The organism is Gracilibacillus thailandensis (genome assembly GCF_010994055.1).
Classification (GTDB): Bacteria; Bacillota; Bacilli; order Bacillales; family Amphibacillaceae; genus Gracilibacillus; species Gracilibacillus lacisalsi.
The window spans coordinates 1-57671 of record NZ_WJID01000025.1; the positions used below are offsets into that span (position 1 = coordinate 1).

Annotated in this window: 48 protein-coding genes and 1 pseudogene (1 of these 49 running past the window's edge); 10 read left to right on the forward strand and 39 right to left on the reverse strand. The window is 36.1% G+C overall.

Annotated features, from left to right (window positions below):
• Positions 1-265 precede the first annotated feature (265 nt).
• Positions 266-487 (reverse strand): hypothetical protein, encoded by a 222-nt coding sequence (locus GH715_RS09380; RefSeq protein WP_018934586.1) that lies wholly within the window; start codon positions 485-487, stop codon positions 266-268.
• 159 nt (positions 488-646) lie between these two features.
• Here GH715_RS09380 and GH715_RS09385 point away from each other — a divergent pair, with 159 nt between their 5' ends.
• Complete coding sequence (locus GH715_RS09385) at positions 647-1417, forward strand: polysaccharide deacetylase family protein (RefSeq protein WP_205601846.1); 771 nt, start codon at positions 647-649, stop codon at positions 1415-1417.
• Positions 1418-1438: 21 nt separating this feature from the next.
• Here the strand turns inward: GH715_RS09385 and GH715_RS09390 are convergent, their stop codons facing one another.
• Positions 1439-2026 carry a KinB-signaling pathway activation protein gene (locus tag GH715_RS09390; RefSeq protein WP_153835182.1) on the reverse strand — a complete coding sequence of 196 codons (588 nt, stop codon included), beginning with the start codon at positions 2024-2026 and terminating at the stop codon, positions 1439-1441.
• A 141-nt stretch (positions 2027-2167) separates the two neighbouring features.
• Between GH715_RS09390 and gerD the strand changes: the two genes are divergently transcribed.
• Positions 2168-2839, forward strand: coding sequence for a spore germination lipoprotein GerD (gerD, locus tag GH715_RS09395; protein WP_153835183.1), 672 nt, complete (start codon positions 2168-2170; stop codon positions 2837-2839).
• Positions 2840-2879: 40 nt separating this feature from the next.
• Here gerD and GH715_RS09400 read toward each other — a convergent pair whose 3' ends face one another.
• From GH715_RS09400 to GH715_RS09425, 6 genes are all read right to left on the reverse strand, one after another.
• On the reverse strand, positions 2880-3926 hold the full coding sequence (locus GH715_RS09400) for an Mrp/NBP35 family ATP-binding protein (RefSeq protein WP_153835184.1): 1047 nt from the start codon (positions 3924-3926) through the stop codon (positions 2880-2882).
• Between the two features lie 88 nt (positions 3927-4014).
• Positions 4015-4725 (reverse strand): N-acetylmuramoyl-L-alanine amidase CwlD, encoded by a 711-nt coding sequence (gene cwlD / locus GH715_RS09405; RefSeq protein WP_153835185.1) that lies wholly within the window; start codon positions 4723-4725, stop codon positions 4015-4017.
• 288 nt (positions 4726-5013) lie between these two features.
• Positions 5014-7236 carry a TRAP transporter permease gene (locus tag GH715_RS09410; protein WP_153835186.1) on the reverse strand — a complete coding sequence of 741 codons (2223 nt, stop codon included), beginning with the start codon at positions 7234-7236 and terminating at the stop codon, positions 5014-5016.
• A complete protein-coding gene (locus GH715_RS09415) occupies positions 7229-7783 on the reverse strand; it encodes a DUF1850 domain-containing protein (protein ID WP_153835187.1) in 555 nt (184 codons plus the stop codon). Before GH715_RS09415 ends, GH715_RS09410 begins: the two co-directional genes overlap by 8 nt.
• Positions 7773-8834: a TAXI family TRAP transporter solute-binding subunit gene (locus GH715_RS09420; protein ID WP_153835188.1), complete on the reverse strand. Its 1062-nt coding sequence runs from the start codon at positions 8832-8834 to the stop codon at positions 7773-7775. Before GH715_RS09420 ends, GH715_RS09415 begins: the two co-directional genes overlap by 11 nt.
• Before the next feature lie 137 nt (positions 8835-8971).
• Positions 8972-10273: a hemolysin family protein gene (locus GH715_RS09425; protein ID WP_153835189.1), complete on the reverse strand. Its 1302-nt coding sequence runs from the start codon at positions 10271-10273 to the stop codon at positions 8972-8974.
• Between the two features lie 190 nt (positions 10274-10463).
• On the opposite strand from GH715_RS09425, the pseudogene GH715_RS09430 reads away from it, so the two are divergent.
• Positions 10464-11684, forward strand: a pseudogene (locus tag GH715_RS09430) (hemolysin family protein).
• 50 nt (positions 11685-11734) lie between these two features.
• On the opposite strand, the gene GH715_RS09435 reads toward GH715_RS09430, so the two are convergent.
• Both GH715_RS09435 and GH715_RS09440 read right to left on the reverse strand, forming a co-directional pair.
• Entirely contained in the window at positions 11735-12301 is a 567-nt protein-coding gene (locus GH715_RS09435) for an NADPH-dependent FMN reductase (RefSeq protein ID WP_153835190.1), read from the reverse strand.
• Positions 12302-12311: 10 nt separating this feature from the next.
• Positions 12312-13367 (reverse strand): LLM class flavin-dependent oxidoreductase, encoded by a 1056-nt coding sequence (locus GH715_RS09440; RefSeq protein ID WP_153835191.1) that lies wholly within the window; start codon positions 13365-13367, stop codon positions 12312-12314.
• A 130-nt stretch (positions 13368-13497) separates the two neighbouring features.
• On the opposite strand from GH715_RS09440, the gene GH715_RS09445 reads away from it, so the two are divergent.
• Together GH715_RS09445 and GH715_RS09450 are read left to right on the forward strand one after the other, a co-directional pair.
• Entirely contained in the window at positions 13498-13845 is a 348-nt protein-coding gene (locus GH715_RS09445) for a winged helix-turn-helix transcriptional regulator (protein ID WP_018934251.1), read from the forward strand.
• 15 nt (positions 13846-13860) lie between these two features.
• The gene (locus GH715_RS09450) at positions 13861-14295 is read left to right on the forward strand and encodes a nuclear transport factor 2 family protein (RefSeq protein WP_153835192.1); all 435 of its coding nucleotides are present in this window, start codon (positions 13861-13863) and stop codon (positions 14293-14295) included.
• Positions 14296-14514: 219 nt separating this feature from the next.
• Here the strand turns inward: GH715_RS09450 and GH715_RS09455 are convergent, their stop codons facing one another.
• From GH715_RS09455 to GH715_RS09515, 14 genes are all read right to left on the reverse strand, one after another.
• The gene (locus tag GH715_RS09455) at positions 14515-17760 is read right to left on the reverse strand and encodes an FIMAH domain-containing protein (protein ID WP_153835193.1); all 3246 of its coding nucleotides are present in this window, start codon (positions 17758-17760) and stop codon (positions 14515-14517) included.
• A 303-nt stretch (positions 17761-18063) separates the two neighbouring features.
• Positions 18064-18576 (reverse strand): type 1 glutamine amidotransferase domain-containing protein, encoded by a 513-nt coding sequence (locus GH715_RS09460; RefSeq protein ID WP_153835194.1) that lies wholly within the window; start codon positions 18574-18576, stop codon positions 18064-18066.
• Between the two features lie 393 nt (positions 18577-18969).
• Positions 18970-19269, reverse strand: a complete 300-nt coding sequence (locus GH715_RS09465; protein WP_153835195.1) for a hypothetical protein — start codon at positions 19267-19269, stop codon at positions 18970-18972.
• Positions 19270-19681: 412 nt separating this feature from the next.
• Positions 19682-22660 (reverse strand): phosphatase PAP2 family protein, encoded by a 2979-nt coding sequence (locus GH715_RS21775; RefSeq protein WP_163578572.1) that lies wholly within the window; start codon positions 22658-22660, stop codon positions 19682-19684.
• A gap of 719 nt (positions 22661-23379) precedes the next feature.
• On the reverse strand, positions 23380-26466 hold the full coding sequence (locus tag GH715_RS09475; protein WP_153835197.1) for a type I restriction endonuclease subunit R: 3087 nt from the start codon (positions 26464-26466) through the stop codon (positions 23380-23382).
• 14 nt (positions 26467-26480) lie between these two features.
• Positions 26481-27665, reverse strand: a complete 1185-nt coding sequence (locus tag GH715_RS09480; protein WP_228760283.1) for a restriction endonuclease subunit S — start codon at positions 27663-27665, stop codon at positions 26481-26483.
• Entirely contained in the window at positions 27665-30226 is a 2562-nt protein-coding gene (locus tag GH715_RS09485) for a type I restriction-modification system subunit M (protein ID WP_153835199.1), read from the reverse strand. The genes GH715_RS09480 and GH715_RS09485 overlap by 1 nt, the downstream gene beginning before the upstream one ends.
• 133 nt (positions 30227-30359) lie before the next feature.
• A complete protein-coding gene (locus GH715_RS09490) occupies positions 30360-30839 on the reverse strand; it encodes a hypothetical protein (RefSeq protein ID WP_153835200.1) in 480 nt (159 codons plus the stop codon).
• Between the two features lie 43 nt (positions 30840-30882).
• Positions 30883-31131 (reverse strand): hypothetical protein, encoded by a 249-nt coding sequence (locus tag GH715_RS09495; RefSeq protein ID WP_031266540.1) that lies wholly within the window; start codon positions 31129-31131, stop codon positions 30883-30885.
• 27 nt (positions 31132-31158) lie between these two features.
• The gene (locus GH715_RS09500; protein ID WP_153835201.1) at positions 31159-33036 is read right to left on the reverse strand and encodes an N-6 DNA methylase; all 1878 of its coding nucleotides are present in this window, start codon (positions 33034-33036) and stop codon (positions 31159-31161) included.
• A gap of 506 nt (positions 33037-33542) precedes the next feature.
• Complete coding sequence (locus GH715_RS21935; RefSeq protein ID WP_369405161.1) at positions 33543-33623, reverse strand: putative holin-like toxin; 81 nt, start codon at positions 33621-33623, stop codon at positions 33543-33545.
• A gap of 90 nt (positions 33624-33713) precedes the next feature.
• Positions 33714-35318 carry an LPD25 domain-containing protein gene (locus tag GH715_RS09505; RefSeq protein ID WP_153835202.1) on the reverse strand — a complete coding sequence of 535 codons (1605 nt, stop codon included), beginning with the start codon at positions 35316-35318 and terminating at the stop codon, positions 33714-33716.
• Positions 35319-35500: 182 nt separating this feature from the next.
• Positions 35501-35725, reverse strand: a complete 225-nt coding sequence (locus GH715_RS09510) for a hypothetical protein (protein ID WP_008592743.1) — start codon at positions 35723-35725, stop codon at positions 35501-35503.
• A gap of 5 nt (positions 35726-35730) precedes the next feature.
• Positions 35731-36732 carry a type IA DNA topoisomerase gene (locus GH715_RS09515; RefSeq protein ID WP_163578577.1) on the reverse strand — a complete coding sequence of 334 codons (1002 nt, stop codon included), beginning with the start codon at positions 36730-36732 and terminating at the stop codon, positions 35731-35733.
• 475 nt (positions 36733-37207) lie between these two features.
• On the opposite strand from GH715_RS09515, the gene cidR reads away from it, so the two are divergent.
• The 5 genes from cidR (at position 37208) to GH715_RS09540 (ending at position 42769) form a co-directional block, all read left to right on the forward strand.
• Positions 37208-38092, forward strand: a complete 885-nt coding sequence (cidR, locus tag GH715_RS09520; RefSeq protein WP_010529476.1) for a cidABC operon transcriptional activator CidR — start codon at positions 37208-37210, stop codon at positions 38090-38092.
• 154 nt (positions 38093-38246) lie between these two features.
• The gene (locus GH715_RS09525) at positions 38247-38633 is read left to right on the forward strand and encodes a CidA/LrgA family protein (RefSeq protein WP_026867301.1); all 387 of its coding nucleotides are present in this window, start codon (positions 38247-38249) and stop codon (positions 38631-38633) included.
• Positions 38630-39313: an LrgB family protein gene (locus tag GH715_RS09530; protein ID WP_008592735.1), complete on the forward strand. Its 684-nt coding sequence runs from the start codon at positions 38630-38632 to the stop codon at positions 39311-39313. Before GH715_RS09525 ends, GH715_RS09530 begins: the two co-directional genes overlap by 4 nt.
• 112 nt (positions 39314-39425) lie before the next feature.
• A complete protein-coding gene (locus GH715_RS09535; RefSeq protein WP_010529478.1) occupies positions 39426-41168 on the forward strand; it encodes a pyruvate oxidase in 1743 nt (580 codons plus the stop codon).
• Between the two features lie 98 nt (positions 41169-41266).
• Positions 41267-42769 (forward strand): malate:quinone oxidoreductase, encoded by a 1503-nt coding sequence (locus GH715_RS09540; protein ID WP_010529479.1) that lies wholly within the window; start codon positions 41267-41269, stop codon positions 42767-42769.
• 295 nt (positions 42770-43064) lie between these two features.
• On the opposite strand, the gene GH715_RS09545 is transcribed toward GH715_RS09540, so the two are convergent.
• From GH715_RS09545 to GH715_RS09615, 15 genes are all read right to left on the reverse strand, one after another.
• The gene (locus tag GH715_RS09545; RefSeq protein WP_153835203.1) at positions 43065-45257 is read right to left on the reverse strand and encodes a DNA topoisomerase III; all 2193 of its coding nucleotides are present in this window, start codon (positions 45255-45257) and stop codon (positions 43065-43067) included.
• Between the two features lie 70 nt (positions 45258-45327).
• Positions 45328-45711, reverse strand: coding sequence for a DUF6262 family protein (locus tag GH715_RS09550; protein WP_077356133.1), 384 nt, complete (start codon positions 45709-45711; stop codon positions 45328-45330).
• Complete coding sequence (locus tag GH715_RS09555; RefSeq protein ID WP_077356135.1) at positions 45701-47296, reverse strand: hypothetical protein; 1596 nt, start codon at positions 47294-47296, stop codon at positions 45701-45703. The genes GH715_RS09550 and GH715_RS09555 overlap by 11 nt, the downstream gene beginning before the upstream one ends.
• The gene (locus GH715_RS09560) at positions 47293-48360 is read right to left on the reverse strand and encodes a tyrosine-type recombinase/integrase (protein WP_153835205.1); all 1068 of its coding nucleotides are present in this window, start codon (positions 48358-48360) and stop codon (positions 47293-47295) included. The genes GH715_RS09555 and GH715_RS09560 overlap by 4 nt, the downstream gene beginning before the upstream one ends.
• 126 nt (positions 48361-48486) lie before the next feature.
• On the reverse strand, positions 48487-49617 hold the full coding sequence (locus GH715_RS09565; protein ID WP_077356142.1) for a DNA topoisomerase: 1131 nt from the start codon (positions 49615-49617) through the stop codon (positions 48487-48489).
• A 26-nt stretch (positions 49618-49643) separates the two neighbouring features.
• A complete protein-coding gene (locus tag GH715_RS09570) occupies positions 49644-50735 on the reverse strand; it encodes a JAB domain-containing protein (protein WP_163578574.1) in 1092 nt (363 codons plus the stop codon).
• The gene (locus GH715_RS09575) at positions 50728-50883 is read right to left on the reverse strand and encodes a hypothetical protein (protein WP_153835206.1); all 156 of its coding nucleotides are present in this window, start codon (positions 50881-50883) and stop codon (positions 50728-50730) included. Before GH715_RS09575 ends, GH715_RS09570 begins: the two co-directional genes overlap by 8 nt.
• Positions 50884-51117: 234 nt before the next feature.
• Positions 51118-51978 carry a toll/interleukin-1 receptor domain-containing protein gene (locus GH715_RS09580; protein WP_077356146.1) on the reverse strand — a complete coding sequence of 287 codons (861 nt, stop codon included), beginning with the start codon at positions 51976-51978 and terminating at the stop codon, positions 51118-51120.
• 27 nt (positions 51979-52005) lie between these two features.
• A complete protein-coding gene (gene mobP2, locus GH715_RS09585; protein ID WP_153835207.1) occupies positions 52006-53259 on the reverse strand; it encodes a MobP2 family relaxase in 1254 nt (417 codons plus the stop codon).
• A 3-nt stretch (positions 53260-53262) separates the two neighbouring features.
• A complete protein-coding gene (locus GH715_RS09590) occupies positions 53263-53733 on the reverse strand; it encodes a hypothetical protein (protein ID WP_077356150.1) in 471 nt (156 codons plus the stop codon).
• Between the two features lies 1 nt (position 53734).
• Entirely contained in the window at positions 53735-54067 is a 333-nt protein-coding gene (locus tag GH715_RS09595) for a hypothetical protein (RefSeq protein ID WP_077356152.1), read from the reverse strand.
• 218 nt (positions 54068-54285) lie between these two features.
• On the reverse strand, positions 54286-55284 hold the full coding sequence (locus tag GH715_RS09600; RefSeq protein ID WP_240469370.1) for a hypothetical protein: 999 nt from the start codon (positions 55282-55284) through the stop codon (positions 54286-54288).
• A 23-nt stretch (positions 55285-55307) separates the two neighbouring features.
• Positions 55308-56447, reverse strand: coding sequence for a peptidoglycan DD-metalloendopeptidase family protein (locus tag GH715_RS09605; protein ID WP_163578575.1), 1140 nt, complete (start codon positions 56445-56447; stop codon positions 55308-55310).
• Complete coding sequence (locus GH715_RS09610; RefSeq protein WP_153835208.1) at positions 56447-57157, reverse strand: hypothetical protein; 711 nt, start codon at positions 57155-57157, stop codon at positions 56447-56449. The genes GH715_RS09605 and GH715_RS09610 overlap by 1 nt, the downstream gene beginning before the upstream one ends.
• A gap of 3 nt (positions 57158-57160) precedes the next feature.
• Positions 57161-57671: the end of a VirB4 family type IV secretion system protein gene (locus GH715_RS09615; RefSeq protein ID WP_240469371.1), read on the reverse strand. Its footprint extends 1451 nt past the window's final position; the window shows 511 of its 1962 coding nt (coding positions 1452-1962); the start codon falls outside the window, past its right edge; its stop codon occupies positions 57161-57163.

Genomic DNA, 57671 nt, shown 5'->3' on the forward strand with positions numbered 1-57671 from the left:
CATACTGGTTGTTTTGTTCAGTTTTCAAAGATCAATGTTGTGTCGTTTTTTGCGACGAAATATAATATACCATGTATCAAAAAAGAAGTCAATGCCTTTTTTTGAATTTTTTCTTAGCTGTTCATCACTTCATTTCCTTACGACGACAAATGATAATATACCATAAACTTATATAGCAGGCAAGAGGTTTTTTAACTTTTTTTCTGACATATAAAATAAAAATACTATATCCCTTTTTACAAAAAAGATACAGTATCTACTTTCCTTATTCAATTTGCACTTTCTTAGGTATATATTTCTTTATCTCTTCTTCACTAGCTACTCGGGTATACAATTGAAATATGACCTTATATCTCTCACGCATTGCTTGCTTCACCATTTTATCTATTCGATGATCTTCTAAGTCCAGCAGTAATTCTTCTAGCTCTCTTTTTATCACATACTGCAGTTCACTTTGCTCCTTATCATTAATTAATAAGCCTAACATCTTGTCCACCCCTAAAATCTATTTTAATAATGATAATCTCCCCACTATCTAATATCTATATTCCTGTTTTCTTTCAAAATTAAACATAATTAGACATCATATTAAAGAAATACCCTACATATAATGGAGACAAGCCCAACTAAAGGGAGGGGATTTTCGGTGAGACGATTATATATTGTAGACATGAAGAAACAAAAAAAAGCATTCCTCATTATTCCAATTGCTTTTTTTGTTGCCCTGTTTTTATTTTTAGAATTTAATTATACCTCTACGGTTTTTTCTAATCAGGATAATCCACGGGCGTTAAATGCTGGGAATGAGGACCATCCATCCGTCGCTTTAACTTTTAACATCAGCCATGGTGAAGAACAAGTTATCCCTATCTTAGAAAGATTGAAGAAAGAAGATGTTCAAGCCACATTCTTTGTAAGTGGTGAATGGGCTGAGCGACACCCTGATATTTTAGAACAAATTGCAGAGGACAAACATGAGATAGGAATGCTCGGTTACCAATATCAATCATACGTCGAGCAAGAGATAGATGAAGTGCGAAGCGATTTGAACAAAGCAAAAGATATTTTTTCTAAGTTAGGTTATGAAGATATTTATTTATTAAGAGCACCTAATGGGCATTTAAATGAAGAAGTGATTAGCTTAGCTGAGAATCAAGGGCTTAAAGTGATTCATTGGAGTATTAATCCAAATGATTGGCAGAACCCTGGAACTGAAAAGATTGCCAATCATATTCTAAAGAATGTTCGCAATGGGTCGATCATTTTACTTCATGCTTCAGATAGTGTGAAACAAACAGAACAGGCACTTGAGGTTGTCATCCCAGAGGTCAAAGATGACAAAGAGTTTTTGACTATTTCTGAATTGATTACACAAGCAGAAACAAACCAAGAAGAACTTCAATCTAAAAAGAAATAGACCATTCCTTAAAGGGTAGGTCTATTTCTTTTCGGTTAAACGATGTAGTATTAACAGCTGATAAGTATTACATAATATCAATGGTACAATCATTAGCCAAGCATAGTCGCCATTTTCTGTACGCAGTCCTGGCACCCACTCAATCGATGTAATGACAACCATAAAGAAAAGGGCTGGGATAAATGCTCTTTTGTGGGTTTCTTTTGCTTTTATGCCTGCAACAAACCAACTAAAAATAAATAAAGCAATCGCAGTTAACAAAAATGGTGTGACCGTGCCGTCTTCCACACTTCGATAACGGAAGTAGACGAGATCAAACAGAGCAAAGGCAATTAATACTACCTGCACTGTTGGCCAATACCTACGAAAAACACCTAAAGCAAATTGATTAACAGTCAAATATGCGAAAAAGCCCATTTGGCTGATCAAACTAAAAACAAAGCCTAAACCAGTGAAAAAAATCAGCAAGCCTAATATTTCAAACCAATCAATCGGATTGAGGTTTTCTGCATACACTCCTGCCTTCACAAAAAAACTCGCAATTAGGGTAGAAACCCCACCTAAAAGCAAAGTAGAAAAAAACAACCGTACAACATTACGACTTTTCAAAATAAAATCCCCCTACATTCTATATCCTGTTACGTATTTTACCACGAACTTCAGTTTTTTTCGCTTGTCATACATATTAATTATAAATGACTCCATATTATAAATACAGGTTATTTTTTTATAAGAAAGGTAGCGGTAAATATGAACCGATTTTTATATATGTTAGGTATTACTCTACTGCTGCTTTCAGGATGTGGTGGCGGTGGGAACAATGCAGGTAACCAAGATAGTGAAGACTATGAAGGAACAAAAAAAATGGTCGCAGACATTCTTAAAACAGATGAAGGAAAAAAGGCGATTACAGAAGTGTTGTCTAGTGATGACATGCAACAAACTTATGTGGTCGATGCAAAAGTCGTTAAAGACGCCGTAACAGAAACACTCTCTTCCGACAAAGGAAAAGAATTTTGGAAAAAAATGTTCCAAGATCCTAAATTTGTAGAATCATTTGCGAAAGCATTGCAAGATAAACAAGAGGATGTCACCAAAAAGTTAATGAGTGACCCAGAATATCAGAGAAAATTAATGGAAGTACTCAAAAATCCAGAGATGGAACAACAATTAATGACAGCCTTAACTAGCCAAGAATTTCGAAGTCATTTAGAGAAGGTAATGGAAGAAACTTTTGATTCTCCAATGTTCCAAGCAAAAATCACTGATTTACTTTTAAAAGCGGCTAAAGAAATGAAGCCTTCAGAACAAGGTGGAGGCGGCGGATCTGGTGGATCATCGGGTGGTTCCGGTGGTGGCGAAGAGAAGCAGCAAGAAAAAGAGCAAGAAGGACAAGATCAACAAGAAAATCAGTCTAGCTAAAAAGAAGTGGAGCCTTTTAAAAAAGCGCTCCACTTCTTGATTAAAATTGGTCAATGATTTGTTTAGCAACCTCAAGATATTCTTTACCATTAGGATGGTCTTCTTGATAGACAGATGGTGCAAAGACACCTTCTTCTTCAAATGGTTGTTGCAAGGAAAGTCGACCGATCACTTGTGTACCTAACACTTCAGCTAGCTTGTCGCCTCCACCTTTACCGAATACATATTCTTTTTCACCAGTTACTTTACTCTCAAAGAAGGCCATATTTTCAATGACACCTAAGATTTCATGATCAGTGTTAATCGCCATTTGACCAGCACGTGCAGCTACAAATGCTGCAGTTGGATGTGGTGTTGTAACAATTAATTCTTTTGATGACGGAATCATATTGTGTACATCTAATGCGACATCACCTGTACCTGGAGGTAAATCTAATAGGAGATAATCGAGTTCTCCCCACTCCACTTCCTTAAAGAAGCTTGTCAACATTTTACCTAATCTTGGTCCACGCCAAATAACAGGGGAATTATCTTCTACAAAGAAGCCCATCGACATAATTTTTACACCGAAACGCTCCACTGGAACGATCTTATTGCCGTTCAACTTCGGTCTTTCTTCCACGCCCATCATATCTGGTACACTAAAACCATAAATATCAGCATCAATAATTCCTACTTTTTTTCCTAATCTCGCCAAAGCAACTGCCGTATTCACTGTAACGGTTGACTTTCCAACGCCACCTTTACCGCTGGCAATTGCCAGGAAGTTGGTATTGGAATCTTTGCTAAGTAAAGAGGGATCTTCTTCTTTAGTTGGCTGGAATTTAGCGATTACTTCTTCAGGCAATTGGCTAAAGCGAAGCCCAACCGTCGCCGCTCCTAATTGTTTTAATGCACCAACTAATTCTTGTTGTAATTGCATTTGCTCTGCAGTATTCGTCTTTGCAATCGCAAGTTTGACACTCACATGATTTTTCTCTTCCTTAATAGAGACCTCTTCAATACCATCCGTTTCTTTAAACGTCTTATGTAAGAAGGGGTCTTTCATTTTATGCAAAAGGTCGATTACACTTTGTTCTGTTAGCAAAATAGGTCACCTCAATTTAAAAACTATTTAGTCCTATTTGCTAGTATAACACAAATTAAGCATTAACTAAGTGAGATGCATCAACGACTTATCGGGTTTGTTCGATGACATACTGTGAAATGCCCTCATATATGCTTGCCGCCATTTTTTTCTGATAATTCGTCGATTTTAATAATTCTTTCTCTTCTTCATTTGACAAGAAGCCAATTTCTACTAATGCTCCCGTTGTTTCGGCATATTTTAAAATAAATACCTGACTCATGGCCAATGCCTCTCGATTGGTATTCTCTAAATTACGACGAATTTCAGACTGAATTGCTTTTGCTAACAATTCATTTTGTTCTCTTCCAGGGTGATAAAAAGTTTGAGCACCTTTCCATTGCCTGTCAGGTAAAGCATTTAAGTGAATACTAAGAAAAAGATCCGCTTCTTTCTCTTTGATAAATGCTACTCGATTTTGAATATCCTCTGACTTTCTCCGAGACAAACCAGTTGTTCCATCTTGGGCTAAATCATAGTCGCCCTCTCTTGTAAGATAGACAATTGCTCCTGCCTGCTGCAAATAATCCCTAAGCATCTTGGACACTTCGAGGGCAATATCTTTCTCCTGGGTATCATCTGACCCTTTAGCACCACCATCAACTCCACCATGCCCTGGATCAAGGACAATCGTTTTACCAGCTAGTGGTAGCGACCATGTTTGCCACGAATCCAACGATCGTTGCATCGGGTATTGCATCAAAATAATTAATAAAAATAATCCAACTAACCACAGGACAACTTTAAATATCTTCGGCATCCGCTTTTCCCCCTATAATTCTCCTGTAACCACTATATGGGACAAGCGGGAAAGTTATGCCAGCTTACAAATATTTTATAGAGATAATTCATTTTGTTGATAATATATCGTTATATCTTGCTTTTCAATACTGTTAACCAATTCAGCATAACGATGCTGTATCTTTCTGCAGGTATCCCTTCCTTATATATTCGGAAGATTCTTTCCTTTTAAACAAAGCCATATCTACATCACATGATTGATCAACCGAAAATACCCCCTTCCGTAATGGAGAGAGGGTTTTTGTCATTATGCTGTTTGCTCTTTATTCTTCTGATTCTTGGAAAGAAACAACTGCAAGACAAAGATAATAGCAAGTGTCACTATGGCAATAATATCTGTCAGTAAGTTGTTTTGGATGAATAATAATGCTGTAATCAGCGCTAATAACCTTTCATACCAATGATATTGTCTGACTAACCAGTTTTGAATGAACGAAGCAAAGGCAATCATCCCGATTGTTGCTGTAATAATCGCCCAAATAACTTGATACCATGCCACATCCGTGAGCAAAAGAATAGTTGGATTTAATGTAAAAACAAACGGCAATAACAATGCTGCTGAATCATACTTAAACCCTTGAACACCAGTTGAAACTGGCCCAGCCTTAGCTATACCCGCTGTCGCATAGGCAGGTAGATTAATCGGCGGTGTATCATCCGCTAATACCCCGTAATATAGTACAAACAGGTGAGCAATCAACACATGAACACCCATATCTGTTAATACAGGAGCTACAATAGCTGCCAGAACAACATAGGTTGCCGTTGTCGGTAATCCTAATCCTAATAATAAACAAGCAAACACCGTTAATATTAATGCAAAATATAACTGGGTATTATCTGTTACTAAAAAGTTTGGCATCGCATTCGTTAATGTTTCACTAAAGCCAATTACAATTCTTGTGAATTTAGTAGATAAACCTGAAGTTGTGATTACACCAATCAGAATACCTGCAGTCGCACATGCTACAATAATGGATAGCGCATTTCGTGCAGCATTTTCAAAGCCAGCCAGTGTTTGCTTCCAACCAAAATGTACTGGTGGTGAATCTATCTTCATTTTTTTCTGTGACAAAGCAAAGATAAACGCTATCCCTATACTAATGAGTAGTAAGATTAAGATCTCTGACTTCCATCTGATCATCTCAGTACTAAAGAAATTGATATGAAAGATATCATTTAAAGCGTGTAACCCTTGATTAATGGGACCAATCAAAAATTGTAATAATACAGTTATCGCTATTACCGCCAACGCAATGATAGCAGTACGACCAAGATTATCTTTAAACCGTTGTACAAATAACGCTAGCACCAATAACACAATAATCGAAAAAAAGGCGGAATTATTAACTGAAACCCGAACATAGACCAAATAATAAAGTAAAGCAATTAATGGTATTAATAAATATCCTTGTTGCATTATCAATTTTCTGCCTGATGCCAATTCACTTTTATCAATCCCGGTAATACCATGTTTGGATGCCTCGAAATGCACCATAAATAATATACCGATATAGGCTAATAAAGCTGGAATAATCGCACTTTGAATAATTTCATAATACGGAATCCCTGTAAACTCTACCATAATAAATGCAGCTGCCCCCATAATGGGTGGTAAGAATTGGCCACTTGAAGATGCTGCCACTTCTACGCCACCAGCTACATGTGGTTTAAAACCGACTCGCTTCATTAATGGGATCGTGAAAGTACCGGTAGTGACTGCATTTGCTGTAGAGCTTCCGGAAATACTACCCATTAGTCCACTCGCTACAACACTTGCCTTCGCTGGCCCACCTTTATAGCGACCAAACATACGCAATGCCAAGTCAATAAACATCTTTCCCGCACCTGTAGACTCGAGAATCGAACCAAATAGGATAAATATAAACACAAACTGGGCGGAGGCATAAATCGGTGTTCCAAATATTCCGTTGTTACGATAGGAAATTTCATAAACAAAGCGTTCGAAGTCACCTCGTGTATGGTGAAACTGACCTGGCATATATTCACCTAAAAAGAAATAAGCTATAAAAACAAGAGCGATGATAACGAGCGGTTTTCCTACTACGCGGCGTGTCGCTTCAAGCACTAAAATAATTAAAGCTAAGCCAATGAATAAATCGAGGTCTGTAGGCCGGCCTGACATAATGGAGGTTGCTGTTTGTTTTTGAATAATATATGTACCAACCGCTAAAGAGATAATGGCTAGTACAACATCATACCAAGGTATAGATGTTTGGCGCAGACCTTTTTTGATCGGAAAAATACAAAAAACAAGTATTAACCCAATGGTTAAATGCAATATTAAAAATGTCTTGGAGCCTATACCAGGTAATCCAAATCCTGCAACATATAAATGGAAAGCAGATAAAAAAACACTAATTGCTAACACAACAATACCCCAAAGCTTACGAAGCTCTCGATCACTTCCCTCTAATTCTTGTAACATCTTCTTTTGACTATCATCCATCTCTATCCCTCTCTTTATTCAAATTGAAACTCTTCCACAATGAAGAACGTATTACATCTATTTCAATGACACGGCCAACAAAAGGCTGTTCCGAAAGGTAGATGGTTTGATTCTGGAACAAAAATGTATGCGGATACAAGTTGGATGGCTTCATTCTTAACACATCATCATGGATCGGACGATTAATATTTTTTAACACATAGTAACCATCCTCCATTGCAACCTCACCTTTCCTTTGATATGGTAATCCTGCTCCAAAAGATTTTGTCCAACTTTCCATTGTCCTTATTTCTCCCATATCAGAAAATTGGAATACTTCTTTTACGGGAGACTTTTCGACCGAGTGAATATATCGATGAGCAAATCTATTCCCTTTTTCAATGGTGTCTGCCCATAAAATTTCCTTCGTTTTCATATCTCTTATAACCAACTGATAGTTAGACGGAACTAATAACCATACACCTATCATCAGCAATATTACTACTAAACTTGTTGCAAGAAAGGCATTGCGACGTTGCAATGCCTTTCCCTTACTATTATTGTTCATCAAAGTACCGCTGTGCACCAGGGTGTAAGTCAATGGACATTCCGTCTAATGCCGAATCGATGGTTAAGTCTTTTCCACGTTCGTGAGCATTTTCCATCGCATCTATATTTTCAAATATAGCTTTTACCATTTCATAGACTTGATCTTCTGGAAGATCATCACTAGCAATTAACATCGCCTGTGGCGCAATGGTAGTTGCGGTAGCGTCAAAATTTTCATACGTATTCTCGTCTAATTCTACTTTGGTATAGTATGGGTATTCCTCTGTTATTTGATCGATTTTCTCTTCATTAATACTTACAATGCGAATATCAGCACTTGCCGCTAGTTCTTGAATACTTCCAGTCGGTGTACCAGCAGTTACAAATGCAGCATCGATATTACCGTCCTGCAGGTTAGTAGAAGCATCACCAAAGCCCATCCACTCAGCACTTAGATCTTCAAACGTTAAATCATGGGCAGCCAATATCTGACTTGCATTTGCTTCTGTACCAGACCCCACATCTCCAACTGCTACACGTTTCCCTTCCAAGTCTTCAACTGTTTCGATACCACTGTCAGCCAATGTTACAATCTGAATGGTTTCTGGATAAATCGTAAAAATACCACTAAATCCATCTACTACCTCTTCGAACATATGTGAGCCTTCTTGGGCATAGTAGGCAATATCATTTTGAATCAATGCCAACTGTGCTTGACCACCACTTACCTCATTTGCATTAACAACTGAAGCACCACTGGTAATACCTGTTGCACTAACACCATCGACATGCTCATCAATAATTTCTGCCATTGCTACGCCTAATGGGAAATAGACACCTGCTTCTCCACCTGTTAAGACAGTAACATCTTCTACCCATCCATCTGTATTTACTGCATTCTCTTCTTCTGTATCCTCTGATGATTCCTCTTGAGTATCCTCTGAACTTTCTGACGATTCTTCACTTTCACTATCACCATTATCCACCGCATCATCCGAAGCATCGCCACATGCCATTAGAATCAATCCTAAAGCAAGTAACATGGCTACTAACCAAATCTTTTTCCCCATAAAAGATCCCCCTCTTTTTAGTAAAATTCTTACTTTAAGATGTATGCATGAAATGAAAGAATCATCCCTTTTTTGTAAAAAAACTTACTCAAGAAAAAAAAACCCTTTCCCTCCAATAACGGAGGAAAAGGGATAAATTATTGTGCCTCGCTTAAATATTTTGTTCCCAAAAAAGGGCTATGGTTATATTCTTTTTCTTGCAACTCTATTTTTACCTTCTTCACTCGTCGATCTGACACTTCTTCCACCACAATTAAAAAATTGCTATATTGAAAAGAATCTCCTTTTGAAGGTATTACTTCTATGTTTTCGATCACCCAACCTCCTATGGTATGATAAGAACTATCGGGCGGGGTAATATTAAATACTTTAGCGAAATCATCTAATTGAAATTGTGCATCAAACACGTATAGACGGTCATGAATTTTAGAAACGGCATGAACCTTTTCATCTTGTTCATCCCATATTTCACCGACAATTTCCTCTAAAATATCTTCTAATGTGATTAATCCAGATGTACCACCAAATTCGTCTAACACAATAGCCATATGGATTTTTTCTTTTTGTAATTGTGGTAACAATGCCGATACCTTCATCGATTCTGTCACAAATAAAGGCTCTCTTAGCAATTCACGAATATTTACTTTGTTATATTTCACCAAATGAGTAAGAAATTCCTTTTCTGATAATATACCAATAATATTGTCAACAGTTTCTTTATAAACCGGTATTCTGGAATATCGCTCTGTAAAGAAAACTTCCTTTATTTCATCGATAGACTGATTCACTTCTATAGCCACCATATCAATACGAGGAGTTAAAACTTCTTCCGCAACCGTGTCATCAAAGTCCATAGAATGATATAAAAGTTCACGTTCTTCTTTATCAATTACTCCCTCTTCTTCACTAATGTCCAACATATATTTAATTTCCTCTTCTGTTACAGATGGAAGCTGATTGTTTTTAGCAAAGATTTTTGATACCAATGCTTTCAATTGTATAAACAGAAAATTAACAGGAGTTAATATTTTAATCAAAACATATAGAACATTGGAAATGATCAATGAATAGGATTCTGCATGTTCTTTAGCTAATGATTTGGGAAGAATTTCACCAAAAATAAGAATCAGTATCGTCATCATTATCGTACTACCTATTAACGCAAGACTTCCTCCAAACAATTCCGCAGCTATTGTTGCAGCAATACTTGCGGCCGCAATATTTACGATGTTGTTTCCGACTAATATGGTAGATAATGTTTGATCAAAATGCTCTGCAATATGAAGAGCCTTTTCACTTCCAGCCCTTCTTTTTTCCGCGAAATGTTTTAACCTAATTTTATTGACACTTGAATAAGCAGTTTCCGCCGATGAAAAAAAAGCTGACAACATAATCAAGATTGCTAATAAAGTAATGCCACTCAGTGGTATATCGTCCAAAAAACTCACTCTCCTAATTTTTATATCAAACGTTTACATCACTATTATATACTAACTACACAGAAAATAATACTAAATCGTGTTGAGATGGTTTAGTTAAAACTGTACAGTGTATCGTTATCCTTGTAGAATAAATTTATATCATTTTTTCTTTAAATGTTGTTTCAAATTTTAAGGAGGAATTTTTTTAATGGTTATCGCCATCACCGCTCTCTTATTTGTCTCATTGTTTTTTTCAGGAAGTGAGACTGCTTTAACTGCAACAAATAAAATGAAGCTACAAACAAAAGCTCGCAATCAGGATTAAAAATCAGCAAAACTACTAAACCTTATTTCCAAACCAAGTGAATTTATTACTGCGATCCTAATCGGAAACAACATCGCGAATATTCTATTGCCAACATTAGTCACAACCATTGCAATTGAATATGGATTTAACGTTGGACTCGCTTCTGCGATTCTAACTATAACCATTATTATTTTTGCAGAGGTTATTCCGAAATCCATCGCTGCCACATTTCCTGATCGTATTGCATACATCGTTTATCCTGTTATCAAGACTATTGTTGTTATATTAAAACCTATTACTATCCTGTTAAATAAGTTAACGGATTTTATTACAAAGATGCTTTCAAGAGGTCAAGAGCAGGATGTGTCCATTTCGAAGGACGAGTTAAGGGCTATGGTCGATATAGCCGACTCAGAAGGAATGTTTCATCAAGAAGAATCACACCGAATTAAAGGAGTACTCGATTTTTATAATCTTACCGTTAAAGATGTGCTAAAAACTCCCCGAGTAGAAGTAGTTGCATTAGCTAGTACAGCAAGTTTTGAAGAAATCAGAGATATTGCAATTCAAAACCCGTTTACAAGATACCCAATTTACGAAGAGGATATTGACACGATCATAGGTGTTTTTCACTCCAAATACTTGTTATCATGGTCAACGGAACCAAACAAATCACTTGAATCCTATAGTGATACAGATCCGTTACTGGTATATGAATTTCAGTCGATCGAATGGGTTTTTCGTGAAATGACAAAGGAAAAAAAGCACATGGCAATTGTTCTCGATGAATACGGTGGAACAGAGGGGATACTGACCCATGAGGATATTATTGAAGCAATGATCGGTTTAGAAATTGAAGATGAAACAGATTTAGAAAATGAAGGGTTAGTTGACACACTGACCGATACGGAAATTGTCTGTGACGGGAAAATTTCATTACGTCGCCTAAATTCCATTTTCCATACCGAAATTCCTGAGGAAGAGGATGTTCTAGCTGGTTATATTCTAAAAGAATTAAATTATTTCCCTAAAAAGGGAGAATCATTTGAAATAAATAATTTAAACTACCAAATATTAGATACAGACGGCCGAACGATAAAGCAAGTAAGGATTGTTAAATGAAAAACCGCTAAAATCCCCCTTTAAAAATGATAAGGGGGATTTTAAGTAACTTAAAAATCATATTCTGCTTCTTTTTCTGCCTGAATTTGTTGGTATGTTTTTGTTAGTGTAATAGTATCTTCAACGAGTCGTTCAATGCGAAAGATTACGTCATCATTAGTAATTTCTTTTCGGTAAAAATCCACATCCTCTATATAGACATAGCTTTGAACTACTTGTGCCTTCATATAACCTAATATTGGTTTTAATTGTTGTTCCGGAATAAGATAATGACGTTGTGAACCTGCTGTGACAATCATGCTTGCCACTTTACCCTCGAGTGCACTAGTTGGTAATAGATCAAAAATATTTTTTAACGTTCCTGGAATTGATGCTTGGAAAATAGGTGTTCCAATCAGTAATGCATCTGCCTTCATAATTGTTTCGGTTACTTTCTTCGTATCGCCCTTATAATCTAGATAATTCCTGCCATCACTAAACTGAATGTCATAATCAGCTAGATCTAGCAAAGTAACATCTATATCGGGATATTTATTAGTGATTGTTTCGACTGCATAATTTATCGCTGTTTTTGTTTTAGATCCGACAATCGAACCTGCTATTGCAACTACCTTCATTCTTGGCCTCCTATTTTGCTGTGTATTTCCGAATTGCTGGCAGAACTTCTTTTCCGATTAATTCGATATTTTTTCGCAATTTGTCAAACGGTATTCCACCAAAGTCCATTTGCGCAATGTATCGTTGGTGACCAAATGTTTCATGTTGATATAATATTTTTTCAATGACTTCCTGAGGACTACCGATGTTCATTACATCATGCGGGTCAGCCCCTTGAGCAAAGACTTGTTTGGCAAAACCTCTTCCGTTCGTCTTTTGCATACCTGCATTAATAAAAGGATATGTTTCACGCTGTGCCTGCTGTGTTGTTTCTGCTAGATAAAAGAAACCAGCTGTAGATACCGGGAATGCTTTCGGATCGTATCCTCCTCGTGCTAGTGCATCACGATAAGAGTCAATAGTCCGTTTGAACAGTGTTGCCGGTCCTCCTAACATAGCTACAAAGATCGGCACGCCTGCATATCCAGCCTTAACGGCACTAGAAGGATTGCCACCAACTGCTCGCCAGATTGGTAATGAGCCATTTAGCGGCCTTGGCAGCACATGAGCATTTTTTAATGGTGCACGGAACTGACCTTCCCAATCTACATATTCGTTTTCATTAATTTTTAATAAAAGATCAAATTTTTCTTCATATAATTCTTCGTAATCATGCAAATCATAACCTAAAAGATCAAAGTTTCCAACACGAGAAGCTCTGCCTGCAACAATTTCCGTACGTCCTTTTGAAATTAAATCAATGGTCGCAAAGTCTTCATACACTCTGACAGGATCCAGTGTACTTATAATAGTTGAAGAACTGGCAATTTTTATTTTTTCCGTTGCCTGCGCAATCGCAGCTAGTACAACAGAGTGTGCCTGTGTCGTGAAATAATCTTGATGACTCTCCCCAACACTAAAGAAATCAAGACCGGCATCTTCCGCTAATTTTGCCAATTCAATAATTTCATCTAAACGCTGACTTGCCGGAATCCGTTCACCTGTCTCCGGGTGAGGTAAATGATCACCTAATGTATATAAACCAAACTCTAGTCCTTTACTAGGATCGATACGATATTTTTCCATTTTGAACAACCTTTCTAACATCAAAGTTTGCTATCATATGTTATTATGAAGCATAGAAGTGTAAAATGTAAGTACGCACTTAAATGATATATAGTATCCAAAAATATACTGTAAAGTAGGGTGATTGATGATGAAGTACGAGCCGAATGCTTGCAGGGTAGAAGATGCACTAAGTATTCTTGTCGGCAAATGGAAGCCTATTATTTTACTTCATTTGCTGAATCATGGCACACAACGTTTTAATGAACTTAAGAGAAGTATGCCCGGAATCACGCAAAAAATGTTAACGAAACAGTTACGTGAGCTAGAAGCTGAAGACATTGTCGAACGAGTAGTCTATCCAGAAGTACCGCCAAAAGTCGAATATTCTATGACAGAATATGGTAAGAGTTTACAGCCTATTTTGGAGGCTATGCACGAATGGGGTGTAAAGCATACGTTGCATAAGCAGGAGAAGTTAAAAAAACAGCATGGATGATTAGGAGCGGTGGTTATGAATGAGAATGTAAAAGCACATTTACAGCAACTCGAAGAAAGCCATCTTCAATCAGAGGTCAAGAGTAGTAGTAAGAAATTAGCGCAAATACTTGCTAATGATTTTCAAGAGATTGGAAGCTCCGGCATTTTGATAAATAAAGCGATGTGTCTGGAAGGTGGAGTGGATCTAGATGAAATGTCTCTCCACAATTATCAGGTCGAACAATTAGCGCCAGATGTTGTTCTAGCAACGTATTATGTCATGAATCATTCGAAAGAACGTAACACATTGCGGAGCTCTATTTGGAAGTATATTGATGGTAGGTGGCAATTATCCTTTCATCAAGGTACTATTACCAATTTAAGTTTAGAAGAAATTAAGAAAAGCTTAGTGCGCCCGATTAGAAACGTAGCGACTTCAGAAATAACTGAGATAAAGGCATCACGGTGAGTTTACGAACCGATGATGACTTTCACCTAAAGGCATAAGTGCGACTAAGCCTCTGGTTTCACCAATCGGCAAGTCTTCTTTATCGTAGGGCAATTCGTGAAGTCGCCTAGTTTCTGGGCGCTCGGAGCTAGACATCTGCGCAAATTTTATGCTTTCCTTACAATTAAGAACGGGCAATAACCCCATAAGGTGTGGGTTACTGCCCTTCCTCACAAATCTTTATTTCAATTCTTCCATATATGACTTTGCATAGTGATTTAAAACTGTACTTGCTAGTGGTGAAATTTGCTCTTTGTTTTTTTCTTTAGTAAGTTGCTCTTTATACTTAGAAAGGAATTTTATTGCCTTTGTTGTTGAACCTTTTTCTACATGATGTTCCACTTGTTTTAATGTGTTAGTTAATTGAGGCACAATCGGTCCAGTTATATCACCAGTCTGGTCATATTGCTGCATGTAATTCTTTAACACCGTAATGTACCCAGGAGTAACTTCCACTACATTCGATTCTTCTGATTCGCCACTGGCATTCTCTGCTTTAATGTAATACGTATAATGTACCCCCGGTTCTGCCGTGCGATCAAAGTAAGTATCTACTTTGGCATATCCAATATATTCAACCTCTCCGTTTCTTTCTCGATAAACATTATACCGATTGGCTCCACCTTGTGATGTCCAAGTTAAACCAACAACATCCGTTCCTATTAAACTAACGATTAAGTCAGATGGTGTATTAGGAGGAATCATGTCAATATTAAGCTCTTCCGAGAACTCTGACTCTCCCATTTCATTCACTGCCAATATCTTGTAACTATATCCTGTATGATTTATACTGACACTCTCATCCTTATAGTTTGATGAATCTGTACTAGCAATTTTGCTAAACTCGCTTTCTTCATTCGCTTTTCGGTAAATATCATAATTGTCTGCTTCTTCAATAGAGTCCCAGTTGATTTCGAATGTAGAATTAGTTATTTCCCCTGCTGAAAGTCCTTGTGGCACTTCTGGAAGATCAATAGCTTCTTCTGTAGTTGTACTTACTGCATTTGACATGTCAGATTCTCCGCCAATACTTGTTGCTGATACTTTGTAGTAATATGTCGTAGAAGAATCGACAGGCTTATCCATGTAAGAAGGACTTATTGTGTCCGCTACTTTTTTAAATTCTCCATCCGGTTCAGTAGTCCTAAAAACGCCGTAACTAATAGCGTCTTCAACCTCCTTCCATTTTAATTCAACTGTTATACTCTTGGTTTTGGTGACGGTTAGTTCAGCTGGTGTATCTGGGGTGGGTTCATTAGGGTCAAAGAAGAAAATTTCTGTTAGTTCAGACAGCTCAGATTCCCCCCCAGCATTTATAGCAGAAATCTTATATTGATATGTTACACCTAATTCAACTGTATCATCTTTGTAATTACTTTCTTCCGTACTTGCAATTGCTCTAAACGAAGGGTCTTTGGACGATGAGCGATAGATTAAATACAATTCCTCATCATTAACAGACGACCAATTCAATGAAACCTCGTCTACTGCAATATCTCCTTCTAAGTCCTTAGGTACTTCATTGGGCGGCTCCTCCTGACTCGTCGGTTGAATTAATGCAAAATAGTTCATTCGACTACTGTTATTATTTGGCCCCATTACCACGTAGGATCCAGCAGGGTAATGCTTCTTATAGAGCTCAAATGTTACGGGTTGATCATCTACAATCGTTTGTCCGGTGTTTTCGTATTCTGATGATAACCATTCTGGCTTTGAACTCACTCTTGCATCATGAGCAACATATACATCTGCATCTGCAGCTAGATAAAAGGTAACGAGATCTTCACTTGTAGCACTTCTTGAATTCACTGCTGAGCGAATCCATTCCACACCAAGTAACTCTTCTGGTATATCGGTGAATCGATAACCATCTCGATCACCAGCTACCAGGTCTCCCTCTTGGAGGTTCTCTTCAATAGACCAATTCCTTGCATTTTGACCTCCTCCACTACTGTTATCATTAATGATGAGGTTTTTCGTAATTTCCCCATCCATTACTGGTAATGGTTCAGGCTCTACGTCTGGTTCGGGTTCTGTATCTTCTTCTGGCGGCACAAATGGATCACTTGTCCATACTGGTGGTTCCATTGGATAATTCTTTGGAAAAGATGAAGTAGCTAATTCATTTAAATATTCCTCTAAATTAGTATATCCATTGCCATTTTTGTCTGCATTTCTATCCTCTGGGTTATTTGGGTCAAATCCATTTGCTAGCTCCCATTCGTCTGGCATTCCATCCCGATCCGTATCCTTTGGAGCAGTTCCCTTCTCTAGTTCTGGAAAACCACCAACATCTTCTTCATGCCCAATAATAGCACCTGTTTGATTTCTAACATCGTGAATCACTCTTTGATCCACACTATCTCTCACTAATGAAGAACCTACATAATCTAAAACATGTTGATAAGCTTTTTCAGGCTCCTCTATATTAGTTAACGGATATTCAAAACGTTTGTCCACAATAACACTTGGTCTTTCCACTTCCATCATCTTTGTTCCTGTGTCCGTTCCATCTAAGATACCATTCTTATTACTATCTATTCGGTTGTTTTCTAGGAATAGGCTATAATTTTCATTTCCACGTACTACGGCATATTCTGGATTTCTTGAATTCACACCTGCTATAAAATAATTTCCTACCACATTACCATAGCCTTTCGTTCCTGATTCACCACCAGCAACATAAGGATACTGCCCCCAGTTGTATATAACATTATTCACAAAATCGATTTGCCCTTTTGTTTTAGGATTCCTATCATTATTATGGGCATAAAGGTTATGATGCATGGTGATCGTATTCATCTCAATTAATCCACCCATTGAATGTGTTAAAAGTCCTTCTGAGATGATAGACCACTGTACGGTTATATTTTTCGATTCTGGATTATCATAATCTTTACTTAATATCGATAAGTTTTCGTCAGTTCCCCATGAAAATGAAGAATGATCAATGATCACATTCTGACTATCTTCAAAATATAAAGCATCATCTTGGAAATCATTCTTTCCTAAACGAAATCGCATGAAACGGATAACAATATCGTTACTATCAATAAAACGAACATTATTTCCTTTTATGGTTACACCATCTCCTGGAGCAGTTTGACCAGCTATGGTGATATTGGATTTATTACGAACAATAATTTGTGGTATTTTAATTTCTCCGGATATATCAAATACAATGGTTCGAGGGATATCACCAGCAGTTGTCAGTGCATCATGAAACGTTCCTGGACCTGTCAACTCATAACTATTTACATGGTAAACTTCACCACCACGACCACCCTTAGAATACTGCCCAAATCCTTCAGCACCAGGAAAGGCTAGAATTTCTTCCTCTTCAGTAGCATTGACAATTGGATTCACAAAAGGAAGCATGAATAAACAGATAGTAAAACATAGCATACTATAAAATAATTTCCTCATAAAATACCTCCGTTTTTTAGTGTCACAATTGGCAGCAGTTTCTTTTTTATCTAACTTTCAATAAGTAACGACTCCTCCTCTCTATTTATAGAATAATTAGGTGCTTCCATTATAGGTTAAACGCACACGTAAGCGATTACAACAAACTATTCTCACAATTTATATACAAAAACAACAATGACTGTTAAGAGGCATTGTTCTTGTCTTTTTCATGGAAGGAATTGGGTGGTTAAATGCAATCATTTATTTTCTAATTGACAGCAAAAACCCCGTAAGCCTCATTGACTCACGGGGGATTAATCTTTATGGCAATAGTTGAAGTGATTCTTCTACAAATGCCGTGATATCATCTGGTTGTCGGCTGGTAACCAATTGATCACCACAAACGACTACTCTTTGATCGTGCACATTAGCGCCAGCGTATTCTAAGTCTACTAGTATTGATTTGAAACCAGTGGCATCACGGCCTTCTAATGTTTTGGCTGTGATTAGTAGCTGTGGCCCGTGACAAATAGCGAAGACCGGTTTCTTCTCATCCATGAAATGTTTAGCAAATGTCACAAAACGGTCATCCGCTCTCAGCATATCAGGAGAAAATCCTCCCGGAATGAACAATGCATCAAAATCCTCTGGCGTTACATCATCAATTCCATAATCAATAGAAGCAGTTGCGTCACCTTGTTTACCTTCTACTGTTTTGCCCGCCTCTTTTTCTATTGTGAAGACTTTATGACCAACACCTTCGAATTCCCTTTTTGGTGAAGTGTACTCGACATCTTCAAACATATCTGTAATCACTGTTGCTATTTTCGCCATTATTTAATACTCCTCCTTAAATAATAGAATTAATATTCTCTTTGTTTTCAATAATTCCACGTGTGAGTTTCTGGTAAACATTACAGATGTTATACAAAAAAGTGCTGAACCATTAAGTTTAAGATTTTAAAACCGGATAAAATAGGAGCGCTTTTCCAAGGTGATGCCTGATACAATTTTACTCGTTACTGCATTACGTTATTGAATGCTTATAACACTGTCTACCTATTTTATCGAAGTATTCCTGTTATGCTTTTGTCGTTAATTCTTCCCCAGTATCCATCAACTTCAAGGTTGATACTTTACTAGTAGAATTTGAGTTTTTATCACTATCTGATCTTACCACTATACCTATATCTATTCTCTTCACTTCCTTCATATAAAAAATCAGCCCTAATCAGGACTGATATTGTCAATTCTTTTATGTGCTTGTTTAGTAGATTCTTCTACCCGGGTTACTCTTTCGGATATTTCAGCAACATCTTTTTCATTGGCCTTCAGATCAACTTTTATATCATCAATTCCTCTGCTAATATAAAGAAGTGATGTTCTAACTTCCGTTTCTTTCTCAGTTTCTGATCTCAAACTTTGATCTGATTGCAATTGTTGTCTTTGTTTATTGATTCGATAACCCATGTAAGCAATAATCAGAGATAGTGCTGCAATAATAGTCCCCATAAATTCTACGCTCATGAGCAGCCCCCCTTGTACATCATATGTTATCCTTTGATGACTCGTATACACATTTCCCCTTTTAAAAGACTGTTTAATGAATTATGATTTTCTCATTTTTACCATTCATTTCATTTAGCGCATCTACTCATTGCAATAGACACGCTATGAAAAAGGGCTGCATTCTCTTTAGGATTTTTCTGTATTACCTGTACATTTTTGTATGTTAAGCGTTATTTTTTGCAAAATTTAAACAAATCTATATACGAAAAATCCCCAACCATAGGCGGTTGGGGACTTCGTAAAACATAGTTTAAAATAATATTACTTAAACCAAAATGATAGAGCTAGTTGAATACCATACTAAATATTATTTTATTTCTGACCATCATCATACATTCTGGTCTTTTCATATATCTCTCCACATAAACGATTAAGCTTTTCTTCTTCTCATGAAGAGGAAGAACACGCCACTTAAGAAGAGTAAAAACCCTGCTAATAAGTACTGATAGATCGTAGTGGCAGTTTCCGGTAGTTTTTGTCCGTCGTCCGTAACAGGCTGTTGTTCCATTGCTTCCTGTTCAAAAACAGTATAGGTACTGAAGTGATCGGTTTGTGCTGACACGTTTCCATCTTGCCATTTTCCGCCGATTGCTTCCCATTCCTCAAGTTCTGGATGCCAATAGAACAGTTGCACCTGATCTTTATCATTTACTTTGTCGCTATCAACAGAAAAAGTCAGTGTCACTTTTTCATCGAAGGTATCTAATCGTTTTTCGCCTTGTTTGATTTCAAAGTCATAGACCACACTCAATGCTTGATCAATGTCAGCTAAACGCTCTAACTGGATTGTTGCAGCCTCGGATCCATTAGTGAAATTGGAGGCAGCTAGTTGCAAGCTAACATTTTTTAATTGAATGATGATCACTATACGATGGTGCTTCAGCCATTTTATTTGCTCAGAAGTAAATGCTAGGTTAACAGAATCATTATGATCACGTAAATCTATCCATAATTCACCTTGATCAGCCAGTTGATGGAGCGAGTCTGTTTCGATCGTTGCTTCGCCATTGGTAACATCAGGTGTTAAAGTAAGACTGGCTTGTTTCTCTGAATCCTTTAAGTCCTCAGAATCTTTTGGATCTTCTGGCTCTTCAGGGTCTTTTGGACCTTCTGGATCTTTAGGATCAACAGGATTTTCCGTATCTTCAGGATCTGGTGTACCTGGATCAGAACGATCGATTGCTTTGATATCTGCAACGACACTATTATGGTTATAAGTGACAGTTACCTCGTAATCATCTGCAGTTACATTATCGAATTTACCTTCCACCTTGTCGGCAGTCATTAAAGTAATATTTGCTTGCTTGTCTATTTCATAATTAGAAAGATCCAAATTCAGATCGCCACCATCAAGGTATAACAGTCCAGCTACATTTAGTTGAGTTTCGTCATTATCCATTGCAATATCAAGGTTTCCAGCTTCCATTGTTAAGTTACCACTTACATTCAAAGCTTCATCTACATTAACTAACACTGTACCATCTTCCACATACAGATCGCCTTGACCAAAAGCAGTATCAGAAGTAGCTTCTAACGTTCCTCCTTGTAGCAATGTACCTCCTGAATAACTATTATTTCCTGTCAATGTAAGTGTTCCTGACCCTTGCTTGGTAAGCATACCACTGCCAGATATATCATTTCTCCACGAATCATGGGCATTAAATCTTCCTTTTGATGCATCCATATTCACTGTTACATTGCTTAAAAACGCACCATATCCATCAGATGCTGTTACCAAATCAAGTCTTCCCCAGCCATTTGATTCGTCTATTACAGGGTAGCCTGATTCAATTTCTGTGGTATACAATACTTCTCTACGTTGTTTATCGGTCAAATAGGGCTGACGAGTTTTCAATAAAACTTCAGCCCCTTTAGGTACTACAGGGTCTAAACCTTTTGTGCCTGTTTGAGGTAATCCGTATGTAAGTTTTTCCCGATAGAATGCTTTATTTGCTTCATGATCTTCCCACTTTTCTTCATCGTACGCACTTTCAAACGTATAATCCTCTGTTACTGTATGTGCATATTCATACAAGCTCATTTCTTTTGATGCAGCTAATTCACCGAATACTTCTCCAGCATTTTGATAAGCCTTATCCAATACCTCTTGGTTTTCTGAAAGATTGTATGCATAGGCAGTCATTGCTGTAGCTTGTATTCTTGCTCCTATAACATCAAGTGGAGAGTGCATGCCGGTCACTATTCTATTTTCACCCATTTGAGCTGCTCTTGTTAGAAATTCAGCATATCTCTCTGGTGTTGCATAGGCAAATCCGAATGTTGACAAATAAGCTGCACTTGTATGCCCGCTTGGAAAGGCTCCGTCTTTACCTCTCCCGTCTTCTGCTTTTCTCTTTACATATTCTAATGCAGGAATTACTTCCACATTCGTTTCATATTGCTGGTAATGTCTTTCTCCCGTTTCTTTCTTACCGCCTGAAGGTAATTCTTCTACTGTACTTTCACCACTGCCGATTGTGTCCCAAACAGGTAAGCCGTTCTCATCAACAACTTCTTTCACTTCTCCATTTGCATTCATTCTGTAAGGTCTTGGAGAAGAAAAAAAGTATTTAGAAGGATTAGACGAAGAAGGATTCCTAAATCTAATTAAATGAACTAAATCCATCGCACCTTCTAGTGCAGATCCCTCCCATTGCCCCATCCCTTGGGCTTGGTCTTCAACAGTCGCTTCTTCCAATACTTTATCCATGTCCTCTGCTGATCTGACAACACTTGTGATCGGGTTAACGATCTCAACGTAGGCATTAGCTAGGGGCCCGTAAGCATCCATCATACTGTATACCTTATCTCTTTGATCATCATAATAGGCTGCTAACGCCTCTTCTTTCGTTCTATTTTTAGTAACTTCTTCTACATATTTTATATTAGCTTCCCAAGTCTCTGGATCTCTGATTTCTTCGTTAGTATATGTCTTCTTATCTGCTACTACCTTTGTCTTATCATTTTTATATCCATCAAAATAAACGGTAGGCCCATCACCATATTTTGCAACTTCACCATTTGCACCTGGTATAGTTAACGCTGTACCGTCTCTCCAATCTGGTTGATTCATAGACCAGACTTGATCAAAACCATCTAAAATATTGATAAAAGGATTAGTTCCAGCTATATTCTTTAAAATAGGATCGTTAGCATTTCCGCCATTATCCACTGCTGGTAAAGGTCGCCCGACTTCAGGAGCATCTGTATTTATTTCTTCAGTAGTCCCTTGTGGCTTTGCAGGTTTTGATTGCTCCTCTTCAGAATATTGACTAGCCGCCTGAACAGGAGGCTCAAAAGATGCCATAGTTAGCACTGCAAGTAGTAGTAGTATCGATACTTTTTTCATGAATTTCATACCTATTTTCATTTCTCCTTTTCTGCTGCAGATTTTTAAATCACTTAACCCCACTACTTCCACTTTAAGGTCTGTATGTTAAATGAATGTAGGAAAAAAGTTAAAATTATGTAATTTTATGTAGAAGAGAAGAAACTCATTACGAAAATAAACGGGTTGGGGGAACCGTCCTTTTACAAATCTTTCGGGAAACTCTTTGAAACGCCAAAAGGGGTTATTACAACTACTATTATCATCAAAAATGGAAGAAAGCGAAGGAGAAAACAGGCGAGTTGTTTCAGAAATACATAAAAAGCCCTCTCTGCTCCATAAGAGCAAAGAGGGCAAACCCTTGATATATAAGGTTTATTAACGTTTTGAGAACTGAGGGAGGTAGTAAAATCAAGGCTTGCAGGCACTTTTGTATGCTACTTGTATGTTACGTGGAATTATCCACTGGTTTTATAAAACGGTTAAATGGATAACTAATTATTGGATTCTCTCATTTATCATACATAACATCATGCCCTGCTTCTTGTAAGCTGTTTTTTGTGCTTTGCTAAATTGCAAAATGGTGTTAATTCAATGGCGTTGAGAGTCCTTAATGGATTGTATATTTGCTAATTGGTACTTCCCTAAAATAGATTCTCTACATTTCCCTGAACCTCTCATCTAACCCTAGAGGGATAAAATACATATGCTTAACAAGCAGCTTAAATAGAAGTTTAAATTTATTTATATTTCTTTTTCAATTTAGAAACAATTTCTGGTAATTCTTTCGATAAGGCTATGTTGTGTTCGAGTAAGTTACTAGTCTTAGGATCCTCAATCGATGCAAAGTCGATACTATTTGCTAAATCATCAATATACGGAATCTCATCTGGTTTTGCAACAGAATATGCCTCAACTGCTTTTTCCAGTATGACATCATTAATACCCCACTCAGATGAAACTTGATAAATCTCATTGTGCAACTGTTTCTTTTTCCAGTTTTCAAAAGCCTCATCAAAGTTAATATTACTGGGCACATTTCCTGGTTCTAATTCCTCTGAAACAAATCGTTTTAATAATTCAGCTTGTTCATAATCACCCAGATTACTCAATTCTTCAATGTTTTGATAGATTAAACGCAATGTTTCTGCATCTACTGTCTGTACCCCTTCAGTAGATGTTGCTTTTTCCCCCATTAATTGAATAATATAATATGCATCAATGGTTTGAGAGCCTGCTAGTTTTGCTTTTCCAAGTGGTAAAATAGGTATATCGTCTTCAGGATTATCTTTATCGTCTCTTGTTAAGTTACGATATGCCCCGACATACTGCATCCACTCATGTTCCGTAACACCAAACGCTTCATCCACCCAGCTAAACTCATAATATTGCTGGATTTTATTTAATTGGCCATTTGCTTTTTTAAATACTTTCTCAAATGCCTTTTTAGCTTCTTCATTGGTTTCTAGTGCTTGCCAGTCAGTTGGATCGTTCAATATTTCCATTACTTCCTGGGAGTAATCAACGAATTCATCGACTGCTTCAGGATAGGGCTTGACAATCGCCTGACTGCTTTCTCCACCACTTCCATACAAAATCAGTGCTTCATTAACGGTTTCTTCGGTAATTCGTGGGTACTGGAAATTCACAATGGAACCAAATTCCTTTTCCTTCCCGTAAATCCGGTTCGTTCGTGAATAAGCTTGAATTAATCCTTGTAATGCCAATGCACGATCAACATATAACGTATTAATAAATTTAGAATCATACCCTGTGAGTAGCTGATCCGCAACAATCACAAGGTCAATATTTTTAGGGTTTCGCCCACTGCCACCACGAGTTGCTCTTTCCACAACATCGTCATAATAAGCATCTTCCCCTCGACGTTTATCACCGTAAGCATATTCAATCCCTGTAAATGATGCATAATCTTTAAACATTGCTTGAATGATTTCTGGGTCTGTTGGATTTGTATCGGCATCTGTTCCAAAACTAAAGGTCATAGCTACATTAATTTCGATATCGTCTCTTGCAGCTAACTGTTTTTGAAACTCTTCATAGTATTCTATTACACGATGTTTAAAAGCGACGGTTAAAATCGCATTGAATACCTTTTGTTGCGATTGCTCTTCCCAATTATTTAAGATTTCTTCAACTACTCTTGGGATGTGTGTTTCATCCTGATAAAAGAGCAATTTACTTTTCTTAGCTTCTTTTTCCACTTCTAAATCAGACATTTCCATGACTTGACGTTCGATTTTCCTTTTTGGTAAATCAGGTTGTTCTTCTAATTTATAATCCGTAATGTTTTCTCTTAGTGCGTCATAGCTTTCAAATTCTCCCGTATTGATATAATCGACGTGGAAACCTAAGACGTTTTTATCTGCAATGGCTTCATCGATTGTGTATTGATGTAATAATGGCCCAAACAGTTTTTCCGTTGTGTTAATCAGTTCACTTTTTTCATTGACCATACCTGAGATATTATTCTCATCGAATAGCGGGGTTCCTGTAAAACCATAAAACAACCCATTTTTGCGGAAATAGTCTCTAATTATGACCATCATCTCACCCATTGTTGTCCGGTGTGCTTCATCGATAATAAAGACAAACTTCTTATCAGCTAAGCTATCGTCTTTCCCGTCTTTTAAATCTTTGACGAGGTTATTTAATTTGAAAGTGGTTGTCACAACAATATTAGACATGGCAGATGTTAATAATTTACGCAGTTGATAAGTATGTGCCGTATCATCGACTTCTACCGATTCATATTCTGCGTAGGCTTTGAAATTATCACTTGTCCTACTATCTAATTCTTTACGGTCAACTAGGAATACGACTTTATCAAAACCTGCTCTTGTTGATAGAAATAATGCCGTTTTAAAACTGGTAATGGTTTTCCCTGACCCTGTCGTATGCCAAACAAATCCGCCATGTGGAAGTTTATCTTCATTATCCCAACCTAGTGCAGCTCCTTCAATCGCTTGAAGTGCATGAACTTGATAAGGACGCAGTAGCATGTGTTTCTGATTTTCTGCATCTTTTGCTTCCTCAATCACTAAGTAATCACCGACTATTTGATGTGCCATGGGAATCATTAAGAATTGTCCAATGACATCTTCCCAGTGATTAATCGGTTTATTATTTTTATTTGCCCAATGGAATACAAAACTAGGATTAAAAGCTTGAATCGACTTTGGTGTTGCAAAATAACGTGTTGCGACTTCAGATGTCATCACCATCATTTGTGAAAATGCCATAAAATTATTTACATACTCGCCATCTGCGTAATATCGTTTAAACTGATTAAACGCTTCTTCTAGCGATTTATCTGTGCGTTTTTGTTCAATATTAATCAGCGGTAAACCATTAATAAGCAAAACAAGATCAAAACGATTCCCATTTACAGATTCTACTTCACGTGCAACCTTATAACTTGAGTCTCCACCACGCACTTGTGCCTTTTTGAAAATCGTTAGCGTTATTTGTTCACGGGTGATATCTGGATGGCCATCTCGATAAATACCATCAATCTTTCCAGTGGACTGTTCCATTGCTAACAGCTTTGCAGCTTCATAGCTATTATCAATTTGTGAAACCTTTGCCATCACTTGAGCAAATTCATTATCTGTCAGTGGCACGCCTTCTAAGACATCCGCGTTCATACGATTGAGTTCTTCACGCCAATGTTGAACCAAATCTTGCACTGTCACCTTTTGTTTATTCCCATCTAAAAAGGTTGGTGCTTTCCATTTATACTTTTGTAGTTCTTTTACAAAGTTGTCTTGAAAAGTTTTCTCTGACACAGTTTTAGCATGATTACTCATTAGTGTACTCCTTCCTACACAAACATTTCTTCTAAATAAGCTTTTTTCATTTTTTGCAGCTTGTCTAATTTCTTTTCTTCTAACCGAATTTGGTTATCAAGATTTTTGAAGAACTCACCGATTTTTTGTTGTTCCTCCATAGAGGGAGTCATCACTTCAAAATTTGAAAATATAGAAATCCAATGACGTTCATGACTCTCCGGTGTGTAATCAATATTTTTAAGTATTAAATACGCAAAATAAGTAGAATACTTTCTAGAATTTGAACTTAAAATTTTCAACGCGGAACTTTTAACTTTGAAAAAGAAATCAACATGATGGGAACTTGTTGTAAAGTCATCAAATATTATTACCGAATTATTTACGTCGGCTTTTTTTATACCATGCTTTTCATTAGTATATCCAAGTAGGAAACTTTGCCCTGCTGTTAATACAGGTATATCATAACTATCATCATAAGAATCTTCGTCAACAATATAATCAGTCGGCTGTTCATAAGCCAATACACTATCTAAGATAGTTTCATTCCATTCCCCTTCAAATCCTCTAAATCTTCTTTTCGGGACGGTTTCGCCTTCTTGTGGGAACATTTCCGTTAAATAAGCAGCTTTTAAGGCTTTGACTTTAGCAATCTTCCGCTCTTGATTTGCAATACGTTCATCTAAAATCTTAAAAAACTCACCAATTTTTTGTTGTTCCTTAACACATGGGAAATATAATGTAACACTTATTAAATCTTCATTATATAGATGTACAACAGAACTTCCTTGCGCACGTTTCATCAATTCGCTCTGACATGATCCATTTGAAATATTTAAAGCTAAAAATACGGAGTCTAATTCTTTTGATGGTATAATTACATTTAAATCTCCACCAATAATAATATTAGGCTCCAGTATTACTGATGCTCTCGCTATATCCTCTTTTGTCTCACCAGACGATGGAACTATTACTTCTCTTCCTTTACTTAGCATAGAATTTTCTTGTTTTATAGTATAAGTATCTACTTTCTTTATTACAGTTTCATAATTTGTATATAACCTACCATATAAAATTAATTGATGTCCTATATCTGTTAAATCCTTTTTTGAGTAGCCTTTCCCTTTTGAAAAACTTGCTAGATTTTCTAATTTACTTTTATCCCAATCTTCTGTGAATCCCTGGTACCTTCTCTTCGGCACCAATTTTTTTTCTTCCATCACTCTGTCACCACCAATTCATCAAGCATGTCTTCAAATTGTGTTTCGAGTGATTGACTTTCTTTTTCAATTGTTTCTAGAGTATCTGCGTATCTTAATTCTAATTCTTTTAAGGTATCTAATTCGTTTTTAAGTGGGATTTCTATAAGTTGTGTCATATTGTTCGTCAAATCACCAAACCACTTTTGATAGATTAGTTGATCAATTTCTTCACTTGTTAAAACTTCAATCTTATCTTCTACTTGCTCATTTAATACTTTTTCTTTTGCTTTAATATCTTTAGTCAAAGCTGATTTCTTTTCAAGTAACTTTTTCACTTGATTCAACAGTTCATATTCACTTGATTCTATTGCAACATTTTTCATTTCTGCTTTAACTGCTGTAAGAGTGAAATCATCTTCTCTTGCATTTAAAACATCACCTAATGTCGCCTCTTCATCGCTTTCTTCTACTTTTGCCGCTTCGACCAGTTCGTTGATTTCATCGGTAATGGATGTTAAAGATTCTTCCTTCCCTTCCACTTCCGCTAGTTCCTCCGCATAAAGTTCTTTTAAAATAAGTTCATTCGGTACAATAGCGCCAATCCACCCATCTTGTTCTGTCCGTTTTGTTTTACCCGAACCTTTTATCACCATATTGGCTTCACGTGTTCTTCCAACGGTGTAAAAATCGCTGATAGCAATTTTCTCCGTATCTTCTGCAAGCATATCTTCCCATAACTCTGCAATAATCTGATAACCAGCATATGTGCTTACGTGTTTGAATTGTTTTAACAACTGTTTTATTTCCGTTAACATTTCATCTTTCAGTGCATCAATGTCATTAACATCGTGTACTGTTTTTAATTTCTCCCAGTACGTATTCATGTAAATGTGTAAAGCTTCTTTTAAGGCTTGCGTTTGTTTCTGCACTGTTTTATCAGCCAGAACATCTTCAGTCAAAGTATCTATGGACGCTGTTAATTCTACATAACCTGGACGTACTTCCTGGAGAGCATCATAAAGTACATCTTTTGTCATATCATGCAACACCGTTAATTGTTCAATTTGGTGTAGAGGTATACCGCCATATAAATGAGCATCGACATCTTGTGCAATTTCTTCATCTATAGCCTCAATATAACGCGGAATATTTAAATTATATTCGTTTTCTTTAATTTCTTTTTGTGATGCCTTGTGACTGTAGCCTTTTTCATTCGTACGTTCGATATAGGTATCAACGATTTTTGCTATATCTTTTTCTTGAAGCACATTTTGCTTTCCTTCTTTGACAAACGATTTTGAGGCATCAATCATCAAGACAGGTTCATTTAAGGCACGGTTTTTCTTTAAAATAATGACTGTGACAGGAATTCCTGTATTCGTGAATAGCTTATCAGGTAAACCAATCACCGCATCAATATGGTTTTTATCTAATAAACGTTTACGAATTTCACCTTCAGCACCACCACGGAATAACACCCCATGTGGAAGAACAATCGCCATTGTTCCCTGTTGACCTAAGTGAAATAACCCATGTAAAAGAAAAGCGTAGTCTCCTTTTGAATCTGGTGGTAATACACCAGCAATTTCAAAACGAGGATCCGTCACTTTTAATCCTTCTTGATTCCAGTTTTTCACAGAGTAAGGTGGATTCATGACTACTGCATCAAATTGAACACCTTCATTCGGACGTTCAGGATCCTCTGGCCAATCTTGTGCCAATGTATCGCCATTATTTACCGTCATTTTCTCAGGACGAACCCCATGCAATAATAAGTTCATGCGTGTTAAATTGTAAGTTGCTGTGTTTTTCTCTTGTCCATAATAGTGAAGGCTTTTTCTTCCTTCTTCATTTAAATGTTTTCCTACCGTTAATAACAAAGAACCCGAACCAACGGCAGGGTCATAGATGGACTCAACCGGCGTTGTCTTAGCAACAATTTGTGCCATTACTTCACTCACTTGGCGAGGGGTATAGAATTCACCAGCTTTTTTACCTGACTCCATCGCAAATTGACCAATTAAATATTCATATGCATCTCCAAGTACATCTCCTTTTTGAAGTGCAACCATATTTAAATCAGCAAATAATTCAATTAAGTGACGAATGTTCTTACTACGGGCATTTAAATTACTTCCTAGTGCAGAATCCGTTAAATCAATTGTTGAGCTTGAAAACAGGCCTTTGAAATCATCAATATCTCCAGTTGTTGCAACTGTTCTTTCAAAGCTTTGTAAGCTCTCTGTTACTTTTTCGAGTTCAAATGTACCTTCACGAATATCCTTTAACCATGTTTGATATAAGTGTTGCGGCAGAACGTAATAGCCAAGCACATTTTGAATCATTTTTATTAAACTATCGCCATAACTTTCATAAGCTTCTTCATAGGCTTGGACAACCTCTGCTTCCGTTCCTTTCGCACCACTCGTATTTACAAATGTCTCCAGTGTTTTATCGCTTAGGAATTTGTAGAACATTAACCCAAGCATGTAATCTTTATATCGGCCTGCATCCATGGAACCTCTCAGATTATTAGCACCATCCCATAGCCTTCTTTTTATCTCATCTGATGTAATCATCAAAATTCCTCCTTATGTATGTTTTCTCTTCGTTAAAATTTGTATTAATTTCATTTTAAACACTCTGTTGGCTTTATGCATTACTCCGCTATGGATTCATACCCTCTCTCATTCCTGAATGTTGTTTTACCAACTAATCTATTAGACTCATTTTCGGGATAAATGCTTCATCCCGACTGACTCCCCTTCCATAAACACGAAGTTGGCAATTTTTCTTTTTCACTACACTTATATATGGATATTCGCCATTCCATCCATCCCCAATACATTTTAAAGATTCTTCTTCATTTAAAATAACTAGTTCTCCACCAATATTATTAGCATTTTTAGAAATTAAAGCAACATGTGACCTCTTGGAATCCTTCATATACCCCCTTATTTTATCAATCTCAGCATTTGTAAAAGTATAAGACCATGTTAATGATTTGTTTTCTCTCTTTGATGATGGTCCCGATGAGTATTTGGAGTATATGATAAATTCCTCGTTATTTTGTGATACTTTGTAACTTCTTCTAGTTTCGTGCGTTTCCCATAAGATTAAGTTATACCCGTTATTTACTAATACCGAAGTTAGCGCACCATGATGATAATCTGTTTCTTTAATTTGAGCCAATTCATACTCCCCCTTTTTAAATTAAACAGTAAAAGATTTCTGTTTAAGCACCTTCCTGAAATAAATTTTGTAAATAAAAGTTATTCTTCTCTAGTTCAATACCTTGAAGAAATTCATTTTCCGTAATCTCACAAACCGACTGAATACAGTTATTTTTCGTCCCTGGCATGGAGTAAATCACCTTGATTACTTCATAGATTTGTGTTCCTTTTGGAAATTCCAAATGTCTTGCAACACTTACTTCATTTTTCTTACCTACATGTCCATATCGAATCACGGCCTTCCAATACATTTGCCTCACAATAAACTCCCCTTTCGTTTATTCATCTTCTGTGGTGAACAATTCTTTAATCCCCATTTCATTGTAAGTGGTTAATTTTAATTTTTTTAATTCATTTTGCAGACGTTCTATTTCTTCTTCCATATTATTTTTAGTATGATTATATTGATCCATGATTTCTTTCTGTTTTTCTATCGATAATTTAGGAATACTTAATGTCTGAATATCTTTTCTACTTAATGTTGGTATAGATGTTCCTGACATCCTGTTCATTAGCAGATATTTTCCTAATGGACTTTCTAAATAAGCTTTCAAATATTCTGGATGTAATTGATCATTACAACGTATCCCAATAAAGTTTTGAGATAATAGTAATCCTTCTACCTCCTCTGATACAATTGCTGCTTTTAGCACCGTTCCACGAATTGATAGAATGACATCATTCTTTTTTAACTTGTACATTTCAACACGTGCATTGTTATCAATATCGTAATTTTTCACTTGGTCCAATAGCAATTTGCCATCTTGAACATCAGCTAATTGGACGATTTTATATTTCCCATTTCTAGTTTCCTTGTTTTTCGTACCTACGTTATATCCCCTGAAGAAATGTGCAGCCTCCTCAAGTTTAAACATTTCAATATCTTGCATTTTATTTATATCAAATGCAACTGTTCCAAAGTGTTCAATTTCCATTTCATTCGGTAAAATATATCTTTTAGTATTCAAATTGCTTTCGAATAAATCCTCTCTATTAACAAATGTACTAAAACCATCAACCTCAATACCCTCATTAATAGTAGTCGATATTTTTTCGATTGCTTCACCAGAAATGTATCGAGCAAATCTATTTTTTTCAGTGTATAGTTTCTCAGCTTGTACAAATAAAATTTTATTCTTTCTTGATTCGGCTTTATTTTTATTAAATAATACTAAACAAACTGGTATAGCTGTATTTTGATAAAGATTTGCAGGTAAGGATACGACTGCTTCTATAACATCTGATAAAATCATGTTCTCCCTTATTTCTCCTTCTATACCACCTCTAAATAATGTGCCGTGTGTTGCGACGACAACTGCCTTAGCATTTTGATTCATAGACGCAAGTGCATGTGAAATGAATGCAAAATCTGCATTTGACTTTGCCGGAACTCCATAATAAAAGCGATTGTATGGATCGTTTGTTACGATATCATGGTTTTGTAATTTTAAAGAGAACGGAGCGTTCATATAAACATAATCAAACTTTTTAAGATTTGTATTATCTAAAAACGCTGGATTTTGTAAAACATCACCTTTTTTTAAATAACTTTCTTCAATACCTTCTACAAAAAACCTGATTTTAGTAATCGCCCACACATTTCCCTTGATTTCTTGACCATAAAAGTCTAATTTACTTTTAGTTGTTTGGCGAGCAGCTTCAAGCAAGCCACTGCCCATTCCCATCGTTCCATCATAAATGGTTCCTTCATTAGGTTTTAAAATAGAAATGGCTAGTTGATTAATAGATCTCGGAGTATAATGTTCTGCACCTTTTCTTCCTTCAATTAGGGTCATTCTTTTTATCATTTCATCTAGTTCCTCAATTAAATTATCTATAGAATTCATTGAGCTCAAAGTATAAAACAATCTTGTTATTTGTGTTGATTCTACCTTCTCAAGATATGTTAATTCTTTAAAAACACCTTCAAAGTAAGGAATTCCTTCTTCAATCTTATTCAAGGTCTCATTAAATTTTTTCTTAGCATTTTCTTCCGCCCTTAAAACCTCCTGAATATCTATTAATTTTTCATGTCGTGGATCATTGCTGAGATGTAAAAAGAGTCCCCCTACTAAAATTAACTCCATATATTCGGAGTAATCTGCTTCTCCTCTCATTACATCAGCTATTTCCCATAAACTTTCTTTTTGTTTCATTGCATATGCACCTCTTTTTTAGTTAGTTTTTAATTACTAAGTTATTGATTTGAATTAATCATACTCATTTTATATTTAATTGTCAATAGATATTCCAATATTTTTAAGTTAGTTTTTAATTACTAAGTTTTATTCTAGGTGTGATACATGCAAATGGAATTAAAATATGTGAGGGGAAATTTTTGATTGAAGATCAATGTTTCGAGATAAAAAATGTTTTTTGTTATAGAGGCTTTTGATGTATAACACTTGTTCAACCAATTTTCACGCCGCAAAACATCCATCCTAACATAGAAAGGGGGTACCAATCTCTTCTTCTGTAAGTCGTTATGTTTATTTCTAACAGAAAATAAGGTATACTATACATAGAAGCACATAAAATAATAAAAGACCGTCCATGCTCTAACATGAACGGTCTCGTGTGTAAAAGCCCTTCAAGGGGGCAGCTCACATATTTAGGTCAGAAAAGTAACCAACCAAAATGCGGCTAGGCATTCATCGGGTGGTTACTTTTTTTGTTCTGACAGTATAGCTACAACTAAGGTTGCGAACGTGATCATCAGGATCAATGCTTCGAATACTGTCATCGTATCACCCCCTTTCTCAAAAAAGGGGTGAGCTACCACCCATGAAAGCCCTATTACACTAATAGCAAGTATATCAAACTATGAAGATTTTCACATCATATCCATGTCTACTGTTTGTAGTTTTTTCTTCTCATTTTTGCCTTTCAACCAATCATTAATATCAAGTCTTTCACTTTCAAGCAAATGACCATAAACAGCATCATCAAGCATCATTTGTTGTTCGTCAGTAAGATTTCCTTCCTTACTAGCCTGATGATGAGGATTTAAAAATTCGCCATCACCAACATCTAGCCGCTCCATATTAATAACTTCCATCTTTGAATTCTTGCTCTTAGGAAAAACAATGCTATACCGTGTTTTATAGTATCTATTATCATCCTGATATCTTTCCTCCAGCTTCTCCATAAATGCATTACCTTTTGCAAAATCCATCATCGAATCAGAGTCTAATTCTGGTGCCTCCGTTGATTCAATAAATATTTGTGGCTGCTCAATATCCAAATCATATCGCTTTAACCATGCTTTGCATTTTACAATATGGTCAAATTCCTCCGTCCAAGCTTCACCTGTTGAATTATCAACTCCGACAACGACATCACCATCCACATAATAATATAACCCCTTTGTATGCTCTTCTTCCTTATGATCAATTACATAATCCATCGCCGCTTTATTAACTTCTGTCAGTTCTGATAGATTGTTCCTGTCGTGAACAGCTTGTAAGAACACATCTTTTCCATTTTCCATGCTTTTCTCCTGTTCTTTCATCAATTCAGGTTCCATGGTTTCCATAAACTCAACAGCTGCTCCCCTAACTTCTTCGAGTAACTGCGCTTTATCCTTCAATTCCTTGCCCTGTGTCCAGTGGGCAAGATAGCCCAAAGAATAATCACTTGTATCAATATCAAAGTACGAGGCTACTGCATAAGCTGTCATTTCTGCTTGGAATTCTTTTTCTTCTGAAGTTAGATTGAAATGCTTATCGGGTGTACCATGCAACTTGGCATGGGCCAATTCATGGATTAATGTTTTCACGTTTTGCAATTCGCCATTGCGTGGATTTAAACCAATATGATTTTTCCTGCCATCTATTCCTTGGTAAAATGCACCTTTAGCAGCACCTAGTTCCTCCATAGGCTCGACAATCGTCACATCCAGTTTATCTCCCACTTTTTGCAGTGCCTCAAACATATTTTGATAGTTTGCAATGCCCCCCTCCAGCCATCTATTCGGAAAAATATCTGGAAGATCACTAGCTTTTGCATCAGTTTGCGAAACATCGAAAACGCTGCCCTTTCCAAAATACAACCCACTTCCCTTTTTCTCTAATTCCCCTTTGTTGATTAATTCTTTTTCCTGCTCTGTCGCCTTTTTGATACTTTTCCATCTGCCGCTTTCATCTTTAAATTTCGGCTGCGTCTTATTTGGCACTAAAATTTGAATGGCTTTTTCTCCTTTTTGCACTTGAAAGCCTTTTTCCTGCCAAAACTTATAACTTCCTACTGCTTGCGCTCCCTTAAATTGACTCTGAATTAAGGCTGTATTTCGTAATGAATATTGATAAAACTGCATCATGAAAGCTAGATGTTCGGCCATTTGTTCAGGTGTTTCAAAATAGGATTCAATGGACTGATTCATCGTTTCTGTTAATTGCTTCACTTCTTCCTGTTTTTGTTCGAATGTTTTTCTTTTCATGAAATATCATCCTCCCATAAAATAAAAGGAACTCCCATCAGGAAGTCCCTTAGATATATCAGCAATTTATTCTCCCAGCCTATTAATCTTTCATATACAAAATAAAAAAAGACCGCTACATCAGCGATCAACATCATTTTTTACATGTACTTTTCACGAAACGGCTTCCCCTTAGTCATATCTCAAGCTTGTTCACCACCCAAGATGACTGCTTCCTCCTTCACATCCAATGGAATTAACGCTTCTTCATCTGCTTGATTTATCACTACTATAACATCCTTGGTGACGGCATCTACTTCAACTTCTATTTCCCCTGCATCGACAATAAAAACAATAGTGGCTTCTTTAATTTCCTTTACGTACCCTAAATCAACCATCTTATATGCCCCATTTACATACATATCCATCACGATCATCCTTTCGGGAATTCAAATGTCATTTTTTGCTCGGTTTGATCATAGCGTAAATACGCATCAAACTTTTTTCCTTTTTTACTTGTAAATCCTTTGATTAAATTGGTTTTTTCACCGTTCAATAACTTTTTAATGTTTGTCTGACTTATGGGTTTGCCAAGGAATTTCTTCGGTAACGTAAATGTACACCCTTCCCGATAACGGCTGCATCCATAAAATTTCCCTTTATCTTGAATTTTTCCATCTTCATGATTACAACAAGAACAATCACCAATAAAAGATTTTTCATTCACCTGTTGTAATGCCTGTTCCATGTTACCAATTTTCCTAGGTGCTTCTTGCATTAAAGACTCAATCATTTGTTTGATTTTATCGAGAAACACTTCTTGCGATCCTTTATTTTCCCCAATTTTATTTAGATACGTTTCCCATTTCGCTGTCATCTCCGGACTAGCAAGTAACGTTCCTTCTACGGCCTGACAAAGTATTTTCCCTTTGTCTAATACAGTTACTTGATTCTTTCTAATCTCAATATACAATTGGTGTTTTAAAGTTTCTATGATACTTGCTCTCGTTGCCTCTGTTCCAATACCTTCACTTTCTTTTAATGTATGCTGCAATGCTTCATCATCTACTTCTTTCCCAGCATGTTTCATGACATTAATAAGTTGCCCCTCGGTATAATACTTGGGTGGTTTTGTCTGTCCTTCCGCTATTTCCACATTTACTTGACAGGCTTGACCTTTTTCCATTGCTGACAATACCGTTTCTTTTTTCTTAGTCTGTTGTTGATTTTTAAATAATAATTTCCAGCCTAATTGTTTCTCAACCTTTCCAGTCGCTTCAAAGTTAATCCCTTTCACATCAACCTCTACCTTCGTTTCCTCATATTCATAATCTGGAGCAAACATAGCCAAGGTAGTTGCAACCACTTCTTGATAAATATTCTTTTCTTTCTCGTTTAAGGCACCAAAATTTGGCGTTTGTTTCGTTGGAACAATGGCATAGTGTTCTTCTTATCAATACCTATATATTAAAAAGTATGAATTAGTCAATGTTATTTCATTGTATCCATGTATTCAATGAATAAATGTAGACCCCCCCGTTTCTGCTTATTTAGGGCGATTGTAATTTCATCATATTACAATCGACTGTTTATGGAATTATGAGTATTACTTGGCAAACAAGTTACGTCCACAAATTATTTCATCAGTTGAAGCCAAAGTTGCCTCATAGATCATTTTGTTACGCTTATTCATCAAGGACTTCCCCAATAACATCGGTTGAATACTCTAATTGTAACCCAAGGCTTCACTAATCGCTAAATCACTATCGTATCACCAGAGTGTAAAATTGGAAGTCTCCTAGCGCCACTAATTTAGATGACCTAAATTATAGGGATTTACCATGCCATTCATAACCTGTTTACTTTATGATAATATCTTCATTAAGCATCTGAAACACAGGAGGAATAATATGGATATACAACACATGGTCTATTTTGTTGAAGTTGTAAAACAAGGAAGTATGACTAAAGCATCGGAAAAACTATTTATCGCCCAACCTACTATCAGTAAAACGATTAAAAACTTAGAGGATGAATTGCAATTAATTTTATTTGATCGAAGCAAAAAAAGTTTAAAACTAACAGATGCAGGTAAAATCTTTTTTGAACAATGTAATGAAATTGTAAATTTATACAAAGACTTACCAGTTGTGATGGATAATTTACTTGGGGTTAAAACTGGACATCTCAAAATTGGTCTTTCTCCAATTATGAATGTTAAGAAACTCATAAAAATTTTAGCCGATTTTCATAATTGCTATCCCAATATCACTTATGAGCTTATCGAAAATGGTGGAAAAACAATAGAGCAAAGTATTCAAATTGATGAACTCGATGTTGGAATTACTGCTTTACCTGTTGATGATCGTCTTTTTCAATCCTTTCCATTTTACGAAGAAGAATTAAAACTTGTTGTAAATAAAAATCACCCTTTAGCAGATAAAGAAAAAGTGTCTTTAATACAACTAGAAAATGAAGGCTTTATATTATTTAACGAAAATTTTTATCTGAACGACATAATAACTGACTCTTGTAAACGCGCGGGCTTTATACCTCATATTGTTTCGAAAATTTCTCAGTGGAATTCTATTGAACAAATGATTATTGCACAAATTGGTATTGGTATCCTTCCTAAAAGTATTATTGAAATGCTAAGTGACGATGTTCGAAGCGTTAGTATCGAGTCGCCATCTATTGTATGGCAACTTGGTGTGATATGGAAAAACAATAAATACATGAATTTTGTCACTAAAGAATGGCTTCACTTTATGCAAAAACAGCTGGATTCAAAATAGAAGATATCGCTTACATAGATAAACGTAATATCTATTATGACAAACCACTATTTTTGTAATAACATGTTCCGTCTTATAATGAGTATGTAAACAAAACGAGGGAGGAAGAATTAAGGATTTTTTAGAAGCAAAAGACAATAAGGAATGAAGCCGAATGTTATTTAAGTTTTTTAGAATTCTGTCACAGATTTCCATAATATTTTTAATCACCGCGTTAGGTAATAAGATACAAAGTGTGTTACACATACCAATTGCCGGAAGTATTGTAGGGTTAGCGACTTTCTTTTTATTACTTCAATTCAAAGTGATACCTGAAAGATGGGTTCAAGAAGGGGCTAATATATTATTAGGTACAATGGCTCTCTTTTTCATTCCCTCTATAGTTGGAGGTATGAACATCATTGAACAAATCAACCTTAATTACTTAATATTTATCGCTTTAATCATATTAGGTACATGTATTGTTGCGTTAGCATCTGGTTATTTGGCCGAAAAAATGGTGCAAAAATGGACACCTAACGAAAAGCATGATTCACCATGATTTTAACGGGCTTTATGATGGTTATTTTAACAATATGTATGTATGTCATTGCACGCTATATCCAGAACAAATTCAACTATTCCATACTGAACCCGGCACTGATTGCATCACTGGCAATCATCTTCATTTTAATTATATGCGGCCTTGATTATAAAGATTATATGATTGGCGGCCAATGGATTTCCAAATTTTTAGACTGTACCGTTGTATGTCTAGCTTACCCATTATATAAATATCGACATATGATAATGCGTAATCTTAAAGTCATAATGACCAGTGTGGTATTTGGTATTTTACTTAATTTTATCATTATCTATTTCGTTATGAATTTATTTGGATTTTCAAAACAAATGATTGTTACATTGCTGCCGCGTTCCATTACGACAGCAGTTGGAATTCAAGTATCCCACCAAATGGGAGGATTAGAAACACTTAGCATTATCTTTATTATAGCAACCGGATTAATAGGGAGCATATTAGGTTCTTCTTTAATAAAGATAGGTAACTTCCAAAGCTCAATTGCCAAAGGATTAACTTATGGTAATGCATCCCACGCCTTTGGTACCGCAAAAGCACTTGAACTGGATTTAGAGTCTGGTGCTTTTAGTTCAATTGGTATGATACTCACTGCCGTTTTAAGCTCAATATTTTTGCCTTTTATCATCACATTATTCTATTAATTCCTTGTTGAAGTAATTTTAAATAACGGTAGTGCACGTTAATCCCTTGATGCATAATTGAATACGCAAATTGGCACACTAAATCAAGAAAAATAAAGGAGTAAATGTATGTATGCCTAAAAAAATCAAAGCAAATCACGCATTAATCTCAGCCTTGAAAGCATGGGATATTGATCATGTATACGGAATTCCAGGAGATTCCATTGATGCGGTCGTTGATGGATTAAAAGTTGTAGAAGATGAAATTGATTTTTATCATGTTAGACATGAAGAAGTAGCAAGTCTGGCCGCCTCCAGTTTCACAAAACTGACTGGTAAAATCGGTGTGGCATTAAGTATCGGGGGCCCTGGAGCTATCCACTTAATAAATGGAATGTATGATGCAAAACTGGACAACATCCCTCAATTAATATTAGCTGGTCAATCTGACAGTGATGTTCTCGGTACAAAAGCATTTCAAGAAACAAATCTTACGGAATTGTTCAAAGATGTTGCTGTCTATAATAAACAGATTAAGGAACCGGAAACTATCTTTGAAACAGTAAATGAAGCAATTCGTACTGCATATGCCAAAAAGGGTGTAGCTGTGCTTGTATTACCAAATGATTTATTAACTCAAAAAATTGACGACCATACAGATAAAAAAATAGATAAGGAGCCACCTGCACCAAAGAAACCATCAGTTGAGTCTATTCAAGATGCAGCAAAACTGATTGAAAATAGTAAAAAACCTGTTATGTTAATTGGTTTAGGTACCAAACATGCAAAAAAAGAATTACGCATATTTATTGAAAAAGCAAAAATCCCATCGATTATTACCTTGCCTTCGAAGGGAATTTTACCGGATGATCATCCTTATAATCTAGGAAACCTTGGTAAGATAGGCACAAAACCTTCCTATCAAGCCATGCAAGATGCTGACTTGCTCATTCTTGCAGGAACCAATTATCCGTACGTCTATTATCTACCTGAGAAGGATATTAACTGTATTCAAATTGATAACGACCCTGATCTTATTGGTCACCGTTTCAATGTTGACGTCGGTGTCATTGGTGATAGTAAATTAGCATTAACTGCTTTAAATGAAACGATCAAACCAATTGAGGAACGCCCATTTTTACAAGAAATGCTAAAAAATAAAGAAAAATGGGATGGATGGATGAAAAAAGACAGGGAAAGTAACGATAGTCCCATTCGTCCAGAACGGTTAATGGACGCGATTAATAAAACAACTAATGATAAAACAATATTCTCTATAGATGTAGGAACCTCAACAGTATGGTCGACACGTTATTTAAACATTGGAGTGGATAATAAATTCTTTTTATCCAGTTGGTTAGGAACCATGGGATGTGCATTACCTGGGGCTATCGCTGGGAAAATTGCTTATCCCAATCGTCAAGTTGTCGGAATCACTGGTGATGGTGCCTTTGAAATGGTCATGCAAGATTTCGCAACAGCTGTACAATATCAATTGCCTATAACCATATTCGTATTAAATAATCAACAGTTATCTTTTATTAAATATGAACAGCAAGCCGCCGGAGAATTAGAATATGGGATTGACTTTAGTGATATAGATCTCGCCAAATTCGCTGAGAGCTGTGGTGGTATAGGATATACATTAAAAGATCCTAAAGATATTGATACAGTCGTCCAAACTGCAATGCAACAAACGAAACCAACCGTCGTTAATGTATACGTTGATCCAAATGCTGCGCCATTACCAGGTAAAATCGTACCTGAAGAAGCGAAGAACTATGCTAAATGGGCTTATCGTTCGGTAACAGAGGATAAGAAATTAGACTTTGACGAAATACCCCCAATATCTACAGCGATTAAACGTTTCTTATAATAATAAAAAGCTAGTATCATTAAGATGGTATGTAATATTCTAATGCATTAAATGGCAGACTATATTTATCAGTTAATCATATAAGAAGGATGAGAACAATGAACAACAGACAAAATACAACAGAAGTAATCCTAGTTGGTGCTGGAATCATGAGTGCAACTTTGGGAACACTTCTGAAAAAATTAGAACCGGACTGGCATATTACAATGTTTGAGAAGCTCGACAAGGCAGGAAAAGAAAGTTCCAATGAATGGAATAATGCGGGTACAGGACACGCAGCCCTATGTGAACTGAACTATACGACCGAAAAACAGGATGGATCTATGGATATAAGCAAGGCGGTCGAAATTAATGAACAATTCCAGGTTTCAAAGCAATTTTGGTCTCATCTGGTGGATGGAAATGTAATTCGTAATCCACAGGAGTTTATTCAGCCATTGCCCCATATGAGTTTTGTCCATGGGGAAGATAATGTAAAACTTTTAGAGAAACGATTTGAAGCACTTTCCAACCATCCATTGTTTCAAGAGATGGAGTTTTCTGACGACCCAGAAAGAATAAAAGAATGGATTCCTTTGATAATGGAAGGCCGTGCACCAGAAGAGTATATAGCAGCAACAAAAGTCGCTTCTGGAACAGATGTTAATTTTGGAGCACTGACACGCAAATTGTTCGACAACTTAGAGAATCAAAATAATGTGGATATCCATTATAATCATTCAGTAGATGATATCAAACGTATGGAAAACGGGTCATGGGAAGTGAAAGTGCACAATTTCGAAGACGATATGCTTGAATACCATACTGCGAATTTCGTTTTTATCGGCGCTGGTGGAGGTGCCTTACCTTTACTGCAAAAAACGGAGATTCCCGAAAGCAAGCATATCGGCGGATTCCCGATAAGTGGTGAATTCTTGGTTTGTAGCAATCCGGAGGTTGTAGATCAACATCATGTAAAAGTATACGGCAAAGAACCTGTGGGCACTCCGCCTATGACTGTGCCGCATATTGATCGACGATACATCCAAGGCAAAAAAACATTACTATTCGGACCGTTTGCTGGTTTTTCGCCTAAATTTCTAAAGACCGGCTCATATATGGATTTATTGGGCTCTATTAAACCAAATAATGTCATCACCATGCTGGCAGCAGGCGCTAAGAATATTCCATTGACCAAATATCTCGTCCAACAGCTGATGTTGTCAAAAGAACAACGTATTGAAGCGTTGCGAGATTTTGTTCCGAATGCTAAAAGTGAAGACTGGGATCTCGTGGTAGCTGGACAACGCGTACAGGTGATTAAGGATACGGAGGCTGATGGCAAAGGTACAGTTCAATTTGGTACGGAAGTGATCCATTCAAAAGACGGTTCAATGGCTGCATTGTTGGGCGCTTCGCCAGGTGCATCGACTTCCGTTTCGATTATGTTGGATGCCATCAAAAAATGTTTCCCACAATATTTAAAAGAGTGGGAGCCGAAAATTAAAGAAATGATTCCTTCTTACGGTGAGTCACTGGCGGAGAATCCAGAACTACTTCATGCGGTTTATGCTTCAAGCTCACTAACACTTGGTTTAGTGGATAAGAAGAATGAAAAGTAACCACTGTATAATTGAAAAACTTGTATGTAAAAGAAAGCACAATTTGCCTTTTTGACAGATTTATGCTTTCTTACTTTTTCTGCTGGGAAAGTCCTGTTATTTCCCTGGATTCCTTTACTGTGCCAACGTAGCTTAGTTTATATGCACCTTTCATTCTAATTATGCGAGCATTTACCATTGTTCCTTAACTAGCTGAAAGAATCTATTCCACGAACTGGTTCGGATTTGGAACTGCCACACTACTACTTTGCCAACTTAATTATATCAGATATTTCATAAACCATCTGACCTCACTTTATTTATCAAACTTCGTTCCTTTTAATAAATCTGCAAATGGGTTATTAATTGGTTCAGCTTCTTTATCTTGCTTCCTTAAATACTTCTGTACGCTACGTTTATCCATTTTATTCCCCTTTTCTTTTTTTCGACGAGTTTCAAAGGAAGACAACTTTTCACGATAGCCGCATTTACATGCAAAGATTTGTCCTTTTCCTTCGCCACGTAGTTCCATTTTCTTTTTACATTGAGGGCAGCGAGCGTTTGTTATACGTGACACGTTTTTACGATGTCCACATTCACGATCTTGACATACTAGCATTTTACCTTTTTTACCATTCACTTCAAGCATCGGCTTACCGCAATCAGGGCACGATTTTGTTGAGATATTGTCGTGCTTGTATTTTTTATTGCTTGCTTTAATTTCGGCAACGATTTCTTTTGTGTGCTCTTTCATTTCATTAATGAACACATCTTTTTTTAAATTACCTTTTGCAATGAGCTCAAGCTTTTGCTCCCATTCGGCAGTTGTTGCAGGAGATCGTAATTCTTCTGGTACTAAATCCAGTAGCTGCCGACCTTTGGATGTGATATAGATTTCTTTACCACCACGTTTTTCAATTAAGAATGAATTGAATAACTTATCAATAATATCTGCACGTGTTGCAACCGTACCTAATCCACCGGCTGATTTTAAGGTATCTGCAAGCCCTTTATTACTCGTTTGCATATACTTTGTAGGATTTTCCATAGCAGACAGTAAAGTAGCCTCTGTAAAACGTGCAGGTGGTTTTGTTTGACCCGATGTCTGAGCTACTAACTTTGTCTTTAATACATCGCCTTTTTCAATGCTGGGCAATAATTGCTCTTTTATATCGTCTGTTAATTCTTCATCATCAGATCGGTTTTCGTAAACTTCTTTCCAACCAGCATTGATTACTGTTTTACCTTTAGCAATGAATTTTTCCCTATCAATTTCAGCCTGTACCGTTAATTGTTCATATTCGTGTGCTGGAAATAAAACTGCTAAGAAACGTTTTACTACTAAATCATAAATTTTTCTTTCCTTACCAGTGAAAGCAGAGAAATTTACAAATCCTTCAGTCGGGATAATCGCATGATGATCGCCTAATTTCGAGTCATTAACGAACGATTTATTCGCTTTAATAGGCTTAGCCAAAATTTTATTGGCTGCTGATCGATATTCGCCAACACCACATGCTTTTAAGCGCTCGGGAATCGTTGAAACAATATCACTTGAAATATATCGGGAATCTGTACGAGGGTATGTTAACACTTTATGCTGCTCATACAGTTTTTGCATGGTATTTAAGGTTTCCTTTGCTGAATAGCCGAAGAACTTATTTGCATCACGTTGTAGTTCTGTTAAATCATAAAGCCCCGGAGCAAATGTTTTTTTCGGTTTACGATCAATCGCCACAACTTTAGCATCTTGACGACCTAGCGATTTAACAATTGCATCGATTTTTTCCTTTTTAAAGCTACGACCATTACCGTTCGAATCTTGCCATGTTAATTTAATCGTATCTGTTTGTGCCTCGATACCATAATATGTTTGTGGCTTGAAATTTTTAATTTCATCTTCCCTTGTCGCAATTATGGCTACTGTAGGTGTTTGAACACGCCCGCAATTTAGTTGTGCATTGAAGCGTGTCGTAAGGGCACGAGTAGCATTTAAACCGATATACCAATCTGCTTCAGATCGTGCAACAGCAGCATGGTATAAGTTTTCATAGAATTTTCCTGGTTTCAAGTTTTTGAAACCTTCTTTAATCGCCTTATCTGTTACAGAAGAAATCCATAAACGCTTTATTGGCTTGTTTACTTTTGCCTTAGCGATTATCCATCTAGCAACTAGTTCACCTTCACGACCTGCATCCGTTGCCACGATTATTTCATTAACATCCTTTCGATTGAATTGGCTTTTAACAGCGTTGAACTGTTTTCCAGTCTTCTTCATCACTGTTAAATTCAAACGCTCTGGTAGCATAGGCAAATCTTCTAATTTCCATGTTTTATATTTCACATCGTAATTTTCTGGGTCAGCAAGTGTAACTAAGTGTCCAAGCGCCCATGTTACGATATATTTATTGCCTTCAAGACACCCGTTTCCTTTTTTATTGCAATTTAGCACACGAGCAATATCACGTGCGACAGAAGGCTTTTCGGCTAGTACTAAACTTTTTGTCATAATAAACGCATCCTCTCAAAACCTTATTCAGATATAACATAAACAGTTATATACATATTCCTCGTTAGGGTTATAAATCTTTATAGAACGTGCTATACTTCGCTGCTAATGATTCCTTTAACTCTTTATTTTCTTTCTCCAAACGTTCAATTTTAAATTTTAAGGATTCGATTATTATATCCTTTGATTTATCGGAGGTATTCGGCTTATGGTTTGCTACACTTTTCAAATTAACTTGTTCATTCCTAAGCATATCAATTTTCTTCCGAATTCCTTCATTTTTGTATAAGAACGACTTGGAAACCATACTCTCTATTGACACTGTATTATAATTAATTACTTTTTTATTTTTGATCATGCTTTTTATAGTTAAAAAAACTTGCTTCTCTGTATCTAAAGATTTTTCTTTAGCTAATTCAATTATTTTAGATGTATTAGGATTCTTATTGGACACTTTTTTCTCTTTCCTCTCCCACATATTCGCGTCTTTCTTTTGGTATTCCATTTATATTTCCGTTGTCACTGATTTCATTTAAAACTTTTCTATAGTTTTTCATCTTTTTGTTAGCAAATTCTAACGACCTCACATGTCCGTTTTTTTCATAAATTTGAATATCCTTTTCTAATGCGGCAATTTGAGATTTGTAATAATCAATAAAAGAACTATCAACATGAAAACTTCTACAATTATTTGCAATACATGGTGGTTCAATGACTTTTTCGGCATATTCACATTTCATCTTAGTACTTTTAATGCACATTCCATGATCCATTCGTATTGAATCATAATTATGCCTAATCCACTCTAACTCTAAATCATTTTCTATTGCCTGTTCATCTATATCTGTCTTGACCAGAGCACCCTCAATATCAAATTTGACGCCACCTTTGTTTTTAGCTTTAAAATAGGCTTCCTTCAACGTTTGATCGTGAATTTTTGCATACGCATCTGAACCTCTAAAACCCGAACCTTCCATTATCAAAATAATAGGTACATATCTATCCCCAATAAGATGAATATTTTCAACGACTTGATCCCATATATAATCCGGAATATATTTAGGATTATCGAAACTCAAACTTTTGGTACGGTGTGGATTATCATTCGGGAGAAATAGGGATTCGATATGCTGATCTGATGATTCCTCCCAATCCAATATTTTTATATCAGTCAGAAATTTTCTCACTACGCTAAGGTTACTACTTACATACACATCCGTAGCCTTTATTTTTTGTTGATTTGTTTTATCAAATATCATTTTATTTTTAATAAATGTTAAATAAGCTACTATGTGCCAACGTTCGATATCTTTTATCGATAATTCAGGGTAACTATCGTTTAAAAAGTTTAAGAAAATGGAAAGTTCATGAAGATATCTTACCCCAATAGAAAAAGTCAAATTTTTCAATTCAACTACTCTAGTATATAGATATTTTTTTGCTAACCCTCTATATCTATGATTTACTTTAGTAAATTTTATTCTTTTAGTGGATGTGTTGGTGTAATTTAGTTCAATGGGTAATTTAGTGCCATCCCAAATATCCTTTTCCCATTCAGGTGTTTGATCAAATACACCATAAATGTAATTATAAAATGTACTCATTAAAGAAACCGCCGGAGTAACAGCAGTACCATTATGTTTAACCGATTCAACCTTAATGCCACATTCTATTAAATAATTTGTATACTTAAACATTATTTCCTCTTTGGGAATTTCTAAAATGGTTTTTATATTGGGATAGTTTTTATCCAGGAACTTTAACATCCTTCTTAAATGATGGGCCTTACCCCCAAATACCGTAATAACAGAGTACAAGCTGTCATTAAGGTTTTTCCCGAAATAATATTTTATTTCATTCTTTATACAGCTGTTTTTGCAAAGGGTAAAGTCTATTTTATTTATATAACGATCTAATGGTCTACTGGATTCTTTTGCTATTTTCATATCATTCCCGTACCAAATATCGGATTTGTAGCAAGGATATTGGTTAAGAAACTCTATAATCGTATCCTCTTTATAAACACTTTCAATATTCATTTTTTATTCCTTTCTCTGTTTAACGCTACTTTATTATATTCTACCCTAACGGATTTCTCTGAAGGATGAATATACATATTCATAGTAGTTTGAACATCTTTATGACCTAACAAAGCCTTTATTATAGATATTTCCAGACCATTTTCATGAAGCTCTGTAGCCAATGTATGCCGGAACATATGAGGAGTAATATTAAACCCTAATTTTGTCGATAGTTCCCTGAAAAATGCGCTTATAGTCACATCATCACAAACATCTCCTCTCGAAAAACCTGTTAACTTTAAAAATAGATAATCACTGTCAAAGTTGTTCTTTTCATGTACCTCATATATATAATCTTGTAATAAGTTTGTTGTTTCAGCTGATATATATACTAATCTATTTTCTCCCGAAGGCGTTTTAGATTTAGTGATTAATATTTTTTTATCTGAAAGGTCAATATCCTCAAGCCTTATGTTTAACGCTTCCGAAATCCTCACACCAGTTTCGTATAAAATGCTTACCAGCAACTTATTTCTTATGTTGAGTTTAGTTTGAAATATTTTCTTTAACTGCTCCTCACTTAACTTGCTATAAGGTTTCTTCGTTTCTCTAAGTTTTAGAGCATTCAGCCTATATTTGACATTGGATTTTGTATGTTCTAAAAAAGATTTGTATGAGTAATTTTTTTTATTCGAATCCGAATAAAAGTCTAATTTAGTATCAAGTATCTCCGAGTGGAACCTTGCAAGATAATTATAAAATCCAAATACCGCCATCACATTGTCATTTATAGTGTTAGATTCTCTCTTTTTTGATCTGATACTAGATCCACCTTGTAACCAGCCTATGTATTTTACCAGTACATCCATTGAAATATTTTTGAAGTCCAACTGATCCAACTCGATAAAATCCCAGTATAATTTCAATCTATAAGCATAGGATTTTATAGTATTTGGTGATCTATTTATAGTATCTAAAAACTTTAAATACTTGTTTACATATAAAAAAGGAATGCCTTCATTAGAGGTTAAAAGATAAATTACGTTTTCTTCCTCATTTTTCACCTTAATAACTTTAGCCATGCCACCCCTCACCCCCTCTATCTTTAAAAACTATAAAGACTTTAGAAGTCTTATATTGATATTTATTATTCTAAGTCATAAAAATAAGTATCTACTTTCTTAAGATACTTTAACTACATAACTATATTATACTATAGATAACTCTTGCACTTTTGATTTGTCTACATACCGTTTCTGGGCATTAGGATAAACAACTTCAACATCTACTCCAATACATTCTTGATAGTTCGATAAATTGTTTTTGATATAACCAAATTCACTATCGGTTATAAAGTGACTGTCCGTCCTCGGGTAGGACAGGACTTTCTTTTCATATAGGCTTTGTGCAATCTTTAATACTTCAGACGGACTGTACTTCCATTGCTTGTTTGCCGTACTTTGCAAGGAAGATAAAGAATGTAGCTTTGGTGACTTTGTTCTTTTCCGTTCTTTTTTCACTTCCTGAATAATACCATCATTTATATCAAGCAGAATGCCTTGTTCTTGCAATACTTTTTGTGCTTCTTCTTTTGTTGCAAAGTGTTGTTTACGTTTCGCTTCAAACGAGCCATTTGTCACTTGGACCTTCCCCTGAAATGTAAAGTAGTCTTGGGAAACAAATTCCTCGATTTCCTTCTGGCGCTTATACAATAAATAAAGGGTAGCTGTTTGTACCCTGCCAACGCTGAATACTCCTTTCAACCCTTGTTTTTGTAATAGCAATGTGTATAATCTGGAAGCATTCATTCCTACTAGCCAATCACTATATTGCCTTGTTTGTGCTTCTTTATATAATGAAAGGTAATTAATTCCGTTGTTTAAATGACGGAATCCTTCTTGGATCTCGTCCACCTCTAAAGAATTGATCCACAATCGTTTAGTGGGTTTATTTGATGCTCCAGTAAGCGATATAATACTCCTCGCAATATTTTCACCTTCACGATCACAGTCTGTTGCAACAATAATTTCAGCTGAATCATTTAAAAGTCTTTTCACTATATTGAATTGCTTTTTCTTGTCTTTACTTACCTGAAAACGAAACTGCTCCGGAAACATCGGCAACTGATCTAATCTCCATATTTTCCATGTTTCGTTATATTGTTCAGGAGAAAGAAGTTCAACCAAATGCCCGTATCCCCAAGTGATATATGCTTTCTCCTTAAAAAAGCGACCATCATTTACCTCTATATAACCATCTTGTTTCTTTGTATGTTGAAGAGCATCTGCATACGCTTTTGCTTGACTCGGCTTTTCAGCTAAAATTAATGTATGTCCCATTAAAACGTTCTTCCCCTTTCTTTTGCTCACATTTCCATTTCAAATGCATGCTGCTTACCGCCTTTTGTCTTTGACTGCTTTTCAATGAGTTTTCTATAATCTTCATTGCTGCTAACATGTCCAGGAATATCTTTTGCAAAGGAATAGACATTCTTTTTTCCGACAATAAAATGATCCAAAAGCTGTACATCCAATTTTTCGGATATTTCTTTCAAACCTTTGGTCACATTTCTATCTTCAGCACTTGGTTCCGGTATGCCTGAAGGATGGTTATGAAAAACGGCAACCTTTGATACATCTTCTTGCGACAATAATTCCTTTGTAAATACCTTCTTATCCACTATACTTGCATTTGGTGACCCTTTGAAAAGTTCTTTAACAGCTAGAACTTTCCCATCAGCATCACAAGCAATTACTCCAAACGATTCTTGCCAATCATACTGATAACCAACTTTCAAGCTTTTCTTCACCTTTGCATTATCTTTCAACATATGAGATCCAACAATCTCTTGATTAGCGAAAAAAGAAGTAAATTCGTCAAATCCTTGGTATGTGTTTATGCCATTTTGCAGATTATAAGCTGTCATGGTATGACCTTCACTTTCGGCAACACTATCCACAGATGGTGCATATTTATCGCGACTATACGGAATCATTTCCTGATTGGATGTGATTGTGTCGCTGAATTCGTTATAGCTAAATCCATCAATCACATCTATCCCAAATGTTTTAAAGTATTTGGTCATTTCTGCTTCCTTACCAGTAGACGTAGAACTGTTTGATAAATTAAACATGGATACACCGCCTGCATGTAAACCTTCTTTCAACGCTCTTTTCAAATCATCTTGATCATGAAATTTATATCGACTTAAATGTAATGGCTCATTTTTGGTGGAGCAAAACACAGATACCATCTCATCTTTTGCAGGCATTTTATTCTTCGTAACAAATTCAATAAAATCCTGTGGAGAAGAGATCCCTGCTTCTTTGCTGTTCATTTGTCCTTTTGAAAAGTCTATAAAATCCACTAAACTTCTTACGGAATCATCATCTTTGGTTACCTTTTGATAAAGTTCCTCTTTGGATGAGCAGCCAAAATGCTCATACAGATTATTCATCCGTATCACCGCCATTTTCCGTACGAATGATTAATTCCTTTAACGTAAGAACATCCTTATCTTCCGGATGCTCCTGCATGAACTCCAGTAATTCCTTTTGACTGTCTACACCAAAGTAATCTAAAATACTCTGTTGATTATTCTTCACTCAAACCATTCCTTTCTGTTATTTGTAATACCGATCGATAAGTCACACTAAAAATTGCATACAAAAAAGCACAGAATTAATTATTAACAATTAATGTCTGTGCTTTTAAAACTGCTATTTAATTCAAGGAACATGTGTCATAGATTAATGCTTTTCTTATACAATCGCAGTCAATTCTGTAACACGCATACTCTGCAATTGACAGGTTACTTAAAAAAACTCCACTATAGAAATTTAAGAGGTTGGTATATCAATTTCGGAGTTAATCAAAGTCGTTGGTATTCTTTCAAATTTACTCTCCGTCTTCATATGAAATAAAGCTATATCTACATCACTAGAAACCTTTTTTATAAAGCTCAACCCGATTTTGAATCCTTTTTTTACTCCTTCAGGTATCTCAAGGAAGAAGACATTAGCATTTTCTCCCCCTAATTGTGCAGCATTTGGGTTAAATGAATTACGGGTCATACCTCCACCAATTAGGTTAAATTCTGCTTGTTTGTCGTCTAATTTAGTTACAAGAACAAATTTCCCATTAGGCTCAAAAAATCTTTTAGCTTTAATGAAGAACTTTAACTCTTTTTCACTTTCTCTTAGTACGTAAGCTTCTAAATTCTGATATGTTGGATATTTCCTATTCGTTTCCTGTCCCTGTACTATTTCTATAATTTGAGTCTTAATTGTATCCATTCCATTTGAATATAAATCAAGATATTTGATTGACTTTAGTATTTGAGGAACATTGACATCATCAGCACGAATAGGTATAAATTCAATTTGACGATTAGCCTTATCTATTAATGTAGATGTCCATTCTAAATTAACCATTTCACTTTCAAGGCTATTACGAGTTACAAAGAAGAAAAAATATTTACACTCCTCTAACCCAGTATTCATTCGATTAACTATGTTCTCCCCTGGCTTTATTGACCAATCATCAAAAAATACTTTTTCTTCGCCGAAAATATCGCTTAAAGTTTGCGCAATATCTCCTACAAATTCTTTATCTTTATGCTGGTGACTTATAAAAATCATAAATACTCCCCCTGTGCCCGTTAATTGAATACCACAATCTAACAAAAGTATATCAAACATGACACAAAAATGTTAGGTTTCACTAAATCAACCCTTCTCCACCAGTTGATCAAATTCATCCATATGTCTCTCTCGCTTATAATCATGAAATGTTTTCCGCATCGCTTGCTTCAAACGGATAATAGAAACATGCAAACTAGGATCTCCCTTTCCATTATAGCGTTGGAAAAAAGATTGCTGATTTTCTTTTTCTAATGCATTAAATTGTCTTATAGCTATTTTCCGCTCGAAGTCCGACACCCTTTCTTCTTTATCAACTACGCGCATTTCGGTTAAAATTGCGTTTCCCATACGCTTTTTAAGATCATCTAATTTTGTATCTTTATATTGTTGGTAATCACTTCCATCACCGTACATTTCTTTCATCACATCTACTTCTTCATTCAATTTTGTTTTTAATGCTTGGATCTCTTTTGGATGAAACTGCTCTAAATAAATTTCGGTTATTTCGTCTATATAAGGTCTAGCCTCATTGATAGATTGATAACCATAACGCCATTGTTTTCGGTCTTCAGGCAAACGATTCATCGCTTCTTTAAATAAAGTTTCTGTTTTTCTGAAAGAAGATAAGGAAATATTGTTTTCCTTTTTGTAGCGTATGGTTCCACGCAACAATTCATCTACTTTATTTCGTTCATGCGCACGATCTAAAATAATATTGGCAACTTTGGACTTCATTTTGTCTAACGTTTTTGGCTTTCGTTTGGCTCGATATTCTTCATGCCATGTATTCGATTCTTTATCCAATACATTCATTCGTTCTCTTGTTGGATGAGGTTCTACGGTTGCGACATGTACATGAATATTATCGGTATTGTAATGCAGGGTTGCCGTCCAAATTGCTGATCGCTGCATTCCTTCTGCTTGTAACATTGTTTGCATCGTTTCCCGTACAACACCCCTCATTTTTGTTTCATCAACGTTATGAGTCGTTGCATTGTATATTTTTTGCTTCGCCAACCATTCATTATCAAAAGAGATCACATCTTGCCACATTGGTGATTCATTTTGTTGTGCTAGTTGAAATTGTTCTTTGACTGTTTGCTTTTCTTTGTCATTCAATCTGTCTTTACTGGAGGTAAATAACTCACCTTGTTTTTCGTCATCATCCATATAATCCATGAAGTGATAGAACACATCAAAATCATTTTCTTTATCAGATGAGGTATCCATTTTCACATGTTGTTTCGCATCCTCACGATCCATATAATTAATGAAATCATTAAACGTACTCGACCTAGGTGTAACAAATTTACTTCGCAATACAACTGCTGGACTCATGATCTATTCCTGACCTCCCGATTGCGCTTGTTGCTTTAATTCCTTTTGTCGTTCATAGTCTAATTTCTTTTGCCGGTGTTTATGGATTCGTTTTTGCACCAAATCTTCTGCTTGTTCCATTCCTTTTGTTTTAAATTCTTCCGTTGTAATTAAGTTTTTGAATTTATTCACCAGGTAGTAATGGTTCATGAACTCCAGAATGATTTTCGTGTCCCGATCAATAACGTTACTTGCTACTTGAATGCGATTCATTTTCTCTTTTACGAAATCTAATTTTTCATCCAGTAAGTCAGAAATCGTTTGTTTGAATAGAACATATTCTTCTTCTTTATTTTCAAAATAAGCATCCACCATTAAGGCAATGGCATTCGCTTGAGACGTATGATTTTCATTCGCTGCCACTTTAATTTTTTCTTTCGTTTCAGGGCTTAGCAAAAAGTAAGATCCTTGCTTTTTCTCTTCTGTCATACTCATTTTATTTTCCCTCCTTGTTGTCCATAGGAAATGCTTTGTCTAAAATGTGATCGGCTTCTTCAGGATTTAATCCAAGCGCATCACATAAAATCAAATACAGATGGAGTGTTCTTTTTTCCAAATGATTTAATCGTTTGAACGTCATTTCCAATCCATCCGCAACTCGACTTACTGTCACATCTAATTCCTTTTCTGCAAACTTAATCCCATCAAATTTCACTGCGTCCTCTACCATTCGTTTCAGTAATACATTCCTTGATACCTTTTGTTTTTTAGCTTCCTCATCTAACACTTTTACGGCACGAACATCTACATCCCGAATCTTTATTTCCATTCAAATCCGCTCCTTCCACGCGTCGCATAAAAAACAGGAAAATCCCCGTTCACATGAACAGGGATTGTTGAACAGGATAAGGGGGAAGTGTACCCACATAGCGTGGGTGACTAGGCAGCGCCTAGTTTTCCAGCAAGCCCATTTTTTCAATAGTAAATATACCTTTTATATAGGTGTTTCTTGCTGAATATATAGGTTTAATATAGACCTTTTAATACTTATTTCCCCTCTTTTCCTGAAGGCTCATCTTTATTTTTCTTCTTTTGCTGTTGCTGTTTTTGTTCTTTTGGTTCGTGATTTTCTTCTACTAATTGACGTTCAGGATGAAGCAATGTATCGAGTTTTTCTTTCCGATTATCGTACTTTTCCTTGAGCTCTTTTACCTTTGATTTGTATGCTTCAATTTCTTCTTTTGCACTGGAAATGGCATTATCTTTATGTTCTATTTCCTTCTCTGTTTCAGTTTGTTCTTCCTTCGTTTCAAATTCCATTTCACTTTTTAATGATGTTTGCTCCTTTGTTAAAGTAGTAATTAATTCCTGTTGGAAAGGAATATTTTCATCTATAATTGTAGATATTTCTTGTTTGATTCGTTCCATGTCTGTGACGATTGCTTCTTTTTGATATGCCTTATCCGATTTTGCAACAAGGTTCTTATTTACTTCAATCTCACGATAATCCCCCACAATAATCACATCTTCCGGCTTCGGCAAATCGGACTTTTTAATTTTATCTGTCTCCGTTGTAGCAACATCACTATCATTTTCCAGTTGTCGTTTATACTCTTGTTTCAGTATTTTGTCATCCCGGTGTTCTGTCACAAACAAACCGATAACACGGTATTCATTTGGAACATGTTCAATGTGAATGACCATCACATTGTCGGATTCATACACTTTTTTTGCTGGGTAGGTTTCTTTTGATCCCTTTCCCTTTGCTTCAAACGTAAATGTCGGTTCCGCTGCATCGGTACCCGTATGAACCGTTTCAATCGTTACCTCCATGAGTTGATTCTTCGGATTATACTCCCAACTCCTTAAAACTAATGTTGTTTGATTTAAACCATTAACGGATTTATTATATGGCGTTTGTGCGATGGCACTATCATCATACATCCATGATTTAGACGTTAAAAAAACACCAAGCAAAACGCATAGTGTAACGATAATGCCAATATAGACTTTATTTTCCCTTCCACGATTGAATTTACTTTTCACGCGACTAAATCCTCCTTCCCTTATCATTTTTCGCCTGTTAAAAATGATTTGACGTGTGGCATAGGGTCAACCTTCTCCCCCTCCATTAAAATCTCAAAATGAAGATGAGGCGCAGTTGATGCCCCGGTTGAACCAACATGACCAATCACATCACCTGCCTTCACTTCACTTCCGACAGGTATTCCTTTCTTGTCCATATGAGCATAACGGGTTTTAATTCCGTTACCATGATCAACTTCTATATACCAGCCATAACCTTTTCCCATATTTTCTAAAGTGGAGTCAAATGTTGTTCCGCTCGATTCGCTTATGGTCACTTTTCCATCCGAAAAGGACACAATCGGCGTATTCCTTATCCCGGCACTTGCAATGTCTATCCCAGCATGAAATGTGGTGCAATTTCCACATCCCGACCGATAACCAAAGCCGGAAGTAATGGTTTTGGTATATGGTGAAACCCAAGACTTACCACCGATTAAATCCATATCAACATGATCTTCTGCTTCACAATTCATGGTTAATCCACCCATGTTTGCAGTTAACTTTTTCATCGTTGGTATCCAATGTTTGTTTAAATTGTTTGGATCATTTTCTGCGCCAATCGGAGCATACACTTCCCCCAGTTGTTCAATTGTTACTAATCCATCTACAATAATACGATTATATAAAGTATCTGCCATGGCTTCTAAACCTTCTTTTAATGTTGGAAAACGTTGTAGCGTTTGCCAATCTGTTGCAGGATCCATTAACCCTCCAGGATTATTTTTATCGACTACTCCACTGGAAGTTCCGTAACCTGTTTCATGTAAAGCGATAGCACCAAAAAGAATTGGATCAATTCCCTTTTCTTCAGATAGTTCGATAATATCATTACCATATCCTTTGAAAACACCTGAGCGATCTTCATGCTTAAAGTAACTATCCCATTCCTTTTGATTCATATCACCTGTTGGCGAACAAATATTACCACCTCCACCATCATCATCTTGATCATTATGTTGATGATCAACACTACCACTTAATGCACCAATAACCGCCATCAACAACGTACAAAGAACAAGAAAGATTAGGACAGGAATAATGTTCGCAATTAAAAAACTACTCGTTCCTACGAGTAGCTTCTTCCTTATCAGATGTTTTGCAAATTGTTTTAAATGCTTCACTAATTCTTCTTCCCTTCTCCTTCCATGTTTTGATTATTCGGTGTCACCATGTTGCTAACAATCCACTTATCACCTGCCTTTTGTAATGTAATATAGTATAACTGCATTGGTTTAGATGTTGATTTTCCTTTCACAGTGACATGCCACGAAGCATATGCGCCAAACGTTATTTCTCCATCTTTCAAAGGTTGAGAAGCAAATAAATCAATTGCATCCAACTCTCTTTTTGCTTTTTCGTCTTTAAAGTTTGTCATTTCCTTTTGCATATTTTCAAGATAATTTGCTGTAACTGCATCCTCCCACTTGTCCCAATCCGTTACTTGCAATATATAAAGGGCAAGCACCTTTTCTGCCTGCTCTTTCGCTTGTTCCACTTCCCGTTCACTATATTGGATGATATATTTTTGTTCTAAATCGTCCTCTTCCTGATTACTTTCTGTTTGTTCACTTTGCTTATTTTCATCTGCTGCGTCCGGCTTCTTGGATTCTCCTTCATCTTTTAATACAGCATTTATTTTTTCCTCATCTATATTAACCGGCTCTTGCATGTTTTCTTGTTGGCTGGACGTTTCAAACATTTCTTTCGGATCTTGCTCTTTTGGATCATCGGCAGTCCATTTCCATATCCAAACAATCACAATTAAACCTGTCACGACTAATAGAAAGATAAACTTATAAAATATTCGTTTTTCATGATTATCTTCTCGCATCGTTTACAACCCTCCAGTGAACAGCTTTAATTCTTCTTCACTTGCCTCAATGGATAACATGATGTTTCCTACACCTGAAATACTTAATAAACAATCTCCCTGCTGGAGTTGAGGAACGTGTTCCAATTCGCTTTCCGTTAGTTGCCCTTCAAAAATTGTTCGTAAAGAGTCCAACGTGTTTGAATCCTGTTGCATCACAAACTTATATTGGGTCAATTCGAATAACGTACGTATTTTTGTGACAGTTGCAGTGTCTTTATTATCTGGCACAAAGTCTCTGATGGATTGACTTGCTAAAATCATCCCGCCAAAATACTTACGGGCTTCTCTTGCAAAATCTGTTAAGAATGAGACAGCTAACATATTTTCAGCATTAACTAAACGATGTGCCTCATCAATCATAATTAAAAATCGAACGGCATCATCAGGGTCAAATGTTTCACTTTCATACATCTGTTTCATTTGTCTTGCTCCCACTTGGATCAAATTATCCCAGATTAAATTTAACGTATTA

Bases quoted from the DNA above. Each gene is read 5' to 3' on its own strand.
- GH715_RS09610 (WP_153835208.1), bottom strand. From the start codon at position 57,157: ATGCGAGAAGATAATCATGAAAAACGAATATTTTATAAGTTTATCTTT.
- GH715_RS09460 (WP_153835194.1), bottom strand. From the start codon at position 18,576: ATGGCGAAAATAGCAACAGTGATTACAGATATGTTTGAAGATGTCGAG.
- cidR (WP_010529476.1), top strand. From the start codon at position 37,208: ATGGATATACAACACATGGTCTATTTTGTTGAAGTTGTAAAACAAGGA.
- mobP2 (WP_153835207.1), bottom strand. From the start codon at position 53,259: ATGAGTCCAGCAGTTGTATTGCGAAGTAAATTTGTTACACCTAGGTCG.
- GH715_RS09580 (WP_077356146.1), bottom strand. From the start codon at position 51,978: ATGTTTGATATACTTTTGTTAGATTGTGGTATTCAATTAACGGGCACA.
- GH715_RS09545 (WP_153835203.1), bottom strand. From the start codon at position 45,257: ATGACAAAAAGTTTAGTACTAGCCGAAAAGCCTTCTGTCGCACGTGAT.
- GH715_RS09445 (WP_018934251.1), top strand. From the start codon at position 13,498: ATGAAGTACGAGCCGAATGCTTGCAGGGTAGAAGATGCACTAAGTATT.
- GH715_RS09475 (WP_153835197.1), bottom strand. From the start codon at position 26,466: ATGAGTAATCATGCTAAAACTGTGTCAGAGAAAACTTTTCAAGACAAC.
- GH715_RS09505 (WP_153835202.1), bottom strand. From the start codon at position 35,318: ATGAAAAGAAAAACATTCGAACAAAAACAGGAAGAAGTGAAGCAATTA.
- GH715_RS09530 (WP_008592735.1), top strand. From the start codon at position 38,630: ATGATTTTAACGGGCTTTATGATGGTTATTTTAACAATATGTATGTAT.
- GH715_RS09465 (WP_153835195.1), bottom strand. From the start codon at position 19,269: ATGAGCGTAGAATTTATGGGGACTATTATTGCAGCACTATCTCTGATT.
- GH715_RS09535 (WP_010529478.1), top strand. From the start codon at position 39,426: ATGCCTAAAAAAATCAAAGCAAATCACGCATTAATCTCAGCCTTGAAA.
- GH715_RS09440 (WP_153835191.1), bottom strand. From the start codon at position 13,367: ATGGAAAAATATCGTATCGATCCTAGTAAAGGACTAGAGTTTGGTTTA.
- cwlD (WP_153835185.1), bottom strand. From the start codon at position 4,725: ATGCCGAAGATATTTAAAGTTGTCCTGTGGTTAGTTGGATTATTTTTA.
- GH715_RS09435 (WP_153835190.1), bottom strand. From the start codon at position 12,301: ATGAAGGTAGTTGCAATAGCAGGTTCGATTGTCGGATCTAAAACAAAA.
- GH715_RS09380 (WP_018934586.1), bottom strand. From the start codon at position 487: ATGTTAGGCTTATTAATTAATGATAAGGAGCAAAGTGAACTGCAGTAT.
- GH715_RS09495 (WP_031266540.1), bottom strand. From the start codon at position 31,131: ATGTATTGGAAGGCCGTGATTCGATATGGACATGTAGGTAAGAAAAAT.
- gerD (WP_153835183.1), top strand. From the start codon at position 2,168: ATGAACCGATTTTTATATATGTTAGGTATTACTCTACTGCTGCTTTCA.
- GH715_RS09455 (WP_153835193.1), bottom strand. From the start codon at position 17,760: ATGAGGAAATTATTTTATAGTATGCTATGTTTTACTATCTGTTTATTC.
- GH715_RS09480 (WP_228760283.1), bottom strand. From the start codon at position 27,665: ATGGAAGAAAAAAAATTGGTGCCGAAGAGAAGGTACCAGGGATTCACA.
- GH715_RS09555 (WP_077356135.1), bottom strand. From the start codon at position 47,296: ATGAATATTGAAAGTGTTTATAAAGAGGATACGATTATAGAGTTTCTT.
- GH715_RS09510 (WP_008592743.1), bottom strand. From the start codon at position 35,725: ATGGATATGTATGTAAATGGGGCATATAAGATGGTTGATTTAGGGTAC.
- GH715_RS09565 (WP_077356142.1), bottom strand. From the start codon at position 49,617: ATGGGACATACATTAATTTTAGCTGAAAAGCCGAGTCAAGCAAAAGCG.
- GH715_RS21775 (WP_163578572.1), bottom strand. From the start codon at position 22,660: ATGAAAAAAGTATCGATACTACTACTACTTGCAGTGCTAACTATGGCA.
- GH715_RS09415 (WP_153835187.1), bottom strand. From the start codon at position 7,783: ATGAACAATAATAGTAAGGGAAAGGCATTGCAACGTCGCAATGCCTTT.
- GH715_RS09595 (WP_077356152.1), bottom strand. From the start codon at position 54,067: ATGGAAATAAAGATTCGGGATGTAGATGTTCGTGCCGTAAAAGTGTTA.
- GH715_RS09560 (WP_153835205.1), bottom strand. From the start codon at position 48,360: ATGGCTAAAGTTATTAAGGTGAAAAATGAGGAAGAAAACGTAATTTAT.
- GH715_RS21935 (WP_369405161.1), bottom strand. From the start codon at position 33,623: ATGACAGTATTCGAAGCATTGATCCTGATGATCACGTTCGCAACCTTA.
- GH715_RS09570 (WP_163578574.1), bottom strand. From the start codon at position 50,735: ATGAATAATCTGTATGAGCATTTTGGCTGCTCATCCAAAGAGGAACTT.
- GH715_RS09540 (WP_010529479.1), top strand. From the start codon at position 41,267: ATGAACAACAGACAAAATACAACAGAAGTAATCCTAGTTGGTGCTGGA.
- GH715_RS09590 (WP_077356150.1), bottom strand. From the start codon at position 53,733: ATGAGTATGACAGAAGAGAAAAAGCAAGGATCTTACTTTTTGCTAAGC.
- GH715_RS09410 (WP_153835186.1), bottom strand. From the start codon at position 7,236: ATGGATGATAGTCAAAAGAAGATGTTACAAGAATTAGAGGGAAGTGAT.
- GH715_RS09450 (WP_153835192.1), top strand. From the start codon at position 13,861: ATGAATGAGAATGTAAAAGCACATTTACAGCAACTCGAAGAAAGCCAT.
- GH715_RS09500 (WP_153835201.1), bottom strand. From the start codon at position 33,036: ATGAAACAAAAAGAAAGTTTATGGGAAATAGCTGATGTAATGAGAGGA.
- GH715_RS09525 (WP_026867301.1), top strand. From the start codon at position 38,247: ATGTTATTTAAGTTTTTTAGAATTCTGTCACAGATTTCCATAATATTT.
- GH715_RS09420 (WP_153835188.1), bottom strand. From the start codon at position 8,834: ATGGGGAAAAAGATTTGGTTAGTAGCCATGTTACTTGCTTTAGGATTG.
- GH715_RS09485 (WP_153835199.1), bottom strand. From the start codon at position 30,226: ATGATTACATCAGATGAGATAAAAAGAAGGCTATGGGATGGTGCTAAT.